49 protein-coding genes and 1 pseudogene (1 of these 50 only partly in view) are annotated in these 57,671 nt (G+C 39.6%); 32 read left to right on the top strand and 18 right to left on the bottom strand.

What is annotated here, in order from left to right; translation table 11 throughout:
- Nucleotides 1-451: 451 nt before the first annotated feature.
- Complete coding sequence (gene nadC, locus GQR38_RS07005) at nucleotides 452-1,303, bottom strand: carboxylating nicotinate-nucleotide diphosphorylase (RefSeq protein ID WP_165722162.1); 852 nt, start codon at nucleotides 1,301-1,303, stop codon at nucleotides 452-454.
- Nucleotides 1,304-1,632: 329 nt separating this feature from the next.
- Here nadC and ampD point away from each other — a divergent pair, with 329 nt between their 5' ends.
- Together ampD and ampE are read left to right on the top strand one after the other, a co-directional pair.
- On the top strand, nucleotides 1,633-2,187 hold the full coding sequence (ampD, locus tag GQR38_RS07000; protein ID WP_165722161.1) for a 1,6-anhydro-N-acetylmuramyl-L-alanine amidase AmpD: 555 nt from the start codon (nucleotides 1,633-1,635) through the stop codon (nucleotides 2,185-2,187).
- A 13-nt stretch (nucleotides 2,188-2,200) separates the two neighbouring features.
- A complete protein-coding gene (gene ampE / locus GQR38_RS06995) occupies nucleotides 2,201-3,052 on the top strand; it encodes a beta-lactamase regulator AmpE (RefSeq protein ID WP_165722160.1) in 852 nt (283 codons plus the stop codon).
- Between the two features lie 164 nt (nucleotides 3,053-3,216).
- On the opposite strand, the gene GQR38_RS06990 is transcribed toward ampE, so the two are convergent.
- A complete protein-coding gene (locus GQR38_RS06990) occupies nucleotides 3,217-3,669 on the bottom strand; it encodes a transposase (RefSeq protein ID WP_165722159.1) in 453 nt (150 codons plus the stop codon).
- Between the two features lie 636 nt (nucleotides 3,670-4,305).
- On the opposite strand from GQR38_RS06990, the gene pdhR reads away from it, so the two are divergent.
- From pdhR to GQR38_RS06965, 5 genes are all read left to right on the top strand, one after another.
- Complete coding sequence (gene pdhR, locus GQR38_RS06985) at nucleotides 4,306-5,055, top strand: pyruvate dehydrogenase complex transcriptional repressor PdhR (protein WP_007586129.1); 750 nt, start codon at nucleotides 4,306-4,308, stop codon at nucleotides 5,053-5,055.
- A 90-nt stretch (nucleotides 5,056-5,145) separates the two neighbouring features.
- Nucleotides 5,146-7,812: a pyruvate dehydrogenase (acetyl-transferring), homodimeric type gene (gene aceE, locus GQR38_RS06980; protein ID WP_010553346.1), complete on the top strand. Its 2,667-nt coding sequence runs from the start codon at nucleotides 5,146-5,148 to the stop codon at nucleotides 7,810-7,812.
- A gap of 10 nt (nucleotides 7,813-7,822) precedes the next feature.
- Nucleotides 7,823-9,742: a pyruvate dehydrogenase complex dihydrolipoyllysine-residue acetyltransferase gene (gene aceF, locus GQR38_RS06975; protein WP_165722158.1), complete on the top strand. Its 1,920-nt coding sequence runs from the start codon at nucleotides 7,823-7,825 to the stop codon at nucleotides 9,740-9,742.
- A gap of 175 nt (nucleotides 9,743-9,917) precedes the next feature.
- Complete coding sequence (gene lpdA, locus GQR38_RS06970; RefSeq protein ID WP_007586124.1) at nucleotides 9,918-11,342, top strand: dihydrolipoyl dehydrogenase; 1,425 nt, start codon at nucleotides 9,918-9,920, stop codon at nucleotides 11,340-11,342.
- 330 nt (nucleotides 11,343-11,672) lie between these two features.
- Nucleotides 11,673-12,353, top strand: a complete 681-nt coding sequence (locus GQR38_RS06965; protein WP_024590630.1) for a tRNA-uridine aminocarboxypropyltransferase — start codon at nucleotides 11,673-11,675, stop codon at nucleotides 12,351-12,353.
- A 10-nt stretch (nucleotides 12,354-12,363) separates the two neighbouring features.
- Here the strand turns inward: GQR38_RS06965 and GQR38_RS06960 are convergent, their stop codons facing one another.
- Nucleotides 12,364-12,879: a hypothetical protein gene (locus tag GQR38_RS06960; protein WP_007586114.1), complete on the bottom strand. Its 516-nt coding sequence runs from the start codon at nucleotides 12,877-12,879 to the stop codon at nucleotides 12,364-12,366.
- Between the two features lie 937 nt (nucleotides 12,880-13,816).
- On the opposite strand from GQR38_RS06960, the gene GQR38_RS06955 reads away from it, so the two are divergent.
- From GQR38_RS06955 to GQR38_RS06940, 4 genes are read left to right on the top strand one after another with little or no spacing between them, the layout of a single operon-like run.
- The gene (locus GQR38_RS06955) at nucleotides 13,817-14,821 is read left to right on the top strand and encodes a Fe(3+) ABC transporter substrate-binding protein (RefSeq protein ID WP_024590632.1); all 1,005 of its coding nucleotides are present in this window, start codon (nucleotides 13,817-13,819) and stop codon (nucleotides 14,819-14,821) included.
- Nucleotides 14,821-16,452: an iron ABC transporter permease gene (locus GQR38_RS06950; RefSeq protein ID WP_101215993.1), complete on the top strand. Its 1,632-nt coding sequence runs from the start codon at nucleotides 14,821-14,823 to the stop codon at nucleotides 16,450-16,452. The genes GQR38_RS06955 and GQR38_RS06950 overlap by 1 nt, the downstream gene beginning before the upstream one ends.
- Complete coding sequence (locus GQR38_RS06945) at nucleotides 16,453-17,502, top strand: ABC transporter ATP-binding protein (protein ID WP_165722157.1); 1,050 nt, start codon at nucleotides 16,453-16,455, stop codon at nucleotides 17,500-17,502. It abuts the gene before it with no gap.
- Between the two features lie 48 nt (nucleotides 17,503-17,550).
- Nucleotides 17,551-18,450: a Dyp-type peroxidase gene (locus GQR38_RS06940; RefSeq protein ID WP_024590635.1), complete on the top strand. Its 900-nt coding sequence runs from the start codon at nucleotides 17,551-17,553 to the stop codon at nucleotides 18,448-18,450.
- 7 nt (nucleotides 18,451-18,457) lie between these two features.
- Here the strand turns inward: GQR38_RS06940 and argR are convergent, their stop codons facing one another.
- Nucleotides 18,458-18,925, bottom strand: a complete 468-nt coding sequence (argR, locus tag GQR38_RS06935; RefSeq protein ID WP_002957753.1) for a transcriptional regulator ArgR — start codon at nucleotides 18,923-18,925, stop codon at nucleotides 18,458-18,460.
- 225 nt (nucleotides 18,926-19,150) lie between these two features.
- Between argR and mdh the strand changes: the two genes are divergently transcribed.
- The gene (mdh, locus tag GQR38_RS06930; RefSeq protein WP_007586102.1) at nucleotides 19,151-20,083 is read left to right on the top strand and encodes a malate dehydrogenase; all 933 of its coding nucleotides are present in this window, start codon (nucleotides 19,151-19,153) and stop codon (nucleotides 20,081-20,083) included.
- A gap of 86 nt (nucleotides 20,084-20,169) precedes the next feature.
- On the opposite strand, the gene ispB is transcribed toward mdh, so the two are convergent.
- On the bottom strand, nucleotides 20,170-21,141 hold the full coding sequence (ispB, locus tag GQR38_RS06925) for an octaprenyl diphosphate synthase (RefSeq protein ID WP_165722156.1): 972 nt from the start codon (nucleotides 21,139-21,141) through the stop codon (nucleotides 20,170-20,172).
- A gap of 422 nt (nucleotides 21,142-21,563) precedes the next feature.
- Here ispB and rplU point away from each other — a divergent pair, with 422 nt between their 5' ends.
- The 7 genes from rplU to GQR38_RS06890 all read left to right on the top strand — a co-directional run bounded on the left by rplU (nucleotide 21,564) and on the right by GQR38_RS06890 (nucleotide 26,251).
- Nucleotides 21,564-21,875, top strand: coding sequence for a 50S ribosomal protein L21 (gene rplU, locus GQR38_RS06920; protein WP_002957748.1), 312 nt, complete (start codon nucleotides 21,564-21,566; stop codon nucleotides 21,873-21,875).
- Nucleotides 21,876-21,891: 16 nt separating this feature from the next.
- Entirely contained in the window at nucleotides 21,892-22,149 is a 258-nt protein-coding gene (rpmA, locus tag GQR38_RS06915; protein WP_002957747.1) for a 50S ribosomal protein L27, read from the top strand.
- Nucleotides 22,150-22,289: 140 nt separating this feature from the next.
- Nucleotides 22,290-23,447, top strand: coding sequence for an Obg family GTPase CgtA (gene cgtA, locus GQR38_RS06910; RefSeq protein WP_007586086.1), 1,158 nt, complete (start codon nucleotides 22,290-22,292; stop codon nucleotides 23,445-23,447).
- A gap of 73 nt (nucleotides 23,448-23,520) precedes the next feature.
- On the top strand, nucleotides 23,521-24,012 hold the full coding sequence (gene folA / locus GQR38_RS06905) for a type 3 dihydrofolate reductase (RefSeq protein ID WP_165722155.1): 492 nt from the start codon (nucleotides 23,521-23,523) through the stop codon (nucleotides 24,010-24,012).
- Nucleotides 24,013-24,090: 78 nt separating this feature from the next.
- Complete coding sequence (locus tag GQR38_RS06900; protein WP_007586082.1) at nucleotides 24,091-24,468, top strand: DUF3718 domain-containing protein; 378 nt, start codon at nucleotides 24,091-24,093, stop codon at nucleotides 24,466-24,468.
- A gap of 294 nt (nucleotides 24,469-24,762) precedes the next feature.
- A complete protein-coding gene (gene galU / locus GQR38_RS06895; protein WP_165722154.1) occupies nucleotides 24,763-25,647 on the top strand; it encodes a UTP--glucose-1-phosphate uridylyltransferase GalU in 885 nt (294 codons plus the stop codon).
- Between the two features lie 130 nt (nucleotides 25,648-25,777).
- Nucleotides 25,778-26,251: a peroxiredoxin gene (locus GQR38_RS06890; protein WP_165722153.1), complete on the top strand. Its 474-nt coding sequence runs from the start codon at nucleotides 25,778-25,780 to the stop codon at nucleotides 26,249-26,251.
- Nucleotides 26,252-26,355: 104 nt separating this feature from the next.
- Here the strand turns inward: GQR38_RS06890 and GQR38_RS06885 are convergent, their stop codons facing one another.
- Nucleotides 26,356-28,482 (bottom strand): S8 family peptidase, encoded by a 2,127-nt coding sequence (locus tag GQR38_RS06885; protein WP_165722152.1) that lies wholly within the window; start codon nucleotides 28,480-28,482, stop codon nucleotides 26,356-26,358.
- 328 nt (nucleotides 28,483-28,810) lie between these two features.
- On the opposite strand from GQR38_RS06885, the gene GQR38_RS06880 reads away from it, so the two are divergent.
- Complete coding sequence (locus tag GQR38_RS06880; protein ID WP_165722151.1) at nucleotides 28,811-29,995, top strand: NAD(P)/FAD-dependent oxidoreductase; 1,185 nt, start codon at nucleotides 28,811-28,813, stop codon at nucleotides 29,993-29,995.
- Here the strand turns inward: GQR38_RS06880 and GQR38_RS06875 are convergent.
- The 4 genes and pseudogenes from GQR38_RS06875 to GQR38_RS06855 form a co-directional block, all read right to left on the bottom strand.
- A pseudogene (locus GQR38_RS06875) lies at nucleotides 29,950-30,426 on the bottom strand (GGDEF domain-containing protein). The gene GQR38_RS06880 and the pseudogene GQR38_RS06875 overlap by 46 nt on opposite strands.
- A gap of 121 nt (nucleotides 30,427-30,547) precedes the next feature.
- Nucleotides 30,548-31,747: an AGE family epimerase/isomerase gene (locus GQR38_RS06865; protein WP_165722150.1), complete on the bottom strand. Its 1,200-nt coding sequence runs from the start codon at nucleotides 31,745-31,747 to the stop codon at nucleotides 30,548-30,550.
- Nucleotides 31,744-32,721: a carbohydrate kinase gene (locus GQR38_RS06860; protein ID WP_165722149.1), complete on the bottom strand. Its 978-nt coding sequence runs from the start codon at nucleotides 32,719-32,721 to the stop codon at nucleotides 31,744-31,746. Before GQR38_RS06860 ends, GQR38_RS06865 begins: the two co-directional genes overlap by 4 nt.
- Before the next feature lie 16 nt (nucleotides 32,722-32,737).
- Complete coding sequence (locus GQR38_RS06855) at nucleotides 32,738-34,039, bottom strand: trehalase family glycosidase (RefSeq protein ID WP_010553328.1); 1,302 nt, start codon at nucleotides 34,037-34,039, stop codon at nucleotides 32,738-32,740.
- Between the two features lie 196 nt (nucleotides 34,040-34,235).
- Between GQR38_RS06855 and GQR38_RS20680 the strand changes: the two genes are divergently transcribed.
- The 4 genes from GQR38_RS20680 (at nucleotide 34,236) to GQR38_RS06835 (ending at nucleotide 40,938) form a co-directional block, all read left to right on the top strand.
- Nucleotides 34,236-36,677, top strand: a complete 2,442-nt coding sequence (locus tag GQR38_RS20680; protein ID WP_010553327.1) for a TonB-dependent receptor — start codon at nucleotides 34,236-34,238, stop codon at nucleotides 36,675-36,677.
- 196 nt (nucleotides 36,678-36,873) lie between these two features.
- Nucleotides 36,874-38,454, top strand: coding sequence for a sodium:solute symporter (locus tag GQR38_RS06845; RefSeq protein ID WP_010553326.1), 1,581 nt, complete (start codon nucleotides 36,874-36,876; stop codon nucleotides 38,452-38,454).
- A gap of 10 nt (nucleotides 38,455-38,464) precedes the next feature.
- Nucleotides 38,465-39,706, top strand: a complete 1,242-nt coding sequence (locus GQR38_RS06840; protein WP_165722148.1) for a DUF4147 domain-containing protein — start codon at nucleotides 38,465-38,467, stop codon at nucleotides 39,704-39,706.
- A gap of 74 nt (nucleotides 39,707-39,780) precedes the next feature.
- Nucleotides 39,781-40,938, top strand: a complete 1,158-nt coding sequence (locus GQR38_RS06835) for an ROK family transcriptional regulator (protein ID WP_007586058.1) — start codon at nucleotides 39,781-39,783, stop codon at nucleotides 40,936-40,938.
- Between the two features lie 238 nt (nucleotides 40,939-41,176).
- Here the strand turns inward: GQR38_RS06835 and GQR38_RS06830 are convergent, their stop codons facing one another.
- From GQR38_RS06830 to coaBC, 3 genes are all read right to left on the bottom strand, one after another.
- Nucleotides 41,177-43,945 carry a prolyl oligopeptidase family serine peptidase gene (locus GQR38_RS06830; RefSeq protein ID WP_165722147.1) on the bottom strand — a complete coding sequence of 923 codons (2,769 nt, stop codon included), beginning with the start codon at nucleotides 43,943-43,945 and terminating at the stop codon, nucleotides 41,177-41,179.
- A gap of 140 nt (nucleotides 43,946-44,085) precedes the next feature.
- Nucleotides 44,086-44,673: a nucleoid occlusion factor SlmA gene (slmA, locus tag GQR38_RS06825; RefSeq protein WP_007581932.1), complete on the bottom strand. Its 588-nt coding sequence runs from the start codon at nucleotides 44,671-44,673 to the stop codon at nucleotides 44,086-44,088.
- Nucleotides 44,674-44,784: 111 nt separating this feature from the next.
- Nucleotides 44,785-45,978: a bifunctional phosphopantothenoylcysteine decarboxylase/phosphopantothenate--cysteine ligase CoaBC gene (gene coaBC, locus GQR38_RS06820; RefSeq protein WP_165722146.1), complete on the bottom strand. Its 1,194-nt coding sequence runs from the start codon at nucleotides 45,976-45,978 to the stop codon at nucleotides 44,785-44,787.
- Between the two features lie 144 nt (nucleotides 45,979-46,122).
- On the opposite strand from coaBC, the gene radC reads away from it, so the two are divergent.
- The 3 genes from radC (at nucleotide 46,123) to rpmG (ending at nucleotide 47,475) form a co-directional block, all read left to right on the top strand.
- Nucleotides 46,123-46,797 carry a DNA repair protein RadC gene (radC, locus tag GQR38_RS06815; protein WP_007581936.1) on the top strand — a complete coding sequence of 225 codons (675 nt, stop codon included), beginning with the start codon at nucleotides 46,123-46,125 and terminating at the stop codon, nucleotides 46,795-46,797.
- A 274-nt stretch (nucleotides 46,798-47,071) separates the two neighbouring features.
- Complete coding sequence (rpmB, locus tag GQR38_RS06810) at nucleotides 47,072-47,308, top strand: 50S ribosomal protein L28 (RefSeq protein ID WP_004335549.1); 237 nt, start codon at nucleotides 47,072-47,074, stop codon at nucleotides 47,306-47,308.
- An 11-nt stretch (nucleotides 47,309-47,319) separates the two neighbouring features.
- Nucleotides 47,320-47,475: a 50S ribosomal protein L33 gene (gene rpmG / locus GQR38_RS06805; protein WP_004335545.1), complete on the top strand. Its 156-nt coding sequence runs from the start codon at nucleotides 47,320-47,322 to the stop codon at nucleotides 47,473-47,475.
- A gap of 199 nt (nucleotides 47,476-47,674) precedes the next feature.
- On the opposite strand, the gene GQR38_RS06800 is transcribed toward rpmG, so the two are convergent.
- Nucleotides 47,675-48,601 (bottom strand): manganese-dependent inorganic pyrophosphatase, encoded by a 927-nt coding sequence (locus tag GQR38_RS06800; protein ID WP_007581938.1) that lies wholly within the window; start codon nucleotides 48,599-48,601, stop codon nucleotides 47,675-47,677.
- Nucleotides 48,602-48,719: 118 nt separating this feature from the next.
- Between GQR38_RS06800 and GQR38_RS06795 the strand changes: the two genes are divergently transcribed.
- Together GQR38_RS06795 and mutM are read left to right on the top strand one after the other, a co-directional pair.
- A complete protein-coding gene (locus tag GQR38_RS06795) occupies nucleotides 48,720-49,235 on the top strand; it encodes a hypothetical protein (protein WP_007581940.1) in 516 nt (171 codons plus the stop codon).
- On the top strand, nucleotides 49,235-50,044 hold the full coding sequence (gene mutM, locus GQR38_RS06790) for a bifunctional DNA-formamidopyrimidine glycosylase/DNA-(apurinic or apyrimidinic site) lyase (protein WP_007581941.1): 810 nt from the start codon (nucleotides 49,235-49,237) through the stop codon (nucleotides 50,042-50,044). The genes GQR38_RS06795 and mutM overlap by 1 nt, the downstream gene beginning before the upstream one ends.
- A 93-nt stretch (nucleotides 50,045-50,137) precedes the next feature.
- Here the strand turns inward: mutM and GQR38_RS06785 are convergent, their stop codons facing one another.
- Genes GQR38_RS06785 through GQR38_RS06770 form a run of 4 tightly spaced genes read right to left on the bottom strand, consistent with a single transcriptional unit; the run spans nucleotide 50,138 to nucleotide 53,691 of the window.
- Nucleotides 50,138-50,638 (bottom strand): DUF3299 domain-containing protein, encoded by a 501-nt coding sequence (locus tag GQR38_RS06785; protein WP_007581943.1) that lies wholly within the window; start codon nucleotides 50,636-50,638, stop codon nucleotides 50,138-50,140.
- 14 nt (nucleotides 50,639-50,652) lie between these two features.
- Nucleotides 50,653-51,918: an ABC transporter permease gene (locus GQR38_RS06780; protein WP_165722145.1), complete on the bottom strand. Its 1,266-nt coding sequence runs from the start codon at nucleotides 51,916-51,918 to the stop codon at nucleotides 50,653-50,655.
- Complete coding sequence (locus GQR38_RS06775) at nucleotides 51,915-52,613, bottom strand: ABC transporter ATP-binding protein (RefSeq protein ID WP_165722144.1); 699 nt, start codon at nucleotides 52,611-52,613, stop codon at nucleotides 51,915-51,917. Before GQR38_RS06775 ends, GQR38_RS06780 begins: the two co-directional genes overlap by 4 nt.
- A gap of 7 nt (nucleotides 52,614-52,620) precedes the next feature.
- The gene (locus tag GQR38_RS06770) at nucleotides 52,621-53,691 is read right to left on the bottom strand and encodes a CDP-glycerol glycerophosphotransferase family protein (protein WP_206006082.1); all 1,071 of its coding nucleotides are present in this window, start codon (nucleotides 53,689-53,691) and stop codon (nucleotides 52,621-52,623) included.
- 178 nt (nucleotides 53,692-53,869) lie between these two features.
- Between GQR38_RS06770 and GQR38_RS06765 the strand changes: the two genes are divergently transcribed.
- From GQR38_RS06765 to GQR38_RS06755, 3 genes are all read left to right on the top strand, one after another.
- Complete coding sequence (locus tag GQR38_RS06765) at nucleotides 53,870-54,973, top strand: phosphoribosylaminoimidazolesuccinocarboxamide synthase (protein WP_010553317.1); 1,104 nt, start codon at nucleotides 53,870-53,872, stop codon at nucleotides 54,971-54,973.
- A gap of 122 nt (nucleotides 54,974-55,095) precedes the next feature.
- Nucleotides 55,096-55,758 (top strand): methylamine utilization protein, encoded by a 663-nt coding sequence (locus tag GQR38_RS06760; protein ID WP_101163688.1) that lies wholly within the window; start codon nucleotides 55,096-55,098, stop codon nucleotides 55,756-55,758.
- Nucleotides 55,751-57,671 carry the 5' portion of an EAL domain-containing protein gene (locus tag GQR38_RS06755; RefSeq protein ID WP_165722143.1) on the top strand. It continues 395 nt past the right edge of the window, so only the first 1,921 of its 2,316 coding nucleotides appear in the window; the start codon lies at nucleotides 55,751-55,753; the stop codon falls past the right edge of the window. The genes GQR38_RS06760 and GQR38_RS06755 overlap by 8 nt, the downstream gene beginning before the upstream one ends.

Below are 57,671 nucleotides of genomic sequence, written 5' to 3'. Positions count from 1 at the left end.
TTAAATCACTTAAGCGGCAAAATGCCTCACTTAATTTAACCGATTTACTTTACAGTTTTACTTAAAATTAATTTTATTACACTTTAGCTTTAGAGTATGAAACACAAAAGCCGTATGTGAATTCATTATGTTTAGTACTAGCTATAAAAGTTTACTAAGAGCACTACATGTTGTAGCAACAAATAGTATAGGCATAAAGTAAGTAGTTTAGTTGCTTTAGTTTTTAATTATGTCTTTAAAAACTAAAGGTACTAGTTATTTATGACTACCTTTTAAAATAAAATAGTACAACAGAATTAGTCTACCATTTTATTTTAGTATTTAGCACGTATCTTCTTATAAAAAAGCGATTTTATTTAACAAAATGTTACAAAGTAAGCCTTTCGGGTTATTTAATGCTTTTTTACTTAACTTGTCAATCGATTAGCGGTATTAATTGGCAGTTGTTGCTTTAAAATTGTTCAAAACGCATCGATAAATCGATTGATTGTAAGTTTTTTGTTAACGCTCCGCTTGATATAAAATCGACGCCGGCTTGTGAATAAGTTTTGAGCGTTTCTAGGGTCATATTGCCTGAAACCTCTAGTTTTGCGCGCTTGTTGGTCAAAATTACAGCTTGCTTAATTTGCTCTACGCTAAAATTGTCGAGCATAATTATGTCGGCACCAGCCTCAATCGCTTGCTTAAGTTCAGGGAGTGATTCTACTTCGACTTCGACAGGTTTGTTCGGGTGGTTTTGTTTAGCTTGAGCTACGGCTTTGTTTATTGTGCCACAAGCCGCTATATGATTTTCTTTAATTAAAAAAGCGTCAAATAAGCCAATGCGATGGTTTGCACCCCCGCCACATTTTACTGCGTATTTTTGAAGAGCGCGCAGACCAGGTATGGTTTTGCGTGTATCGAGTAGTTGCGTAGTTGTACCGCTCAGCTCTTTTACATAATGTGCTGTAGTAGTTGCAGTGCCTGATAACGTTTGCACAAAGTTAAGTGCTGTACGTTCGGCAGTTAATATTGAACGAGCCGAGCCAATAGCGGTAAATAATGTGCTATTTGCTTTAACTGCGTCGCCGTCGTTTATTGGTACATTAACTTTAACGCTTGGGTCTACTTGTTTGAATACTTCAAGGATGATGTCTTTTCCACAAAAAATGCAGTCTTCGCGGGTGATTACTTTTGCGTTGGCTTGCTCGCTCTGAGGGATAAGCTGCGCGGTAATATCGCCTTCTTGAGCTGTTTGATAATTTAGATCTTCGTCGAGTGCAAGAGTGACAAGTTGGCTAACTAAAGAGTGCGGGATAGACATAATAAAAGCTCATAAGCGTTAATAAATTAAGCAAATTTTACTATGTTTATAAAAGAAAGAGAAGCGATTGCCTTTTCGCTAATATAAAGATAAGCGCTTGAAGTAAATTCCTACCTACGTATGGGTTTGAATTATCTGTAGGTGAGGTTTTATACCTCGTTTTTAATTTCAAAAGTTATGTTACATGAGTGGATGTAAATTCGCACCTACGTGTGGGTTTGAATTATTTGTAGGTGAGGTTTTATACCTCGCTTGTTACTATCATTTTTTTAATAAATCCATTAGCATCAGTGCTATGTATATCTTGATATTTATATAATAAACGTATCATGAAAATAGATTTAAACGGTGTTTTAAGTACTGTAGCGCAGCGGCCTTGTTCGCATTTTGATGAGCGACCTGATGAGGCTGATATTTCTTTATTGGTGATTCACAATATATCATTGCCAGCAGGGCAGTTTGGTACACCTTTCGTTGATGAGTTATTTATGGGTAGCATTGATTGCAATGCTCATTCGAGTTTTAGTGACTTAAAGAATTTACGTGTATCGGCCCATTGCTTTATAAAGCGCACCGGTGAGGTTATACAATATGTGCCTTTTGATAAGCGCGCTTGGCATGCAGGGCAGTCTGAGTTTGACGGGGTACCTGCTTGTAATAACTTTAGCATTGGCATTGAGCTTGAAGGTACCGACACCACGCCATATTCTTTAGCGCAGTACAAAACATTAACTATTATTAGTAAATCTATAATGCAACGCTATCCAAAAATTACCCCTTCGCGTATTGTTGGGCATTGCGATATTGCCCCAGGACGTAAAACAGATCCTGGCAGTAGCTTTAATTGGCCATTGTTTTTTAATATGCTTGAACAACTAAGTTAAGAGAGTTATTCCCATGATTTTAGTTTCTATAATAATTGCATTAATACTAGAGCGCTTAGGCGCTCGGTCTAATTACTGGCAGATAAGTTATTACGCAAATGGTTATTTAAATCGCTCTAATAAATTACTTGGTGATAAGGGCTTATTTAGCTCAGCACCGGGCTTTTTAATTTGGCTTTTACTTCCAGTGATTGCGATGGCACTAATTTATTGTTTGTCAGATTTTGTATTGTGGCAGTTGGGCATTAATATCGCGGTGCTTTTGGTTTGCTTTGGTTGTGCTAAGCAGCGTGCTTTATATAAGTCGTACTTAAATGCGTTAACGCGAGATGATGGTACTGCTGCATCTTTATATGCGTTGCAAATAGGTCAAAAGCGCACAGAAGGCATCGATGGTGGCGAAACCTTTGGGCAAACATTGGCGTGGGTAAACTTTAGATTTTACTGTGCGGTTATTTTTTGGTTTGTTGTTTTAGGCGCGCCAGGTACGGTTTTATATGCACTGGTACGTACTTTAGCTGATTTAGTACGAGAAGATCATAAAGTAATATTTGCTAAGCGTTTTAAACTTATACATAAACTATTGTTTTGGCTCGACTGGTTACCTGCACGTATTACCAGCTTTGGTTATTTAGTAATAGGTAACTTTAATAAAGGCACAAGCTGTTGGCTACGTTACGTACTTAACTTTAAATCTCCAAACCGAGAAGTAGTAACATGTACTGCACTTGCTGCAGAGCAAGTTGAAAAGCGTTATTACGGCTGTACCTACGAAGCCACTTGTATGATTAAGCTTGTTAAGCGCAATGTATTATTTTACTTAGTACTTATAGCACTACTTACATTATTTGGTGGACTATCGTAGTCGCGATTTTACATCGCGCATTGTGTTTTTCGGTTGGGAGGTTAGTTGCCAAATGTCGCGGGGTAAACCCGCTGCTACGATATTGCGTAGTCGCGATTTTATATCGCGCATTGTGTTTTTCGGTTGGGAGATTAGTTGCCAAATGTCGCGGGGTAAACCCGCTGCTACGAGTTTAGATAAATACTATCCCAATATGGGTAGTCTGCAATATTTTCTATTAAATTTGCACGCAAAGGGTTTGCGACTATGTATCTAGCACAGCTATTTAAGTCTTCGGTATTTCTTATTAAGTGATCATAAAACCCTTTTTGCCAAAGCTTTTGTCTGCCAAATTGTCTATACACCGTGGCTGAGCGTCCTTTGAAGCTTCTAATTATCTCACTTAATGTTGCGCTATCGGATAATTGTAATAACCAATGAATATGGTTTGGCATTATCACGAAAGTATTTGATTTAATCAGTTGCTCTCTCTCTAATCCCCTCATTTCATTGATAATAGCTCTATTAATTATTAAGCTTGTGAATAGGTTGTTTCGCTCATGACAAACCAGTGTAATAGCATAATAGTGGTTTGCTTTTGATACTCTTCCCTTTCGTAATAAATATGAACGATGCATAACATACCCGTATTTTAGCAATCACAGACCCACGAATTTAAAGCATATGCAATTTTTATAAATTTGCGTAGTCGCGATTTTACATCGCGCATTGTGTTTTACGTTTAGGTAATTACTTGCACAATAATCGCGGGGTAAACCCGCTGCTACGATATTGCGTAGTCGCGATTTTATATCGCGCATGTGTTTTTCGGTTGGGTAATTGTTTGCACAATAATGGCGGGGTAAACCCGCTGCTACGATATTGCGTGATCGAAATTTTATATCGCGCATTGTGTTTTATGTTTAGTTGACTGATCGTGTGTAAATTGCAGCTATTTCTTTGGTACTTTTATCCTGTTATTAATTTCTTTAATAAATTCAACTAGAGTTAACACTCTATTTTTCTGGTCAGACCAATTGTTTCCATCCTATTAACGTTATAACAATTTTTGTAAATTGCGCATTGTTTAATCTTCGTTCAAAATGCGTTACGCTACTTTAATTGCTCAAATTACCTGTAAATTGACAGCTAATAAGGTTTTTGATACCGTATTGAAAATTTTTGGTATGACCAATTTACCTTTTGGGTAAATCATACTACTCAAAGCCCCGCTTTATGGGCTCTTGGTATTTATACAACGCGGACGTTGATTCATGTCTTTAAAGATCAAAGCAGCAAAGTTATCTGATGTTATTTTACAGCAACTCGAGAACATGATTCTTGAAGGCTCGTTAGCACCAGGTGAAAAGTTGCCACCAGAGCGTGAACTAGCAAAGCAATTTGAAGTGTCTCGCCCGTCACTGCGCGAGGCAATTCAAAAATTAGAAGCGAAAGGTTTAGTTACGCGTCGCCAGGGTGGCGGCACGTTTGTAAAAAATCAGCTCGAAGAAGGGCTTACTGATCCACTTTTTGATTTGATTAGTAAACACCCTGAGTCGCAGTTTGATTTACTTGAATTTCGTCATGCATTAGAAGGGATTGCTGCTTACTACGCGGCACTGCGCGGGACCAGCAACGATTTTAGCAAAGTGAAAGAAAGCTTTGATAAAATTGCCCTCGTTAATGATGATTTACAGCAAAAAGCAAAAGCAATTAATGCATTTCACTTTAGCGTGGCAGAAGCTTCGCATAATGTGGTGTTACTGCATTTAGTAAGAGGCATGAAAGCGCTGCTTGAGCAAAATGTATTGCAAAATTTAACTGTTTTATTAAAAAAGTCAGATATTAGCAGTCAATTAGCCCAACACAGGCGTTTATTAATGGATGCCGTTATTGACGGTAATCCAGAACAAGCCCGTTTAGCAAGTAATGCGCACTTAGCATTTATCGAAGAAGCACTACTTGAAGCAGGCAAAGAACATTCGCGAATTGAACGTAGTTTAAGACGCACTAAACAAAATTAAGTTAGTACATAACTACTTTGAACACACAAATTAAGTAGCTGTGATATTAAATTAACAATATTCGTATTTTAAACATAAGGAAACCTCCATATGTCTGAAGTCAATAAAATTGACGTAGACGCGCTAGAAACACAAGAGTGGTTACAAGCTCTTGAATCAGTTGTGCGCGAAGAAGGTGTTGAACGAGCTCAGTTTTTACTTGAGCAAGTATTAGAGCAAGCCCGTTTAGACGGCGTTGATATGCCAACGGGTATTACCACGAACTACGTTAATACTATTCCTGTAGATCAAGAACCTGCTTACCCGGGTGATGTAAATCTTGAGCGTCGTATTCGTTCAATTATACGTTGGAACGCGATTATGATCGTTCTACGTGCATCTAAAAAAGATCTCGACTTAGGCGGCCATATGGCGTCTTACCAATCATCTGCTGCATTTTATGAAGTGTGTTTTAACCACTTTTTTAAAGCACCAAATGATGTAGACGGTGGTGACTTAGTTTATTACCAAGGTCATATTTCTCCTGGTATTTATGCACGTGCATTTGTTGAAGGTCGTTTATCGGCTGCACAACTAGATAACTTCCGCCAAGAAGTTGATGGCGAAGGCTTACCATCGTACCCACACCCTAAGTTAATGCCTGAATTTTGGCAGTTCCCTACGGTATCAATGGGCTTAGGTCCTATTTCGTCTATATACCAAGCACGCTTCTTAAAATACTTAGATGGTCGTGGCTTAAAAGATACTAAAAACCAACGTGTATACGCGTTTTTAGGTGACGGTGAAATGGATGAGCCAGAATCACGCGGTGCAATCTCTTTTGCTGCACGTGAAAAACTAGATAACCTTTGTTACTTAGTTAACTGTAACTTACAGCGTTTAGACGGCCCAGTTATGGGTAACGGTAAAATTATTCAAGAGCTAGAAGGCTTGTTTAAAGGCGCTGGCTGGAACGTAATTAAACTAGTGTGGGGCAGCGGTTGGGATATTCTTCTAGCTAAAGACACAACGGGTAAATTACTACAGTTAATGAACGAAACTGTGGATGGCGATTACCAAACATATAAAGCGAAAGATGGCGCGTACGTACGTGAAAACTTCTTTGGTCGTTACCCAGAAACAGCAGCACTTGTTGCTGACATGACAGATGACGAAATTTTCGCGCTTAAGCGTGGTGGTCATGAGTCATCAAAATTATTTGCTGCATTTAAAAAAGCAGAAGACACTAAAGGCCGTCCAACTGTAATTCTTGCTAAAACTGTAAAAGGTTACGGCATGGGTGAAGCAGCTGAAGGTAAAAACATTGCGCACCAAGTGAAAAAAATGGACATGTCGCATGTTGCACATTTACGTTCACGCCTTGGTCTTGATGATTTAGTATCTGAAGAGCAACTTGCAGAACTACCTTATTTAGAGCTTGAAGAAGGTTCACCTGAGTATAAATACCTACATGCTCGTCGTGATGAACTTAAAGGTTATACACCTAAGCGTATACCACGTTTTAGTGAAAAACTTACGTTGCCAGAAGTAGACGCGTTTAAGCCGCTACTTGAAGAACAAAAACGTGATATTTCAACCACTATGGGTTTTGTTCGTGCACTTAATATCTTATTAAAAGATAAAGGCATTGGTAAAAACATCGTACCAATTATTGCCGATGAAGCGCGTACATTTGGTATGGAAGGTTTATTCCGTCAAATCGGTATTTATAACCCGCATGGCCAAAACTACACGCCACAGGATCGTGATATTGTTTCTTACTATAAAGAAACTGTATCAGGGCAAGTGCTTCAAGAAGGTATTAATGAGTTAGGTGCAATGTCGTCATGGGTTGCTGCTGCAACTTCATACAGCACTAACGATTTACCAATGATCCCGTTCTACATTTACTACTCTATGTTTGGTTTCCAACGCGTTGGTGACATGGCATGGATGGCGGGCGATCAACAAGCACGTGGTTTCTTATTAGGTGCTACTGCGGGTCGTACAACGCTAAATGGTGAAGGCTTGCAACACGAAGATGGTCACAGTCATATTCTTGCTAATACGGTTCCTAACTGTATTTCTTATGACCCAACTTACGCGTTTGAAGTAGCGGTTATTGTACAAGACGGTATTCGTCGTATGTACGGTGATGACCAAGAAAATATTTACTACTACCTAACGCTTATGAACGAAAACTACCATCAGCCAGCTATGCCAGAAGGCGCTGAAGAAGGTATTCGTAAAGGTATTTATAAGCTTGAAAGTTACGAAGGTAAAAAAGCCAACGTACAGCTATTAAGCTCAGGTACTATTATGACTGAAGTACGTAAAGCCGCTACGATTCTAAGCGAAGAGTATGGCATTGCGTCTGACGTGTTCTCTGTAACGTCTTTCAACGAATTAACGCGTGAAGGTCAAGATGTTGAACGTTTCAACATGCTTAACCCTGAAGGCGAGCAAAAAACAGCATTCATCACAAGCGTATTAAACGACTCTGTGACTGTTGCAGCAACGGATTACATGAAAAACTACGCAGAACAAGCGCGTTCATTTATTCCAAGCAGCAACTACAAAGTGCTAGGTACAGATGGTTACGGTCGTTCTGATAGCCGTGAAAACCTACGTCGTCACTTTGAAGTTAACGCGGGCTACGTTGTTGTTGCTACGTTATCTGAACTTGCTAAACGCGGTGAAGTTGAGAAGTCAGTAGTTGTTGAAGCACTTAAAAAGTTCAACATCGACACTAACAAACTTAACCCACTGTACGCATAAGAGGTTTGCAATGAGTATTGAAATTAAAGTACCAGATATTGGTGACGACGAAGTAGAAGTAACCGAAATATTAGTAAGCGTTGGCGACAAAGTAGATGTTGACCAATCATTACTTAATGTTGAAGGCGACAAAGCATCAATGGAAATACCTGCTTCGCAAGCGGGTACAGTGAAAGAGATTAAAGTAAACGTTGGCGACACCGTTACAACTGGCTCTTTAGTATTTTTGTTTGAAGGCGAGAGTGAAAGCACTGGTGAAGAAAAAGCATCAGCCGCTGCTCCAGCTAAATCTGAAGAGGCAGCACCTGCTGCTTCTACAGGTTCTTCAACTAAAGAAGTAACCGTACCAGACATTGGCGATGATGAAGTTGAAGTAACTGAAATCATGGTTGCTGTTGGCGACACCGTTTCAGAAGAGCAATCTATCTTAAACGTGGAAGGCGACAAGGCAGCAATGGAAGTTCCCGCTCCATTTGCCGGTATAGTTAAAGAAATTAAAGTCGCCGCTGGCGATACAGTTAAAACAGGCTCATTAGTGTTTGTTTTTGAAGTAGCAGGAAGTGAATCTGCAGCACCGGCTAAAGAGTCGGCTCCTGTAGAAGCGCCTGCAGCTAGCTCAACAGCAAATGCAGCACCAAGTACTAAAGAAGTTAATGTACCTGATATTGGTGGCGATGAAGTTGAAGTAACTGAAATTATGGTTGCAGTTGGCGATACGGTTGAAGAAGATCAATCAATCTTAAACGTTGAAGGCGACAAAGCTGCAATGGAAGTACCAGCTCCATTTGCAGGTACAGTTAAAGAAATTAAAGTAGCCGCTGGCGATAAAGTATCGACTGGCTCATTAATTTTTGTATTTGAAGTTGCAGGCAGCGCGCCAGTAGCAGCACCTGCACCAGCTGAAAAATCAGCACCTGCAGCTGCGGCTAAAACTGAGTCGGCACCGGCTCAAGCGGCACCAGCAAAAGCAAGTAATGAAAGCTTCACAGAAAACAGCGCGTATGCTCATGCATCACCTGTTGTTCGCCGTTTAGCGCGTGAGTTTGGTATTAACCTAGCTAACGTTAAAGGCACTGGTCGCAAAGCCCGTATAGTTAAAGAAGACGTGCAAAACTATGTTAAAAACCTAGTTAAGCAAGTTGAGTCGGGTCAATTATCTGCAGGTAGTAGCGCTGGTGGTAGCGAGCTTGGTCTTATTCCATGGCCTAAAGTTGATTTTGCTAAGTTTGGCGAAATTGAAGAGCAAAAGCTGTCTCGTATTCAAAAGCTATCAGGCAAAAACTTACACCGTAACTGGGTGCAAATCCCACATGTTACACAGTTTGACGAAGCTGATATCACAAGCCTTGAAGTATTCCGTAAAGAGCAAAATGTGCTTAGCGAGAAGAAAAAGCTGGGTGTTAAAATCACGCCACTTGTGTTTGTAATGAAAGCAGCTGCGAAAGCACTTGCTGAATTTCCAAAATTCAACTCATCGCTTTCTTCAGACGGCGAAAGCTTAATCCTTAAAAAGTACATTAACATTGGTGTTGCAGTTGATACGCCAAACGGTTTAGTTGTACCAGTGTTTAAAGATGTTGATAAAAAAGGCATTATTGAACTATCACGCGAATTAATGGAAGTATCTGTTAAAGCACGTGACGGGAAGCTTACATCGTCTGATATGCAAGGTGGTTGTTTTACTATTTCTAGCCTTGGCGGTATTGGCGGTACGGCATTTACGCCGATTGTTAATGCACCAGAAGTGGCTATTTTAGGTGTGTCTAAATCTGAAATGAAACCTAAATGGAATGGCAAAGAGTTTGAACCAAAACTAATGGTTCCGCTGTCTATGTCATACGACCATAGGGTTATTGACGGAGCCTTAGCTGCACGCTTTACTGTGACTCTTGCAAGTTACATGAGCGATATTCGCCAATTGGTGATGTAATCGCTGGACAATGAATAGAATCAAATCCCAGCCAGTTGTTTTTAGCTGGGATTTTTACCATTTGCAATGATACAATCTTTGCACAAATTTGTGATCTGCTCTCACTTTCTGCCTTGCAGAAACATGGCAGTTAAACTTTAGGGCAGTGTCCCGTTCAAACAATTAAGGTAATAGCATGAGCAACGAATTAAAAACTCAAGTTGTTGTACTAGGCGGTGGTCCTGGTGGTTACTCTGCGGCATTCCGCGCTGCTGACTTGGGCTTAGAAGTTACATTGGTAGAATCTCGTGAAACATTAGGCGGCGTATGTCTTAATGTTGGTTGTATTCCTTCAAAAGCACTTTTACACGTAGCTAAAGTGATTGATGATGCAGCTGAAATGTCATCTCATGGTGTTACTTTTGGCGCACCAAAGATCGATCTTGACCAAGTTCGTACTTGGAAAGATTCTGTAGTTGGCCAGTTAACTGGTGGACTAGAGGGCATGGCTAAAATGCGTAAAGTGAAAGTTGTATCTGGTTACGGTAAATTCACTGGCAGCAATACTTTAGTAGTTGAAGGCGAGAAAGACTCTACAACTATCACGTTTGATAACGCGATTATTGCAGCAGGTTCTAAACCAGTTAACTTACCTTTCATCCCACAAGATGACCGTGTAATTGATTCAACTGGCGCGCTAGAGCTTAAAGATGTACCAGAAAAACTACTTGTACTTGGTGGTGGTATTATCGGTCTTGAAATGGGTACGGTTTACCGTGCACTAGGTTCTGCAATTGATGTTGTAGAATTTGCTGACCAATTAGTTCCAGCAGCTGATAAAGACATTATCAAAATTTACCAAAAATACGTAAGCAAAAAATTCAACGTAATGCTTTCAACTAAAGTTGTTGGTGTTGAAGCTAAAAAAGATGGCTTATACGTAACGTTTGAAGGTAAAAACGCACCAGCAGAACCTGTACGTTACGACAAAGTGCTTGTTGCAGTTGGCCGTACTCCAAACGGTAACTTACTTGATGCTGAAAAAGCGGGCGTAAACGTTGATGAGCGTGGCTTTATTAATGTTGATAAGCAATTACGTACTAACGTAAGCCATATTTTTGCAATTGGTGACTTAGTTGGCCAGCCTATGCTTGCGCATAAAGCGGTTCATGAAGGTCATGTTGCTGCAGAAGTTATTTCTGGTCAGAAGCATTTCTTCGACCCTAAATGTATTCCTTCGATTGCGTATACTGACCCAGAAATCGCTTGGGTAGGTGTTACTGAGAAAGAAGCAAAAGAGCAAGGCCTAAAAATTGAAACTGCGGTATTCCCGTGGGCAGCTTCTGGTCGTGCTATTGCATCATCTCGTACTGAAGGTTCTACTAAACTTATTTTTGATAAAGAAAGTGGCCGTATAATCGGTGGTGCTATGATCGGTATTAACGCGGGCGAAATGCTTGGCGAAATCGGTTTAGGTATTGAAATGGGTGCTGATGGTGAAGACTTAGCGCTTACTATTCATGCTCACCCTACATTGAATGAATCAATCGGCCTTGCAGCTGAAATTTTTGAAGGTTCGATCACTGACTTACCAAACAAAAAAGCAGTTAAAAAGAAGTAATTTAACTTTTTAGCATTTGTTTGAAAACCCAAGCCTGGCTTGGGTTTTTTTATGGGTGAAAGAGCAGGTTTTAAATTACAGTGTTTTAATTATGCGTAGGTGCGGCTTTATGCCGCGTTTTTTAAATTCAAAAAATTGCGCGAGGTAAACTCGCGACTACGGGGGCGCTTGTTAAATTAAAAACTTGCGCGAGGTAAACTCCGCATACGGGTTTTTATTACTTTGTTGATGCCTAACCTGAGCGCTAGAATATCCATCTCACAGCCCTTACATATCTATTATCACCAAATATAGCTACAATGCGCGCTTAATTAATTGAAGGTAAATACAGTGAAAAACTCAGTTTTAGCATTACGCGCTCAACAAATAAGTGAATCCCGTCGAGAGTTTAATGCTCGAGGCGGTAAATTAGATCGCTGTGAGCAATGCTTAATAGCTAAGCACTACTGTATTTGTAAAGGTGTTGAGCATGCAGATTGTAAAGCAGCTGTGTGCTTATTAATGTATCACAATGAAAGTTTTAAACCTTCTAATACTGGGCGCTTAATTGCTGAAATAGTGCCAGATAACCACGCATTTAGATGGGATAGAACAGACCCTAACCCCGCTCTTTTAGCTTTGATAAGCGATTCACAATATCAGCCAATGGTAGTATTCCCTGCTGAAGATGTAGAAGAGGGCAGGGCCATTACCGAAATAAGTATTGAAGAGGGTAAAAAACCGCTATTTATATTTTTAGATGGTACCTGGCGTGAAGCTAAAAAAATGATTCGCAAAAGCCCATACTTAGATAACTTGCCTGTACTTTCTGTTACTGCTGATAAACTATCTGATTACCGATTACGTGTTGCCCCTCATGCGCATCAACTAGGCACTGCTGAAGTGGCTATTATGGTGCTAGCGCTTGCGGGAGAAATGGATGCATCTTCTAAATTAGAACAGCATTTTATTAAGTTTCGTGATGCGTATTTGCTTGGTAAGCGCAATAAAGGCCGACCGCTAGAAGAGTAGTTTTACGCAGTTAAGCGAAAGCTTGCTGCTCTTTTAAGTGAGCAAGTGCTTTATTTTGAATTGCTCTGAAGCCTTCTTCAGATGTTAATTGTAAAACCGTATTATATAATTGGCTTACGCTATTGTGAGCCTGAATAAACGAGGTGCAGTCCTCACCAATCATATCCTTAGCCTCTTCGACTCGCTTTAAAAAGTAACAGCTAATATCGGTTTTTCCCTTAAAGTGAGTAGTCGCAATAGCGTTTGCTATTCTATTAAGCTGATAACTAAATTCATCAGGTCGAGAACCCTCACCCCATTTACTAATAGAAATATCGCTTTCTAACTGGATAATTACGTTAAGTATGTTTTTAAACTCACTCATTGGCATATTTAAAAAGTTATAACCTTTGGGGCTAAATAAAGCTTTATACGGATTTTCGTTGGGAGTTTGGGCACTAAAAACACCAATTGGTTTTGCTGTACTTGCGTCTGATACTTTACATAAAAAGGTATTGCTTTGCGGCATTTTAAAATTCATATCCATTGAGTATTTATGATCCTTGCGTTACTTAGTTATCGGCGCAATTAATGAAAAACTTAGCGAAATTTAAAATATTAATAAAGTATTTGAAGGTATTAATATTGATTAGCTTGGATGCAGTATTACCCTGCAAAAGTTAGTGGTAGTTGCTTAGAGCTTTACTAAACCCAAATTTTAGGCAAAGAAAAGCGCGCTCTATCTCTAGGCGCGCTTGCGGAATCTTCTAATTTTCTGCATCCTGCAATTGAACTTAATCAACTCCAATTTTTACTAATCCATGTTTATTACTATATTACTTTTTAGTTCTATGTAATGTAGACCATCCGGGCCTGTATCCTTAAATTCCTAAACATCCTGTAGGGTAAATACTATTACCAAATCCTTAATTACACTTCCTAGTGTATCCCTATTTTAACCAATCCATTGTGTTGCCTTAAAGGCCTGTCCATTTATTCCTTAAACATCCTGTTAAACAACTTAGCCGTGTTGTTATCCTTTTCGCATCTTCCTGACGCTGTCCTTTTTACAACATTGCGTTGTGATACTCATCCTGAGCCTGTCCTAAAATCCGTGTTGTCCTGGTAACCTAATCATTGGTTGGTTGAGTAAGCAGTCCATTTCCTTTTACTCAATAAGCGTCATTGCTTGGTTGATGCGTAAATTATAGTGCAATAGAGCAACTAAAATAGGGATAAAACTACATTCAATTAGTATTTACGCAATAGTAATAATGTGAAAGCTCAATTAATACAGGTGCTTAGGTTGTTTTTGTGTGTTTTTTATCTTGATTTTTACTCATTAGCTGTCACATCCGTGAGACATCTCTTACGCTGCATTTCCTTTTTGGGCGTTATTTACATATTTACATTTATTTAAAGTGTGCACTTTTTGAATGAGCGCGGTAGAATTCGATGATAATAACAATTATTTAGGTGAAATAATGAAGACAGTATTTACACTTGTTTTAGGATTAGCAGCATCGGCACCAGCCTTTGCAAGTGACGTTGTTAATATCTATTCTTTTCGTCAGCCGTTTTTGATTCAGCCAATTTTAGAAGATTTTACAAAACAAACGGGAATAAAAACCAATGTTGTTTTTGCTAAAAAAGGGTTAATTGAGCGTGTTAAACGTGAAGGTAAACATAGTAAAGCCGATTTAGTATTAACCTCTAATTTTAGTGCGCTTATTCAATTAGAAGATTTAAAATTAACACAAACTATAAAAAGTGACAGTGTAAATAATAACGTGCCTGCAGCTTTTCGTGACGGTGATGGCCAATGGGTCGCGCTTACTAAGCGAGTTCGTAATGTGTATTCATCAAAAGAGCGAATTGGTGCGTTACCTAAGCTCACTTATGAAGATTTAGCAGATCCTAAATACAAAGGACAAATTTGTACGCGTTCTGGCAAACATCCATATAACTTAGGTTTAGTGGCTTCTATGATTGCACACCATGGTGAAGCGCAAACCAAAGAGTGGCTTGAAGGTGTTAAGGCTAATTTAGCACGTAAACCTCAAGGTAACGATCGTGCTCAAGTTAAAGCCGTTAAAGAAGGTTTATGTAACTTGGCATTAGGTAATAGTTACTACCTTGGTAAAATGCTAGAAGATAAAGAGCAAAAAGGTTGGGCAGAGGCCGTAAATATTAACTTTCCGAATCAAACTAATCGTGGCTCACACATAAATGTTTCGGGTGCGGTTATTACCAAATATGCTAAAAACCCTGAAAATGCATTAAAGCTCATAGAGTATATGACCGACAGCAAAGCACAAAACATGTATGCCTCATTAAATATGGAGTATCCAGTTAAGTCGGGTGTTGAACTATCAAGTTTGGTTGCCTCTTGGGGGAGTTTTAAAGAAGACAGCTTGCCACTTGATGAGATTAGTAAATATCGTCCGTTAGCGCTTAAGCTAATTGATGAGGTGAAGTTCGATCTTTAATGACTAATAAATTTAAGCTGTCTAAATGGCAGCTCTTTGCGTGGTCGACTGGCTTAATTCTATCGGCCCCGTTGTTTTTTCTTCTTTTTGAATCTCTACAAGGTAGCTCTGAGGTGTTTTCCCACCTGTGGGATACCGTGCTTTGGGATTACATAACCAATACCGTATTGCTTGTTTTAGGTGTTTGCGTCCTTAGCTGCGCCATAGCTTTGCCACTTGGATGGCTAACGGCTTACTGTAGTTTCCCGGGTAAAAAACAGTTTGAATGGGCACTTATGCTGCCCCTTGCTATGCCCACCTATATTATTGCCTATGTATACACTGATTTATTAGATTATGCGGGCCCGGTGCAAATAGCGCTGAGAGAATGGTTTGGTTGGCAATCGCCTAATGACTATTGGTTTTTTGATATACGTACATTACCCGGCGCCATCGTTATGATTGCCTTGGTGCTTTATCCGTATTTATTTTTGATTTTTAAAACGGCTCTTCGCGAGCAGTCATTCAAATTAGTACAAGCTAGCCAGTTAATGGGGTTATCTCCTTGGCAAAGTTTCTTTAAAGTAAGCTTAGTGCTCTCTCGTGGGGCTATTGTCGCGGCTCTTGCGCTTATAAGTATGGAAACCATGGCTGACTTTGCAACAGTGAGTTATTTTGCCGTAAGTACATTAACTACGGCTGTGTACGATACGTGGTTTGGTTATTACTCACTTACAGCGGCAGCTAAAATATCGGGTGTGATGTTATTACTGTTATTTTTAGCATTAATGGCAGAGCGCTTTAGTCGTCGTAACCAAGCTGTATTTGAGCGCCAATCAAGTGTAAATAGTGAATCTCTCTATGTATTAAAAGGAAAGTCAGCTTGGCTCGCAACGGCATTTTGTAGCTTTATTTTACTTATCGCGTTTGTAACTCCTATTGCAGTACTCATAAATTACGCCATTACTTACTTTGATAAAGCATGGAATGTAGAGTTTTTTAGTTACGCTTGGCAAAGTTTAAAAGTGGCAGGGGTTGTGAGCCTAATAACGATTACGTTGAGTATTTTTGTCGTTTTTTATCAGCGTGTGGCAAAGCAAACGTATCCGCTTATTCCTGGGCGTTTAGCAAGCACAGGATATGCGTTGCCTGGCACAGTACTCGCTATTGCGGTTTTGTTACCCCTTACATTATTAGAGAACACCATTAACACAGCGCTCGAGCCGTATAATTTAGATATTGGCTTGCTGCTTACAGGTAGCATTCTTACTATTATTATTGCTTATATTGTTCGATTTTACGCCATTGCACACGGAGCAATTGAGTCGAGTTTTTTACGTATTAGCCCATCACTTGATATGGCAAGCCAATCAATGGGTAAAAGCCAAGGACAAACACTGCGTTTAGTGCACCTACCTTTACTGCGAAGAGGATTGCTTACTGCTGCGTTATTGGTATTTATTGAGTGCATGAAAGAACTGCCGGCTGCGCTATTGCTCAGACCGTTTAATTTTGAAAGCTTAGCTACTCATGTATTTCAGTATGTGAGTGACGAGCAGTTAGAGCTTGCTTCAATATCGGCATTATTTATTGTTATTGTTGGGTTTATTCCTTTGTATTTTATTAATCGTTCTATGGAGCAGCGTAGTTAAATGAGTAGTTTAATTTTACAAGGAGTGAGCTATCACTATAACGGCACAAAGGTTATTCACGATTTAGATTTAACAGTAGGTAAAGACGAAATTGTTTGTCTACTCGGAGCGAGTGGGTGCGGCAAAACGACCACGTTAAAAGCGATTGCAGGTTTAATTGAAGCTAAGCAAGGGTCTATTTTTATAGACGGTAAATTAGTGAGTGATGAGCAATCGTTTGTCTCGCCTGAGCACCGTAACATCGGCATGATGTTTCAAGATTATGCATTGTTTCCGCATTTAACGGTAGCAAATAATATCGCATTCGGGCTTAGTAAAATGAGTAAAGCTCAAAAGCAGCAACGCGTTGATGAAATGCTTAAGCTGGTACATTTAATTGGCTGTGCTGACAGGTTCCCGCATCAGTTATCGGGTGGTCAACAGCAGCGTGTAGCTATTGCTCGTGCATTAGCTTATAAGCCTAGTTTATTGCTACTTGATGAGCCCTTTTCAAATATCGACACACAAGTACGCTTTGAATTAATTGCCGATATACGTCGAATTATTAAGGCAACTCAAGTGTCTGCTGTGTTTGTTACACATTCAAAAGAAGAGGCGTTTGCGTTTTCAGATACACTTGCCATTATGCATCGCGGTAAAATTGAGCAACAAGGCACGCCCGAGCAGCTTTTTGCAGCTCCATGTTCAAAGGAGGTTGCAGAGTTTCTGGGTCAAGGCATATACTTGAGCGCAGAAGTATTAACAGCAACTGAATACAAAACACCATTTGGTTTAGTCGAATCTTATATTGAGAGTAAGCAAAACGTAAGCGTAGGGCTTATATATGTGCGCCCTCATCAAATAGAATTAGTGGCAGATAACCAAAGTGACAAACTCAGCAAGCGAGCTACAATCATAAGTCGTCGCTTTATTGGTTCGGCGTATGTTTATTCACTTGTTATTGATAAACAAGAAATTGAAGTTGCTGCACAATATGGCCAGTCATTTGAAAATAATGAACAGGTTATAATAAAAATAAAACCTCACACGGTGAATTTTTTCGAATCTTAATTAATTTGTTATTCGCTGTGTTTTTATCTGTAAAACTAAGGAATAACAATGGCGCAAGCGCAATCAGGGATTTGTGCTGAAGCAAACTTACACGGTTTGCACTTATTTTTTAATGTGTTTGATGGTCAAGATGAATCACTTCGCGCAAAGTTAAAACAAGTAAGCGCTATTGAAGAAGAATTTAGCGATCAATTTTCAGAATCAATGCTCTCTTGCATGGTTGCTATTGGTGCGCAATATTGGCCGCATATCCTCCCTGAATACATCCCAAGCGAATTACAGAGCTTTCCTAATATAAACCATAGCGATCATCAAATGAGCGTACAACCGTGCGATTTATTTGTGCAAATTCGCTCTGACCGTGAAGACGTTAACCATTTATTTGCGCTGCAAATTTTAAAACTATTTGCTCCCGATGTTGAGCTGGTGGAGCAAATTCGTAATTTTCGCTTTTTAGATGGTCGTGATTTTAATGGTTTTATTTATGGTGGCGATACAGCTCATGGAAGAAAAAAGCGCGCTACGGCTTTAATTAGTAACCCTGGCAATTTTGAAGATCAGGGGAGTTATATTCATGTACAGCGCTATAAGCATGACTTAACTATGTGGCAGCACTTATCATTGAGCGAGCAAGAACAAATAATGGGACGTACGCGCCTTGATAACACGCTAATTACCCCTGCGATCGAAACCAGTCATGCTTCACGTAGCGAACTAAAAGACGAAGACGGACAACCGCTATTATTAAATCAGAGCATGCCTTATGGCGATGTGTATGAGCAGGGAATGTTATCAATTACATGCTCTTGTACGGGCACCGCATTTGAAAAAGTACTTAATAGTCGTTTAGGGGAAGGGGATTGTTACGACCACTGGCTTGATTTTACTCAAGCCGATATGGGTTCTGCTTTCTTTGCGCCTTCAGTCGGGTTTTTAAAACAAATTTAGTTTGCTATTAAACCGTATCAAATAAAATGCGAACACGTTCAAGTGTTACATCTATTTCAGATATTTTAGCAGGAGCGATAAAAATAGTATCGTCGCCTGCAATTGTTCCTAGTACGCCATCTGCTTTACCTAATGAATCTAATAAACGAGCGATAAGCTGAGCGGCGCCTGGACTGGTACGAATAATGATCATCATTTCGTTGTGCATAATATCGATTACTAATTGGCGTAATGGGCTTTTAGCCGTAGGTACACCCATTTCAGCAGGTAAGCAGTAAACCATTTCTTGTTTGGCGTTACGTGTGCGTACAGCACCAAATTTACTTAACATGCGCGATACTTTACTTTGGCTTATATTGTCAAAGCCTTGATCTTTTAATGCATCAACTATTTCGCCTTGAGAGCCAAAATTTTCTTCTTTTAATAGTGATTTAAATGCTTTTACCAGTGCTTCTTGTTTATCTTGTGGTTGCATAGTCTTTATTCGTTTTTGTTATTTATGCCGCAAATTCTACACAAAAATGAATAATTATGCAGCAGTTGTTTAGTTAACTTGCCAGTTTGATGCGTTAAATCACAAAAGTTTACGACTATGGTCGAAAATATACTTGAAATAGACAGGATAAATTTGTTTTTAGTCGCTAATTTCATTATCTTAAGAGCCACAAATGTTTCCTACCTCAAATTACGGAGAATTCCAATGAAAGTTGCTGTATTAGGTGCTGCAGGCGGTATCGGCCAAGCGTTGTCTTTATTATTAAAAACAGGCTTACCAGCTGGCTCTGAATTATCACTTTATGATGTTGCACCAGTAGTACCAGGTGTTGCGGTTGACCTTTCTCACATCCCAACAGATGTTAAAGTAGCAGGCTTTGGCGCAGACGAATTAAACAAAGCGCTTGAAGGCTCTGACATCGTTCTTATCCCAGCGGGTATGCCACGTAAACCAGGTATGGATCGTGCTGATTTATTTAATGTAAATGCTGGTATCATCAAAACTTTAGCAGAAGGCATTGTTGCTAGCTGTCCTAAAGCGTTAGTAGGTATTATTACTAACCCAGTAAATGGCACAGTTCCAATCGTTGCTGAAGTATTCAAAAAAGCAGGTACTTACGACGCTAAACGCGTATTCGGTATTACTACGCTTGACGTTATTCGTTCAGAAGCATTTGTTGCTGAACTTAAAGGCGTAGACGTAGCAACTGTTAAAGTACCAGTAATTGGTGGTCACTCAGGCACAACTATTCTTCCTCTACTTTCTCAAGTTGAAGGTGTTTCTTTCACTGATGAAGAAGTTGCTGCACTTACTCCACGTATCCAAAATGCGGGTACTGAAGTTGTAAATGCTAAAGCAGGCGGTGGTTCAGCTACGCTATCTATGGGTGCTGCTGCAGCTCGTTTTTGTATGTCTTTAGTTAAAGGCCTACAAGGTGAAGAAGTTGTAGATTACGCTTACGTTGCTGTTGAAAATGGCGATGCAGAGTACTTTGCACATCCAGTACGTTTAGGTAAAAACGGCGTAGAAGAAATTCTTTCTTACGGCGAACTAAGCGCATTTGAAACAAAAGCAAAAAATGACATGCTTGAAACACTGAAAAAAGACATCAAAGAAGGTGTTGATTTCATGGCGTAATAGCCAAAGTAGAATAACAAAAAAGCCTGCATTTGCAGGCTTTTTTATTGCTCAGAATTAATTTCACACTGTGTAACTAGTTAAAACTAGTGGTCGCGGTCAACCGCAATACGAGCAAGGCTTATGAGCGCTTGCTTATAGTCAGACTCAGCTAAAAAGTCTAAACACGCAATAGCTTTGTCAGCTTCAAGCTCTGCTTTTTGCATTGTAAATTCAAGCGCATTAGTTTGCTTTAGTGCCGATAGAATTTCTTCTAAATGCTCCATACCATTACTGTGCTCTATTGCATCACGAATAAGCTGCGTTTGCTGCTCGCTACCATGTTGCATAGCATAAATAAGTGGAAGCGTTGGTTTGCCTTCAGCTAAATCATCACCAATGTTTTTACCCAACTGCTCAGCATCTGCATTGTAATCGAGTACATCGTCTACTAGCTGAAACGCAGTACCTAAATGCATACCATATAGGTTTAGTGCATCGAGAGTAGTTTGGTCTTGCTCAGTAATAATGGCAGCAAGGCCTGTCGCTGCTTCAAACAACTTAGCTGTTTTAGAGTAAATAACCTGCATATAACTGGCTTCGGTCGTATCTGGGTCGTTGCAGTTCATTAACTGCAATACTTCACCTTCAGCAATAATGTTTGTTGCATCGGCAAGTACTTGCATAATCTGCATTTTTCCAAGACCAACCATAAGCTGAAATGAACGAGTGTAAATAAAGTCACCAACCAATACGCTAGCAGCATTACCAAATTCAGCATTTGCTGTAGGCGTGCCACGTCGTAAGTTTGATTCATCTACAACATCATCATGCAATAGCGTTGCTGTATGAATAAACTCAACAATTGTTGCAAGTGTTATGTGATCTTTACCCTGATAACCGAGCGCTTTGGCTGCTAAAATCGCCAGCATTGGACGAACGCGTTTGCCGCCACTGCTAACTATATATAAACCAAGCTGATTAACTAACGCCACATCTGAGCGCATTTGCGCATGTATAAGTTGATTGACGTCATTCATATCGCTTTCGATTAACGCCTGGATAGCTTTTATATCCATTGATCTCCGAGCCAATTTTTATGTGTGAACGGCGCAGATTGTACAACAAAAAATGCACTAGCTCGATATTTTGTGACGATTGATTGAAAAAACACTATTAAAGTACTTAATTTAGACTGAATTAGCCAAGATAACTGATTAATTGATAATCAATATACAGTTTGTGGTGTGCTTAGATATTAAGCTGTGAGGGTCATATTTGAGTACATTAATTTATTTCGACTAAGAGTTAAAAAGCGCTTGGCAAAAGGGCTAATTAATATAAAATGGGGTAAATATTGAATTGCTCTCAAAGCAGCTACTTTTTATTCATTTTAATTACAAAATAGGCTTGCTAGTTATTTCGCGTTAGCGTAAACTTCGCGCCCTATCGAAGAATATTTTAGTTGCGCCGATTTGAGGGTGCACAGACGGAGTTAATTATGTACGCGGTTTTCCAAAGTGGTGGTAAACAGCATCGTGTGACTGAAGGTCAAACGATTCGTCTTGAAAAATTAGACGTTGAAACTGGTGCGGCAGTAGAATTTGATTCAGTACTTTTAGTTGCTGATGGTGAGAAAATCGAGATCGGTGTACCGTTCGTAAACGGTGGCAAGATAACAGCTGAGGTTGTTTCACATGGTCGCGGTGAGAAGATTAAGGTTGTTAAATTTAGACGCCGTAAGCATTCTCGTAAGCAAATGGGCCATCGTCAATGGTTCACTGAAGTTAAAATCACTAGCATTAGCGCTTAATTAGAGGTACTTAGAAATGGCACATAAAAAAGCAGCTGGTAGTACTCGTAACGGTCGCGATTCAGAAAGCAAACGCCTAGGTGTTAAGCGTTTTGGTGGCGAATCAGTTCTAGCGGGTAGCATCATTGTTCGTCAGCGTGGAACTCGTTTCCACCCTGGTACTAACGTAGGTATCGGTAAAGACCACACTATCTTCGCAAAAGCAGATGGTAAAGTTCAGTTTGAACAAAAAGGTCCTTTAAACCGTAAATACGTAACTATCGTAACTGAGTAATCAGTAAGGTAGTTAAAAACCCCGCCTTTGCGGGGTTTTTTGTTTTGTAGTCAGTCAAAATATATACCCAAGCCTGCATTTGTGTTGGCTTGGGTATATAATAGAGTTATTAAACAAGCCAATCCCTAAAGTGAGTAATCATGAAGTTTGTAGATGAAGTAGAAATTCGCGCAGAAGCTGGAGACGGTGGCAGCGGCATCGTGTCTTTCCGTCGTGAAAAATATGTTCCAGATGGTGGACCAGACGGCGGTGACGGTGGAGACGGTGGTAGTGTTTATCTACAAGCTGATGAAAACTTAAATACCCTAATTGATTATCAGTTTGAGCGCTTTCATAGAGCTGAACGTGGTACTAACGGTCGTAGCCGTAACTGTACAGGCCGAAAAGCCGATGACTTATTTGTTATGGTGCCTGTAGGCACGCGCATCATGGATGTTGATACCCAAGAGGGACTTGGTGACTTAACTCAAGATGGTCAACGAATTTTGGTTGCAAAAGGTGGTTTCCACGGCTTGGGGAATGCACGTTTTAAATCAAGTACTAACCGAGCACCTCGTCAAAAAACATTGGGCACACCCGGTGAAGTACGTAACTTAAAGTTAGAGTTACTATTATTAGCTGATGTAGGCTTACTAGGATTACCAAATGCAGGTAAATCTACGTTTATCCGTAGTGTATCTGCAGCAAGACCAAAAGTAGCTGATTATCCATTCACGACGCTTATTCCTAATTTAGGTGTGGTACGTCCAGAAGCAAATAAATCATTTGTTATAGCCGATATTCCGGGTCTAATTGAAGGTGCATCTGATGGTGCAGGCCTAGGTATTCGCTTCTTGAAGCATTTAGAGCGTTGTCGTGTGTTATTGCACATTATTGATGTAATGCCGGTAGATGGTTCAAACCCTGTTGATAATGCATTCTCGATTATTAACGAGCTACACCAATACAGTCCTAAATTAGCTGAAAAACCACGCTGGTTAGTGTTTAATAAAATAGATTTATTACCAGAAGATGAAGCAAAAGCGCTATGCGAAGCGATTGCAGAAGAGCTGGGCGAAACTGAAAATATTTATCACATTTCAGCAATTAATAAACTTAATACTCAACCTTTAATCCACAACATAATGACACTACTTGATAGCATGCCTAAAGAGAAGTTTGTACAAGTTGAAGATGAAGAAGTTGAATTCAAGTGGGATACCTATCATGAAAAAGCCACTAAAGGTAAAGGCAATGATGATGATTGGGACGACTGGGATGAAGATGATTACGACGTAGAAGTTGTCTACGAGCGTTAATTAAATAGAATTTATTAAAAAGGAGCTTATGCTCCTTTTTCTTTGTTTAAGAATAAAGTACTAGGTGTTTATTATGATAATTTCAATGATTGCAGCAATGGCAAATAACCGTGTAATTGGCCTAGATAATAAAATGCCATGGCATTTACCTGCGGATCTTCAGCATTTTAAAAAAGTAACTACGGGTAAACCTGTGATCATGGGTCGTAAAACTTTTGAGTCAATAGGCCGTCCTTTACCTGGGCGTCGTAATATTATTATTACTCGAAACAGCGAATATACTGCAGAGGGTATTGAAGTGGTAACTACACCAGAGGCCGCACTAGAACTAGTTTGTGCTGTTGAAGAAGTAATGATTATTGGTGGCGGTAATATTTATGAGCAATTTTTACCAAAAGCAGAACGCTTGTATTTAACCTTTATTGATTTAGATATTAAAGGCGATACACAGTTTCCTGATTACAATAAAGTTGCTAATTGGGACGTGAAAGAAGAGCAAGAAAACCTCCCTGATGAAAAAAACAAATCTAGTTATAAATTCGTAACTTTGTATAAAGTACATTAACATTATTGCGTAATTTTTGATAGATTGATATAATATTTGATAGTCTATATAAGAACAAAGTATTATAAAGGGTTTGTCATGTTTAAATTACCAAAGCTAGTTGCACTTACTGCTGTTGTCGCTGTAAGTTCTTTTTCGTATACAGCACCTGCAAATGCTGAAGATCAATTAGCAGTATCTATTTGTGAATATATTGCGGCAGACGATAAAAACCGATTACGCAGCAAGCTTAAAAGCTCTCGTGTAAAAATTCGTAATATTTATGATGCAGTACAATGTAATGGTAATAACTTATTACGCCATGCTGTTGCTAGTAATGCAGTGGATACTGGTGAGTATATAGTTAAAAACTTATCAAAAAGTGCGTTAACAGATGGTGCTGATATTGCTTGGGCTGAAGGCAACTTTGCTAGCTCACCACTTATTGCAGTGATTAAAGATCGCGCTGGTCTTTAATTATAAAAAGGTTTTATAACTCTACCTTCAGTAAGGTATTGTTAAATATTGATTAGTCTGAAGTTGTTATTAATAACAATCTCAGGCTTTTTTATTTAGCTAATGTAATCTCACCCCCCCAACAAAATCATTAATAAGTTCACTATTTACCTATCTATTTTATATTCCCAAAGTGTAGAGTCTTCATTTTAAAAGCAGCTTCAAATTTACTTCTTCAAAAGAGGTAACTTTATTCAGCTGGTATCTATTTTGTATCTGCTAGTTTATTTACAAACTTAATCACTAAGGATAGATATGAAAGCTGTAATTCCAGTAGCAGGCTTAGGGACGAGAATGCTCCCTATGACAAAAGCTATTCCAAAAGAAATGCTCCCTATAGTTGATAAACCTCTAATTCAATATATTGTCAGCGAATGTGTATCTGCCGGTATTAAAGATATTGTATTAGTTACACACAGCTCTAAAAATGCAATCGAAAACCATTTTGATACAAGTTACGAGCTAGAAGCTACTCTTGAAAAACGTGTTAAACGTGCTTTATTAGATGAGATTCGCTCTATTTGTCCGCCTGATGTCACCATTATGAGTGTACGCCAAGGTGAAGCTAAAGGGCTAGGGCATGCTATTTTGTGTGCTAAGCCAATAGTTGGTGACGATAACTTTGTAGTGCTCCTGCCAGATGTGATACTTGATGCTTATACAGCGGACCAAAAAACTGAAAACTTAGCGGCTATGATTAAACGCTTTAAAGAAACTCAAGCAAGCCAAATAATGCTTGAGCCGGTAGCTAAAGAAGACGTTAGTAAATATGGTATTGCTGATATAAACGGTGTTGAGTTAATGCCAGGTAAAAGTGCTGCAATTAAAGCAATGGTTGAAAAACCTGATGCAGATTTAGCACCTTCAAATCTTGCTGTTGTAGGGCGATATGTACTGAGTAAGAATATTTGGCCTCTACTCGCAAAAACGTCTGTAGGTGCTGGCGGTGAAATACAACTTACAGATTCTATTGACGCATTAATGGCACAAGAAACCGTAGAAGCATTTCATATGAGTGGTCGTTCTCACGATTGTGGAGATAAGTTAGGCTACTTAAAAGCAATTGTTGAGTACAGTCTACGAGATGAAAAGCTAGGTAATGATTTTTCAAGTTTTATAAACGATTTGAATTTACCTTAATACAGCGCGTATTCTTCGTTCTATGGTAGGCTGTTTTGAGCTACTAAGTTAGCCTTACTTTTTATACATAGAAGTAGGCTACGTAGTACGATTATTACTTATTCTGTATTAATTTTTTCAAGGAATTACCATGATTGAGCAAGGCCAAGAATTACCAGCAGTTACGTTAACGCAATTAACTGACGACGGTATGCAATCTCTTACAAATAAAGAGTTGTTTGAAGGTAAAAAAGTCGTGTTATTTGCAGTACCTGGTGCGTTTACACCAACGTGTTCAAATGCCCATTTACCTGAATTTATTTCCCTTGCTGATAAAATTAAAGCAAAAGGTGTTGATGCTATTTACTGTGTATCTGTTAATGATGCATTCGTTATGAAAGCATGGGGCGACTCGCAAAACGCGCAAGAAATTACCATGCTTGCTGATGGCGATGGAAGTTTCACTAAATCGTTAGGGCTTGATAAAGATACCGCTAGTTTTGGTGGTTTACGCTCAACGCGTTACGCTATGGTTATTGAAAATGAAGTAGTAACTGGTTTATTTGTAGAGCAAGACAAAGAGTTTGTTGTAAGCCGTGCAGAATCAGTACTAGAGAAGCTATAACAGTAATAAAGTGTAGGTTTTAGCTTTAATTAATCAGCTACTTACTATTTAAAAACCGATGTTGGAAACAACATCGGTTTTTTATTTACGGCTCAAATTTTAAATTACGGTTGGTATTGTCCGCTAAGTGTTAAACCAGAGAAAGTGCTATAAGCGTTAACGCTTAAGTGCCAAGTACCTGCTTGTGGATTGGTAAATGTACATGTTTCTGCGTTGCCATTTTTATAAGGGCGACAATCGTACGTAGTGGTTGTTGGTTGGCTGCCATATTTTACAAATAAGTCTGCATCGCCACTTCCACCCGACGTTTTTACTGCAAACGTACTCATTCCTGCAGGTACATCTAACGTGTAATGTTTCCACTGACCGGTATTGGCTGTCACATCGCTTATAGTGCCGCCGCCAGCTTGTGGAGTGCCTGTACCGCCACCAGACGATGAACCACCAGTAATATTACCTACCAAGCTCACAGCTGAATACGCAGAGTAGCCGTTAAGCATTACGTGGTAAGTTCCCGCAGTAGGGTTATCAATAGAACACTCTTCGCTATTACCGCCTTTATAAGGGCGACAGTCATAGGTAGTAGTTGTAGGTTTACTGCCCGCACGTACGTATAAATCAGCATCACCAGTACCACCACTCATAGTGAACGTGACGTTAGTTGCACCGCTTGGTACGGTCATAGTGTAAAACGCTTGTGCATTTGCAGCCCCACTTAAACCTGTTTTAGCTTCACCATTAATAAGCTCGCTATCACCGCCTGTAGGCGGAGTAGTGCCGCCACTTGCTGCTGCAACAGCTGCGGCTGCATCAACAATACCCGTACCACAGCTAGTACATGTAGCAGGGAATGAACGGGTTGTTGATTTTAAAATACTTTCTATTTCGTCAGGCGTTGCATCTGGTTTTGCTTGCTTAATAAGTGCCGCAACACCTGCTACGTGAGGCGCAGCCATTGATGTACCTTGCGAATAACCGTAGCTGTCGCTTGAAGGTGTAGACGAACCTGAATTGTAAGTTGATAGAACACCTTCAGAGTCGTTTGCAAAACTTTGCGCGCCACCCGGTGCTGCAACATCAATATTGCTACCGTAGTTTGAGTAATAAGCTCGACCGCCATTACGACCTACTGATGCTACGTTTACTACACCATTGCAGTTACCTGGGTTGTAGTTTGCTGAGTTATCGTTATCGTTACCTGCAGCAATAACTACCACAGTGCCGTTACTACGTGCTGTGTTAATTGCATTTTGAGTTGTCGAGCTACATGAACCGCTGCCACCTAAACTCATATTTATTACATCTGCAGGGTTTGAGTTAGCAGGAATGCCTGAAACACTTCCGCCAGATGCCCAAATAATACCATCTGCAATATCAGAGGTTAAACCACCACACTTACCAAGTACACGAACAGGCACTACTTTTGCGTTATAAGCTACGCCTGCAACACCTTCGCCGTTATTGGTTACCGCAGCAACTGTGCCGGCTACGTGCGTGCCGTGCCAGCTAGAGTTTTGTGCACCGTTAGTGCCACATTCATTCGCAGCAACTGCATCACCAGGATCACGTGCATCGCTATCGCGACCACCGCCATCGTTAGCTACTGATAGGTTAGAGATCATATCGTAACCCGGTAAAATGTTAGCATTTAAATCGGCATGTGGGCGGTAACCCGTATCTAGTACAGCTACAACTACACCGCTACCCGTTGCGGTATCCCATGCAGTAGGTAAGTTTAAACCACCGGCTTGCTCGTAGTAGTGCCATTGGTCATCAAAGCGTGGATCGTTAGGAGTTGAAAACGGCTTTAACATTTGATCCACTTCAATGTATTCAACATTGCCAGAATCAACCATTTCTTGCATAAACTCTTGGGCTTCTGCTGTACTTAATTTTTTATCAGCACGCATTACGTGGTGGTTATTAAGTGCCATTGCACGAATATATTTTGCTTTTACTTTGCCTTTTTTAGAAGCGAAGTTTTTAACAAAGCTTTGTGCGCGCTTTTTCATGCTAGACGGGCTTGCGTCAGCAGTTGAAAAGCTCGCCATTTCGTTATTATTTTTATATTTAATAATGAACTGAGTTTCGAAACTGCCTTGGCTTTGTAGTTTAGCCGATGTTTCAGCCATTGAACTTGAAACTGATTGAGCCATGCCAGATGTTGCTGCAAAAAGCGTACTAACTGTAATTGCAATTGCGCATCTTTTAAAAGTTTTACTAGTTGTCATAATTATCCCTAGATTTTTATTTATTATTTCGTGATATAAGATCACGATGCGGGAACAAAAGTAAACGATCTGTTAACCAGGTTAAAATATCAATTTATTATGTACCTCTTTCATTTAGTTATAACCCAGGTTTTTAGCGGTTTACTCGTTGTTTAGTATTTGTCATATAAATTAAAAATAAGTATAAAGGGTTGTTTTATTGTGAGGGTAATTATTCCCTACTTATTACTGATGTGTTTTTGTTGTGTTATTACTAATAATTCAAATGCTGCGTTGTTAGCTATTAAACTTTGCTATAATCGAGCAAATTTTTTAATGAGATAAATAAATGACCCAAGTAGATGTAATTGTAATAGGTGCGGGAGCAGCAGGATTAATGTGTGCAGCGCAAGCTGGATACCGTGGCCGAAGCGTTACAGTACTTGATATGGGGAAAAAACCAGGTCGTAAAATTTTAATAAGTGGTGGTGGGCGTTGCAATTTTACAAATGAAAATGCAACCCCGGATAACTACTTATGCACAAACTCTCATTTTGTTAAATCATGCTTAAGTCGTTATACACAGCATGACTTTATTGAGCTGGTGGACAGACATGGCTTGGCGTATCACCATAAAACACTAGGCCAGCTTTTTTGCGATAACAATGCACAAGACATTGTTGATATTTTACTAACCGAATGTGAGTGGGCCGGAGTAAATATAAAGCTACGCAGTGAAGTGATCAGCGTATCAAAAACCGAAACCGGCTATAGCGTTACCACAGAGCAAGAAACCTTAACCTGTGAGTCGTTAGTTATAGCATCAGGTGGCTTAACTATGCCAAAACTAGGGGCTACACCAATAGGCTATAAAATTGCAGAGCAGTTTGGCTTAAGCGTGTTACCAACTATGGCAGCACTTGTACCATTTACTTTGCACCAGCACGATAAAGAGCGTTTTGAAGGGCTCTCGGGAATTAGTATCCCTTGTGAAGTTTCAAGCGAAGACGGCACTGTATTTAAAGAAAATATCCTCTTTACTCACCGAGGGTTATCGGGCCCTGCAATATTGCAAATAAGCTCATTTTGGCGAGCAGGGCAGGCTGTAACTATAAACCTATTACCTGAAATTGATTTAAGGCAGCAACTTGCTGATTGGCGAGAAACGCAAGCCCAAAAGTCGTTAAAAAACAGCCTTTCGACTATTTTGCCTAAACGCTTTATAGAAATACTGCACGAAAGCAAAGCGATACCAGATTGTAATATTAATCAGCTTACACATGCCCAAATAGATGAGTTAGTAAATTACATTCATGCGTGGCAAATTAAACCCAATGGCACAGAAGGTTATAGAACAGCAGAAGTAACATTGGGCGGTGTAGATACCGACGAGTTGAGCTCAAAAACCTTTGAAGCTAAAAAAGCTAAAGGCCTATACTTTATAGGCGAAGTAACTGACGTAACGGGTTGGTTAGGGGGCTACAATTTTCAGTATGCTTGGAGCTGTGGATTTGCTTGTGGGCAGTATGCATAGGCGTTATGTGTAGAGACAATAAAGTTAAGGGGTGAAGCGTTCACCCCAAGGTTACAAACTTTATTATCGCTACAACAGACTAAATTACGGCCATTATTTTTAGCTTCGTATAGTGCTTTATCAGCCCGTTCCAATATATTTAGTACAGTATCACCCGTTTGAATAGGGGCTAAACCTATACTGATAGTAAGAGATATATTTGCAATTGGATGAGTGCCCACATACTCTTTTAGCTCATTGGCTTGTGCCATCGCATCGGTTATGGAGGTGCCTGATAAAATAACAGTAAACTCTACACCTCCCCATCGTGCAATTAGAGAGCTATTTGGCATTTAATTTTTTAGTATATTGGTAAATTCACTTAAAACGCTATTACCTACTAAACGACCATAGATATCGTTAATGTTTTTAAAGTTATCTATATCGTAAATAAGTAAGTAGTTAGAGATTTTTGGAATTGTATTTTTAAAAATGGGCTAACACTTAAGAAAAAAACCGCCAAACTGGCGGTTAAAAGGTCTACACAATACTGTAAAAGTTATAACTACATAGTTACTTTAATAGTTCGAGCACATCAAAACAGGCACCCATTGTATGGTAATCAGTTTTACCTATTGGGCTTTTCATCGTGTCTATTTTTTTATTGTCAGCGGTTAAAATTCTAAACCAGGCTCCGTATTTATGATCAACTAAATGCTGCCACGAATACTGCCAAATTTTGCCATACCATTGCTGATATTTTTCATCCCCTGTTGCTTGATAAAGATACGCGGCACAACACAGAGTTTCGGCTTGCACCCAAAAGTATTTATCGTCATCGCAAATAGTTTTATCAGGGGCAAAGCCGTAGCAAATACCGCCGTGTTTTTTATCCCACGCTACATTTATTGAGTTATCAAATAAGGCTTGAGCGCGTTCAATAAGCCATTTTTGTGGCTTATGCTTATTTAAAAACATAAGCAGTTTTGACCACTCTGTTTGATGTCCAGGTTGAAAGCCCCACGGACGAAATAAATTTTTAGGATCGTCTTTGTTGTACTCTAAATCGACCTGCCAATTTATATCGTAATGCTCCCAAATTAGCCCACCCATTAAATTAGCTTGGCGATTAACCATGTTGTCGGCAAGTGTGAGCGCACGGTTTAAAAATATTTCGTCTTTTGTGGCTTCATAGGCGGCAATAAGTGCTTCGCAGGTGTGCATGTTGGCGTTTTGGCCGCGGTATGAATCACATGTAGTGAAGTCACTGTTATGCTGATCTTTATATAACCCTGCTTTTGCATCCCAAAAATGTGTTTCCATTGTTTGAAATGTATCGTTTAGGTATTCGCGCGCCTCAGTAACACCTGCGCGATATGCCCAGCTGTACGCTAAAATAACAAATGCAAAGCCATAGCAATGATTGGTGTTATCAAGCACGGTGGCTTGACCGTTTTCAACTTTTAATAACCAGTTGTAGCCGCCTGTTTGCTCTATAAGGTGATGCTTACGAATAAACTCAATCCCCGATTTAACACGATTAAGATACTTTTCGTCATTAAAGGTTTGATACGCGCGTGCATAGTTAAATACAAAACGAGTAGAGCTTACTAAGTGGCGAGTGTGTTTATCAAATACCTCACCGTTATCAGAAAAGTTTTGGTAAAAACCACCGTGTTCGTCGTCAATATTTGGCTCATAAAATGCTAGTGTGTCGCTAATGTGCTGCGTTAAAAATTCACGGCTTTTAAAGTTATCAGGTGTGCTTTTCATCGTTCGCTCCTAAAATCGTATAGAGACTTTTGGTTAGGTAGGGAGTTAAATGCCCCTTTGTAAGATGCGGCATGGGCACCACATAGCGAAGCAAATTCAAAAATAGTATTTAGCTTTGCATTATTTTCACAAAGGGTACTAAAGCTCGCTGGTGTTAATGCGTGTAAACCAAGCTGGTATAGTAAACCACCAACAAACGCATCTCCTGCAGCAGTGGCATCAACCATAATAACCTTTTTAGGGTGAAGCGTTTGCTTGGCATTTTTTGTATACCAATGCATAGGGTTGCATGCATCGGTAACTACAAATAGCTCACAGCCGTTATTAAGTGTTTGGGTAATAAACTCATCGCTCGATTGCTCACCCGCTAAGTATTCAAGCTCTTCTTTTGAGGCTTTAATAATTGAGCAGTCTTTTAATAACGGTAAAATATGCTCGCGAGGGTTGGCATCGCTTGGCCATAAATTGAGGCGCAAGTTAATATCAAAGCTCACAATTGAGTTATTTTTTTTTGCAAATTTAACACCGTAAGCGGTGGTGTTTCTGATGTTTTTGTCGGTTAATGTGTTTGAGCAAATATGAAAAATATCGCATTGCTCAAACCATTCGCGACTAAAGTCATCGTTACTAAAGTGCAAATCGGCGGTGTTATCACGGTAAAACTCAAACGTGCGATCGCCATCGTTATCGAGTGATACAAACGCGAGAGCTGTTTTTGCTTGGTTGGTAAAACGCATAAAGTCGGTTTTTACACCTTGCTCTTTTAATGCATTATGTAAAAAGTCGCCAAAGCTATCAGTGCTTAGCATTCCTGCAAAGTAGGCATTACCGCCTAGCTTTGCAATGGCAACGCTTACGTTTGCAGGCGCACCGCCTGCAAACTTGGTAAACGCTTCGTGTTCGTTGCTGTTTTGGCTTAATTTATTTGAAAGTAAATCAACCAGTACTTCACCAAAGCATATTGTGTGTTTCATGATCTTGCCTTAGTTGTTAGTCAAGTAGCCAATGTAATGCTATTGCAGCTGTCCACGAGAAATCTTTACCACCACAGCCTGCACCTGTTTCTGGGTTAAAATATTCGTAGTAGCCTGACTTAACAACTAGGTTGCGCGTATCATCTTGAATTTTTTCGGCGGTTGTTACAAAGCCTGCTTCTTTAAGGCCTATGGCTATCATCCAGTTGATGTGTAGCCAAATAGGGCCGCGCCAGTAGCGTTGTGGCTCGTATTTTTCTTCTTTAGGGTGAGTAGATGCCACACTAAATTGGCTCGACTCAATAAAATCTTCGGTGGCTGTATTAATTATTTTAGTTTGCTCATCGCTTGTTAAACCTGCATATACAGTTAATAGCGCGGCTGATGTTTTAACTTTAGCCAAGCTGTTAGTTAATACATCTCTGCAATAAAAGTACTGGCTTTGTTCACACCATAAAGTGTTTATGGCTTGCTCTGTTATTTGTAAGCGCTGTGCTAAGTAATCAGTGCGAGTATCGTTTAAGCCAAGTTGTTCACCCATTTTGAGTAAATCTTTGGTTGCACGGTGTAAAATAGCAATAATACCTAGGTCATTCATTTTGTACGGACAGGTTTCGTAAATTACTTTACTGTCAAAGTTGTTACGTTTAAAAAAGTCTACAAGGTATAAAAAGCGGTCGTACTCACTTTTATGTGGGCGCTGAGAAGAATCTACATGACTTGTATCACGGCGCGTATATTCCCAATCTACACATGGCACAGCATGAAGAGCATCATCCCACGATGGGCTGTTATCCATGCCCGATTCCCACGGGTGGTAGGTTACTACTAAGCCTGTTTTTTCAGGATCTCGGTCGTTGTACCACCATAAATGATAATCAACTACTTGTGAAAATAACGCTTTAACTTTTTGTTCTGCAAGTGCTTTATCTTTAGCGCTGGCAAGCATTTCTTTCATTACGGTGGCGACTACTGGCGGCTGTGAAATAGACGTACTTTTAATTTTTTTATCCGAACCCCATACGTCAGGACCAGGAAAATAAGTATCAGAATCTTTATGAAACAAGATGTGCGGCACCATGCCATCATCCCATTGGCCTGAAAATAACACATCAATTTCTTGCCATGCGCGGCTTTCGTCTGATTTCATCCAGCCTAGTGCTGTAATGGCTGAATCCCAGTTCCACTGAAACGGGTATAGGCCATGTGTTGGTACTGTATAGCCACCTAAGTCATTTGCTATAAGTGTTTTAGTAGCAAGGTCTGCAAGCGATGAAGCCGTTGCTGAGTCAATTTTACCGCTGTTTATAGTAGTCATATTGGGTGCTCTTTGTGTGTTATTTCCGATTTGGATAATATTAAAGCACTCATTATGGGTTGTAAATGTTTTTTTTCTGTGCTTAAATCCTGTTCGAAGTAACAAAAAACTAACATGTTTACTTGATTATTTCGGCTTTGCTTAGCCACACTCTAAGTAAATACACACAGACAACTAGCACAATTGGAGAATACCCGTGAATAAAACAACGATCGCCTCTATTGTATCTTTATGCCTTGCACAGGGCGCTTATGCAGCAGAAGAAGCTGCACCAGATACAGCAAAAAAAGCTAACAACGTTGAGCGTATTATCGTCTCTGGTACCAGTAAAGGGCGTGTTATTTCAGACACTCCACAATCAGTAACATCTATTAGCGAAGACGAGCTGGTAAAGCTGTCTTCAAGTAGCCAAGCGGATGTGCTTCGCTATATTCCGGGTATTAAAGTAGAAGGCGGTGGCGGTGAAGTCGCTACTAACCTACAAGTAAGAGGCTTACCTTCATCGGGTCAGTTTCAATTTACGCCGCTATCTTATGATGGTTCACCTACGCTGAGTGTTTTTGGTTTGAACTCATCGGCGTTTGATGTGTATTACCGTAATGATTTGGGTATTGAACGCGTAGAGTTTGTGCGTGGTGGTGTATCTAATTTATTTGGCCAAGGCTCTGTGGCCGGCATTATTAACTATATTTCTAAAACGGGCAGTGATGATCCGCAAAGTACCGTACAAATGGAGCTTTCTGACCAAGGGCGTACACGCTTAGATTTTGCAACGAGCGGCCCGCTTAACGAAGACGGCTTATATTATGCGCTTTCTGGTTTTTACCGTTACGACGAGGGCCCTTTAGATACAGGCCTTGAGACTAAAGGTACACAGTTGCGTGGTAATATTCGTAAAGAATTTGATGATGGCTCTGGCTCATTTACTGTTTACGGACAGTACATTGACGACCAAGCGCAGTTTTACTTACCTATTCCACTTGATGGCGACAGCCGCGAGCGCTTAATTGGTAACGATGGTCGTGAAGTCGAATCACTGCAAACGGCGCAAGTATCTAACTTAACGTACGATACAGCAAATGGTCGTTATGAATCGCCAATCAGCGATGGTGTAGTTACTAAAGGTGGCTCTATTTCAGTGGTGTTTGAAAAAGAGCTCGCTAACGATTTTGCCATTAATATGCGCAGTAAATACGCTAAATACCAACACGAATTTAATCTATTTTTAGACGGCGACGGTATTATTAATGTACCTGAAAGCCAAGACGACTTTTTAGCTAATAGAGGGCTAGGTGATGCAAGCGGTGCTGAGTTTTCTTATGTTAATTCAGGTGTCGCACTTGCAAGTGATGACTTACTATTTGCTAACCGTATTTTAGACCGCGATCGCCCAGCTGAAGATTTTTCTGCAGAGTTTAATATCATCAAAAGTATTTTTGTAGGTGATTTTAGCCACGATATTACAGTTGGTACATTTTTCTCGCACAGTGAAGCCGACGACGATAACGTTATTACAACTTATTTAGGTGAATTTAATAACAACCCTCGCTTAATCGACTTAACGTATACAGATGTTAATGGCGACGAGGTTCAGTACACACAAAATGGTATTAGTGGCCCAGGCATTTCTTATACTAATCAAACCATTAGCGCTACCCGCCGAGCATTGTACGTAGCGGATCAAATGGAAAGTGACGACTGGATTTTTGACTTTGGTGTTCGCTACGAAGAAATTGAAGGCAAAATTAGTCGCGAAGGCAGCCAAGTAGTTCAGATTTCTGATGATCCGACGCTTGCACCTAACTTACAAGTTAACACTACGGGCAGTGGTGTAATGACTTACGGCGAAGTCGACACGTCTGAATTTGCTGTATCAGGGGCGGCGTTATATCGCTTAACTGATAATTTAAATGTATATGCCAATGCATCTCGCGGGTTTTTCTTCCCAGAAATTAGAGGTATTCAGTTCAATGATTTAGGCGAGCCTGCCAGCTATGAAGCTGAAATTGTTGAGCAAGGCGAGCTAGGTGTTAAGTTTTTTGATAACGACTTTAGCGGCAGCATTGCGTTATTTAGAACTGACTTAAAAGACAGACGCAGCGTAGACTTTGTAAATGATGGTAATGGGGGCGTATTAGAGCTGCCAGTTATGCAATCAACTAAAGCAACGGGTGTTGAGCTTACCGGTCGTTACGATATTACCGATGAGTGGGCTGTTGATGCCAATATGACCTATACCGATCACGAATTTACTGAATTTGACTCAGACCCTTCTATTATTGGTAACGAATTACGTCGTAAACCAAAAATATTATTTAACTCATCTATTAGCTACACCGCAGATAACTGGGATGCATCGATTTACCATAACTTTACCGGTAAAAACTATGCTAACGACTCAAACTCGGTAGAACTTGATTCATTCCACTTATTTAGATTTGATGCAGGCTATAACTGGCAAGTTGCACCAGAGCAAACAGTACGCTTAAGCGTTGGGGTATTTAACCTGTTTGATTCTGACGGTGTTACTGAAGGTTCACCTCGTCTAGGTAATAGCCAAACGGCAGATAACCCATACTTTGTCGGTCGCCCAATTCTCCCACGACGCGTTACTTTAAGAGTTAAATACGACTTTTAAATAAATGCTTTATGCCTATTAACTCACTTTGGGGTTAATAGGTTTTTTGCATTGTGATGCATTTTTCAGCTAAGTTAGCTACAGGTTTATCTTTTTGACTAGGCTCGTTTATTAAAAAGATAAGGGCAGGTAGCCATTTGGTATTTTATTTTTGAAAAGGCGCAGTGTTTTCATATTGTGAATACGCGAATTAATTATGAATATATTAGATTTTTCAATAGTTGCTCTTTATCTTGGTGCCTTATTGGTAATGGGATTTATGCTACGCGAACAAACCAATAAAAATGATTACTTTTTAGGGGGTAAAAGCTTAGGGTGGAAACCTTTGGCTTTGTCGGTAATGGCCACTCAGCTTTCGGCTATTAGCTTTATTTCAGCTCCTGCATTTGTTGGTTTGCGTGAAGGTGGTGGTATGCAATGGCTCTCGTATGAGCTGGGTGTTCCGCTGGCGATGATTTTAATTTTAGCGACTATTTTACCCAAGCTTTATAAAAGCGGCATTGTCAGTATTTACGACTATCTAGAGATGCGCTTTGGGCGCTCAACCCGTGTACTTATTAGTGTGGTTTTTCAATTTAGCCGTGCGTTTGCGACCGGCATTATGATTTACGCGGTATCGCTTATTTTACAAGGCACCATGGGAATAGAAGCATGGCAAGCTATTGTACTAACTGGTGTTATAACCGTTTTATATTCACTGCAAGGCGGGATGAAAGCCGTAGTGTACGGTGATGCGATTCAAATGATCATCATTGTATTGGGTACTATTGCTTGTATTGGGTTTGGACTATATCACTTGGGTGGGGTTGATACCTTTATTGCCAATGTTGATTCGAGCCGATTAGAAGCGATTAAGTTTGACTCATTTGGTTTTAGTGGTGATGGCTTTGGCTTTTTACCGATGATTTTTGGTGGTGTGGTACTTTACGCTTCTTACTATGGGTGTGACCAAACGCAAGCGCAACGTGCGCTCAGTGCAAAAGATCCTAAAAACCTACGCTACATGATTTTAGCAAATGGTGTAGTGCGCTTTCCTATTACTATTTTATATTGCGTGTCGGGTTTAATTGTTGGCACTCTGGCAATGAGTAACCCTGAATTTTTAGCAAAAATTCCAGCAGATAACCCTGATTGGATGATGCCTATATTTATTTTAGATTACCTACCGCATGGCTTAATTGGTTTATTGGTTGTCGCTATTTTGTCGGCAGCGATGTCGTCACTTAGCTCTGCAATTAATTCACTTTCGGCGGTAAGTATTGAAGATTACAGCCGTATATCTAATAAAGAGCTAGACCAACCATCTTACTTAAAGTTAGCTAAATACTTAGGTTTAGCATGGGGCGCAATTACCTTAGTACTATCACTTTTTGCCGGTGACATAGCGCCGACCATTATTGAAGCTATTAACAAAGTCGGCTCGTTATTTTATGGCCCAATACTGGCAGTATTTTTAGTTGCTGTACTAAGTAAACGCAGTGCTGCATTGCATGCCAATATTGGCTTAATTAGTGGTGTATTAATTAACTTGTTGGTGTCGGTATTTGCGCCTGATATTTTCTGGTTTTGGTGGAATTTTATCGGTTTTGTAAGCGCTGCTGTGATTATTTATGTTACGAGTCGTTTAATTCCAAGAGAGGTAAACGAAGTAACAAAAGTACAAAATGCCGAGACAGTATCAAACTCAATTTTAACTGGCAAAGATATCGTTATGCTACTTAGCATGTTTATTGTGATGATATTAATTTGTTTAGCTATTCCTTCAATTTTTTCGTGAGCTGTGACTAATGGATTCTAAAAAGTCGTTTTTAATTGATTTATTTACCACTGCGATAAATGCCTGTAAACCGAGTGCTTGCATGAGTAAGTATTTAGAAAATATAGATGCAAGCAAAGGTTTATGTGTAGTGGGGGCGGGTAAAGCCGCCGCTGAAATGGCCGCCGAAGTTAATCGCTTTTATGGTGATAAATGTTTTGGCGCAGTGGTAACGCGTTATGGCTACGAAAGTAGCGGCGATACTGGGCGAATTAAAGTGCTTAGTGCAAACCACCCAACACCAGACGATAACAGCTTAGCTGCTGGCAAAGAGTTATTGGAGCTTGTAAGAAATAATCCGGCTGATATTCCTATTTTGTTTATTATTTCGGGGGGCGGTTCGTCGTTGATGTGCCTACCTGTTGATGATGTGCCTTTTTCACAAAAGCAAAAGCTTAATCAGTTTTTACTTAGAAGTGGTGCAAGCGTTGATGAAATAAATGTAGTGCGTAAGCAGTTGTCACTTGTTAAAGGCGGTAAGTTAGCGCAGGCCGCTAAGTCTAATTACGTTACGCTCATTATTTCAGATGTAGTAGGGGACAAACCAAGTGATATAGCATCGGGCCCTACTATTAGCGATGGCAGTACTAAAGCCGATGCACTGGCTATTTTACAAAAGTACAATTGGCCGGTAATTGCAGAGGTTGAAGCGCATTTATTAAAACCAGAGCAAGAACGAGTTGCTGATACCGTGGGTGAGTACTTTATTGTTGCAAATGCGCAGCATGCTATTGATAGCGCTATAAGTGTTGCACAGCACGAAGGCTGGGAAACCCAGGTACTAGGGTATGATATTCAAGGCGAGGCTAAAGAAGTTGCAAAGCAACATGCGGCTATCGCTCTTGAGCAAAAAGCCCAAGGCAAGCGCGTTATGTTGTTCTCAGGTGGCGAGCTTACAGTAACCGTTGCTGATGTTTATGGCGATGGCGGGCCCAATCAAGAATACTTAATGGCGTTGGCTGAGGCACTTAATGGCGAAGCGGGTATTTACGCACTTGCTTGTGATACAGATGGTGTAGATGGTAGTAAAGATGTAGCGGGTGCTTACATAAATAGCACAACGGTTATACGGGCACAAAGCGCAGGAGAGAGCCTTCAAGCGCAATTAGAAGGACATAATAGCCATCAGTTTTTTAAAGCAATTGATGATTTAATTATTACTGGGCCAACTAACACAAATGTGAACGATTTTAGAGTGATAGTGATTGAGTAGGCGCAGTTTGCCCACTTGTTCTTTATAATGGTTTCACGTAATCTTGTGCTCCAATTTTGTTAGGGTTAATACCTATGTTTTCGTTAAACAACAGTAACTTATTACGCTCTGGTTTTGAGCTTGGAAAAGGCGAAAAGCTATTTCAAGATATTGAGCGCGATATTATAAAAGTGGTGTTTTGGGAAAAGTGCGTAACTCAAAGTCATATTGTGAGCGCAACTCGTATTCCACAGCAAACTGTGTCGCGTTTACTTAAGTCGTTAACCCAGCACGGTGTAATTGTACAAAGCGATACGCTCATTCCTAATAAAAAAGGTAAGCCGGGGTTTGGCATTGCTCTTAACCCCGATTACGGATTTACCTTTGGCTTAGCTATTTTGCTTGATGCTATTTCGCTTGCTGTAATGGATTTTACGGGAAAGGTGGTTTACACCCATATGCAGCTAATGTCGGATATGAGCATTAATAATGTGCTTAAATGTGCACAAAAGCTGGTGGAAGAAATAAGCGCTGAGCGTGACATTCCAAGTGAAAAAGTACTGGGAATGGGCGTGGGTATCTCTGGTTTTTTTAGCTCAATGGATGGAAAAATGAATACCCACCATATGCTAGAAGAGTGGTCGCAGGTTGATATTATCGATATTGTGTCGCAGCATTTTCAGCTCCCAACTTGGGTTGTTAACGATGCTACAGGCGCAGCCGCAGGTGAAGGTGTTGCTGGTATTGGGCGTGAGTATAAAAACTTTGTTTATATGTTTGTGTCGGCCGCATTTGGTGGTGGTATTGTAAATAATGGCGACGTACTGCGCGGTACATACGGAAACGCAGGTGAGCTTGGCGACATGCTACCGCCTAAATTATATGCCCACCCTAATCTTGAATTACTAAAACGTATTTTGAAAAAAAATGGCGTAGCGGTTACTTCTATTTACGACCTGCATGACAACTTTGACCCCGATTGGCCTGGCGTTGAAGAGTGGCTGTTTAAAGTTCAAGACTCATTTGATTTAGTGGCAACCTGTTGCTCTGCATTATTAGATGCTGAAGCGATTATTATTGGTGGCCATATTCCAAAAGAGTTGGCTGAAAAAGTTATTGCACGAACTGAGGTTTATGCACAATTTAGACGTGGCGCTAAGCGCCCTATGCCAAAGCTGGTGGTTTCTAATATTGATAACTTTCCGGTATCAATTGGCGCAGCCACATTGCCATTTAGAGAATTGTGTTTGTAGCTTAATACCAATCCGCAATAATACTTAATCATTTTGCGGGGCTAAACGTGTCGCTACCTGCGTTAAAAAGTTCTCATTTAGAACAACTAAATATCGAATTTTTTGCCTAGCTATCAACACGTTTTTCCAGCCTCAAAATAGCTTATTTAATTAAGCGAATTGGCATAAGAAATACAAATTTTAAAAACAAAAAAGCCGATATTGTTTTATGCAATATCGGCTTTTTTGTTTGGGTTATTTACTCTTCAACGAATGCCTCGCCTTGTGTCATCCATTTTGCAGCTGGTTTGCCTTTTAAGTAATGATCAAAGTACTGCATCATACGCACTGAAAAATCGACCTGATTAGGAAACTTTTTCAAGTGGTGTGGTTCACCTTCGTATTGTAAAAATGTAGCGTCTTTTCCTGCACGGCGTAGCGCTAAATAATACTGTACGCTTTCATGCCAAGGTACTGCATCATCTTTGTCGCCAGACATTATTAAGATAGGCGTATTAACTTTGTCTGCAAAAAATACTGGTGAGTTTTCTATGTAAAGTTCTGGTGCTTCAAATAAGTTTTTGCCAATACGGCTTTGTCCTGTTTCGTATTGAAATTGACGAGCAAGGCCCGATTTTAAACGTATGCCACTGTAAGCACTTGTCATGTTTGATACTGGTGCGCCAGATACAACCGCTTTAAACATATCTGTTTGGGTTATCATAAACGCACTTTGATAACCTGCCCAAGAGTGACCTTGTAAGCCTATTTTATCTGGGTCGGCTATGCCTAAATCTATTAATTTTTGGGTGGCGTTTATCATGGTTTGCGTTGACGATTTACCCGGGTGACCTATTTCAAAACGAATATCAGGTAAAAATACCGCATAACCGTTTGAGGTAAACATAGGGAAGTTAGGGCGATGGTTTAATTCCATTTTAGGAAAATCAAACATGCGCTGACTCATGTAACGATAAAAATACACAACCACAGGTACTTTATCGCCTTTTTTATAGCCCGCTGGTTTTATTAATACACCTTGTAAATCTTCACCGTCAAAGCCTTTATAGCTTATTAGTTCTGGCTTTTCGCCCCAGGCAAAATTACTAATTTGTGGGTTTAGGGTAGTCACTTGTTTTGGTGCGCTAAAGCTAAAATCTGTTTGGTAGTAATCAGGAAATTGGCTATAAGTTTGCGAGGTGAATAAGTACTTGTCAGCCTTTTTGGCTTTTTTAACCATATCAAAGCGTTTATTACCGCTAAGCACGTTAGTTAGTGTGTTAGTGGTTAAGTCGAGCTTTGCCACTTCGTTTTGTTTAGTTTGTAAGTTAATAGCAGAGACAAGTAATGTATCGCCTTTTTTAAAGCCCACTTGGGTTTTATCAAGCTTAATAACACGGTACTGCGTATTGCTTTGCTTACCATTAGTTAGGCGTTTAGCTTGCTGCGTTTTTACGTCAAATGCCCAAATATCGTATTTACTATAAGCAAGCACTTGGCTGCTATCGGTCATCCAACCAGCAAAACCATAACCAGGTTGAGTAGATGGGTAGTCGTGTTTATCATCAGCAAAGGTTGCCTGAATCGCTTTTGTAAGCGGTGTTACTTTATTATTTTTTAAATCTTTTAACTGTATTTGGCTATCGCTAAAATAAGCCGCAAACTCACCATTAGGTGCAAGGCTCGGTTTAAACGGGTAGCTACTAATAATGGGAGTTTGTTTACCGGTGTTTATATTTACTGCAAAGTAATCAGCAAAAAAACCGCCGTACATTATTTTTTCTAAGTAGGGAATGTTAGATGAGCCAAGTAAAGATACATCTCGCTGAGGGTTTAGTGCAACCTCAGGCATATTAGTGGTACTTAGCTGTACCACTTTTTGCGAGTTAACGTGATACACCGCACTGTAATGGCGATTTTTATTAACTTCGTTCCATTGCTGCTCTTCACGTGGTTTTATTTGCGCATCGTTGTTGTGCCATACATTAAGACCTTTGTGTTCAACAATGGTGTCAAAATCGTATAGTGAGGCTTCGTCGGTATATTCTTTGGCTTTTACTTTAGCTGCTAATTTTGGATGGTTTTCAAAATATAAGCGCTCGCCATTTTCTGACCATTTAAGGGATGCTGTTTTACCTAGGGTCCATGTTTTATCAGGTGAGGCTATTGTTGAAAGTTTATCGTTTTTATATAGCTGTAAACTGTAGCTTCGACGGCGCGTGTCATCATTTACATAGTTACCTAATGTAAACACTGCAATATTGTCAGTTGGGTGCCATGCTATTTTATTTGCGATTGCGCCCGGTTCATCAATTAATACGCTGCTATTAAAGTCACTTAGCTCAATTAACGCTATTTGGTTGTTATTACCATCGCTGTAACTTTGACTCACTAATAGCTGGCTGTTGGCTGAGTTAATCGCGTAGCTAAATACGTTTTCTATTGTATGGGTGCGTTTATCAGATAAATTTACGATAACAAGCGCATAGCTCTTATCTTTTTTATCGGGCGTGATAGCGTTGTCTACTTCGTTTTTAGCGCTATCGGTTTTATCTTCTACTTTTGCGTCATCGTCTTTTTTATTTAAACGATAAGCAAGCCACATACCGTCATCAGATACCGTGTAATCTTTTACATCAGCAAAGCTTTGTTGAGCACCTGATTGTGTGTTTACGAGTACCAGATTGTTTTTAAGTGTGTCTTTTTTTTTGGTTGTTTCTTTTTCAAGTAAGGTAGGTACTTGTGTAAAAGCGACCCAGTTAGCGGCTTTATTAATATGAGGCTTAGTGCCGCGCTCTACTTCGGCGATGAGAGTATTGCTTTGTAGTGAGTAAACTTGGCCAGTTGCATTTCCACGATACGGCGTTGCACTAAAAGTGAGTACTTGACCATTGTCAGATAGTTGCGTGCTTTTAGCTGATTTAAAACTAAAAACGTCTTTAAATTGTAGCGATTCTTTGGCGTGTATGCCGGTGCTAGTTAAGCTGGCAACGAGTGCCGTGCTTAATAAGGTGAGTTTTGTTTTCATTATTGATTCTCGTATTATGACATTGTTTCATTGTAACGAGTTTGGTTCATAATTCGAGCGGATCAGTTAAATGGCAGCTACATACGACAAAACGACCCGCAGGTCGTTTTTTGGTATTTAATTTATTAATTTAGCAAACATTACAGCCAAATTTTTTGTAGCTCAAGCCATTGTTTTTCAAATTGAACACTTGGCTTTGCTTTAAAGTCGCTACGTACAAACTGATTCATTTTGCCTTCAACGTAGGCAAGTAAAAAGTTTGCAAGTGTAAGCTCATCACTTTGAAAGTTTTTACCTTCACGTAATTTACGCTCACGAAGTACTTGTTTAAACTGAGTTTCTAATTTTTCAAACAGACTTTGTACCCGCTCGCGTAAACGTTCCTGCTCACCTTGTAATGCGTCGCCAGTTAAAATGCGAGTAATGCCTGGGTTTTTTTCAGCAAAGGTTAGAAGTAATAATAGAATGTTATAAATGCGCGTTTGGCTTTCTTTTTCGTTTTCAATAATAATATTTATACGAGATAAAAGGGTATCTTCAATAAACTCAATTAAGCCCTCAAACATACGCGCTTTGCTCGGAAAATGACGGTATAGCGCAGCTTCAGACACACCCACCTCAGCAGCTAGTTTTGCTGTGGTGATGCGTTGTCCTAAATTAGTTTCTAACATTTGTGCGAGTGCTTGCAGTATTTGCTCTTTGCGATTACTTCTTTTTGTCGCAGGCATGAACATTCCTTTTTATTAGTTATTCTTAGTGGCGCAGTTAAGAACCCTAGTCATTTTTTGTTCAAATGATTGGCGTATGTTAATGTTTTATTCAGTTTGTTTCCAGCCTTTTTATAGATGTTTAGCCAGCTGTTCGATCACCTTGCGAGCTATTTCTATTTTACTTGTTGTTGGTAATTCTAGTTGTTCATTGTGCCAGTACAGTGTTAAAGCATTATGATCGGAATTAAACCCTAAGCCACTTTTTGATACGTCATTAGCGCAAATCATATCTAGATTTTTATTTTGTAGTTTACCTTTAGCATAGCTTTCTACATTTTGAGTTTCGGCGGCAAATCCAACCGTATAGGGGCGGTTTTGTGTAAGGTTTGCAATAGCTGCAATTACGTCAGGGTTTTTAGTTAAAGTAAGGGTGAGTTCGTCGCCTTGTTTTTTCATTTTTTGAGTCGCAATGTTTGCAGCTCGATAATCCGCAACAGCAGCGCAGCCAATAAATGCATCTGATTGTGGTGCATAGGTAAGTGACTCAGTTAATAGCTCCTCAGCGCTTTCTATATTGATAAGGTTTACGCCAGTAGGGGCTTTTATAGTGACTGGACCCGAAATTAAATTAACCGTAGCACCGAGTTGCAAAGCGGCCTCTGCCAGTGCATAACCCATTTTTCCTGAACTGTGATTTGATATAAAACGTACCGGATCGAGAGGCTCACGTGTTGGGCCTGCTGTTATTGTAATTGTTTTTCCTGCAAGTAATTGCGGTTGCTCTTTTGCTGTACATAGCGCAACTAGCTCATGTGGCTCTAACATGCGTCCAGCGCCTATATCGCCACAGGCTTGCTCACCTTTACCTGGGCCCCAAATAAGTACGTTACGTGCTTTTAATGTGGCTAAATTAGCTTGTGTTGCTGCGTGTGCATACATTTGCTGGTTCATGGCTGGCGCAACTGCGACTTTTGCAGGCGTTGCTAGTAGTAACGTTGTTAGTAGGTCGTCAGCAATGCCGGCTGCCATTTTAGCAATAATATTACACGTCGCTGGAGCAACTAAAATTAAGTCAGCCCATTTTGCAAATTCAATATGCCCCATTGAAGCTTCAGCAGAAGGGTCTAGTAATGAGTCAGAGACTGTTTCTCCACTAACGGCTTGCATGGTCAGTGGTGTAATAAAGTGTTTAGCTGATTCAGTCATAACTACTTTTACTTCACAACCAGAGTCTTTTAATCGCCTAACGAGTTCTGCACATTTATAAGCTGCAATACCGCCGGTAATACCTAGTACAATTTTTTTGTTTGTTAAGTTAGTCATAGATGTTCATCAGTTTTTATTAAATATTGGGTTTAAAATAACAAATCTTTACCCATACAGCGAAGTTTTTTAATTCGAAATAACAGGCTAAATTTCAAATTTGCATTACATTTATAAGACACTTTCGCCTCTCAAGGATGAATAATGCAACTTACTTCACTACCAAACTCACTTCGACCTCGTGAAAAGCTCATAGCAAAGGGGGCTAAGGCGCTGACTGACGCAGAGCTTCTTGCCATATTTTTACGAACAGGGTTACCGGGAATGAATGTAATTGAGTTGGCTCAGCATTTATTAAACGAGAACAAAACACTTCATAATTTGTTTAATGCCAGCATTGAGGAGTTTTGCTCTCAAAAGGGGTTAGGGACCGCTAAGTATGTTCAGCTACAAGCTGTGTTAGAGCTAAGCCAACGTTATATGCAGGAGCGTTGCCAACGAGACGCCGTGTTTAATTCGCCAAACTCAGTTTACGATTACCTAACAATTCAAATGCGGGGCTTACAACAAGAAGTATTTATGGTGTTATACCTAGATAGCCAAAATAGATTAGTAAAAGATGAAATACTTTTTTATGGCACAATTAATTCTGCCAGTGTTTATCCGCGTGAAGTGGTAAAGGCTGCGCTTAAAAATAATGCAGCCGCTGTTATTTTTGCGCATAATCATCCAAGTGGTATTGCAGAACCGAGCCAAGCAGACAAACTTATTACTAATAAATTGCAGCAAGCACTGCAATTGGTCGACATAAGTGTGCTCGATCACATCATTGTTGGTGGAGAAACGTGTGTTTCGTTTGCCGAGCGAGGCCTGATTTAGCTTTGTTAGATACAGAAGTGTGTTAAAAATGAGCTGTTTAACGTGTTTTGGCAAATTAGTTTAATTTAAATGCAGTTTTTACTTTCCCTAAGGGCATTCGATCTTTATAATTAGCCGCTATCAAATTTACATATATGAGCTGATTGGATAGATCAGTGTTTGATCTTTGCCTGTAAAAGCTGTATAAAGAGCGCCCTTCGATTTATCTCTAGGGCGGAAATACACGGCCTTAGATTAAATTAAGCTCGAGCGAAGTTATTGGAGATATATAGACATGTCTAAAGTATGTCAAGTTACAGGTAAGCGTCCTGCGGTTGGTAATCACCGTTCACACGCGAGAAACGCGACTAGACGTCGTTTCCTACCTAACCTACAAACACACCGTTTTTGGGTTGAAAGTGAAAAACGTTTTGTAACATTACGCACTACTACTAAAGGTATGCGTATTATCGATAAAAAAGGCATCGACACGGTTCTTACAGAAATCCGTGCTCGCGGCGTTAAAGTTTAAGGATCTGAATCATGCGCGATAAAATCCGTTTAGTTTCAACTGCCGGTACTGGTTTTTTCTACACTACTGACAAAAACAAACGTAACATGCCTGAGAAGATGGAAATCAAAAAGTTTGATCCAAAGATTCGTAAACATGTTCTTTTTAAAGAAGCTAAAATTAAGTAATTTTAGTTCTTTTAGAATTTAAAAACCCAGCTTAGGCTGGGTTTTTTGTTTTTAAAATATGATTAGTGAATTGATATAAAAAAACCTCGTTGGCATAACCAACAAGGCTTTTAAATCAAAAAACGTTATACCAATAGCATTAAATTAGTGAGCTATTTAATGCTATAAAATAATCATGTTTTTAATGAAATTGGTATCATTAGATTTTTGTGAATGCATCTTGTAGTGGTGGTACTACTTGCTTTTTACGGCTCAGTACACCATCTAACCATACTTTATCATTCTCTGGTTTTACACCGTAAGCCTGCTCAACTAAGTTTGCATCGTCAGATACAATTAGCATTTCTGAGCCTTCTTTCATTATATCGGTAAGCAGTAAAAATACAGAGTGGCGATTACCCTCAACTTTTAGCTTAGCAATATCGGCTGCAAGGTCTGCTTTAATATCGTCAAAAACAGCAAGGTCGATTACTTCTAGTTGGCCAATGCCTACTAGGTTACCGTTCATGTTGAAATCTTTAAAGTCACGCATTACTAAATCGCGTGCTGGTGTGTCTTCTACCGCAGATTTAACGCGGAACATATCCATACCCAATTCTTTAAAGTCTTCTACGCCTGCAATTTCAGCTAGCGCTTCAACACATTTAATATCGGCAGTGGTACATGTTGGTGATTTAAATATGACTGTGTCGCTTAAAATTGCACACATCATAATGCCCGCGATGTCTTTAGGGATTTCTACGCTGTAGAAGTCGTACATCATTTTAATAATGGTGTTTGAACAACCAACAGGACGAATCCAACATTCAAGCGGAGTAGATGATGTTAAGTCACCTAATTTGTGGTGATCTACCACGCCAACAACGCGAGCTTGGTCGATATCATCGGGTGCTTGTGTTTTTTCTGTGTGATCTACAATATACACATCTTCACCCGCGTAGCTTAATTTAAGCTCTGGTGCTTCGAAGCCAAATTTATCAAGGATAAATTGAGTTTCAGGTGAAATTTCACCAAGACGAGTTGGAATTGCAGGCTCATCGATTTGGTTTTTTAAATAAGCCAGTGCAATTGCACCACAAATAGAATCTGAATCTGGGATTTTATGGCCCACTACATACATAGACATTGACGGAACTCCTTTAAATTTGCCGATATTCTAACAAAGTCTGCGGCCTTTAACATATAGACAGCGCAATTAAGTTTTAGTTACACTTTAAAATCTTGAATTTACTAGGTGTATTAATATGCGACTGGGCCGTAAAGGTTGGAACAACGTTATAATATTTTCGATGTTGATTATGATCTTCTTCTTAAATGGCTGGCATAAGCAACTTTTGGGAGGGGAGGATAAACCAACATTACAAGCCGTACTCCCCCAGCAAAGTTTTGTACTGACACTGCAATTTGTTGATCAAAAAATTGAGCGAATAGGAACAAGCTGGCGTACAACCCCACTACAAAAAGACATACCGCTTGTGTGGCAAGCATCTGAGCAGCAACTTAGTGATTTAATTAACCAATGGCAAAGCGCGCAGTTAATGGGTGTTAACGAATCTGTTGTTTTTAATCCTAATGCACCTTTATATGTTGCTACATTTGAGTTGGCTGGCGAGAGTTTACCTTGGGTTTATTTGCTTTATAAAGGCGATGGGCAATATTACTTACTCGAAAAGAGTAGCCAACGAATACTCGCACTCGATTTAAAAACTGCACAGCAGTTATTTCCTAGTTTTGATTTTTCACAAAGTGAGTCTAATTAATGCCTGAATTACCAGAGGTAGAAGTGAGCCGAATGGGCATCACTCCCCACGTACAAAACCAAGTTGTTACAAAGGTAAATATTTACAATGCCAGTATGCGCTGGCCAGTGCCAGATGACGTGTATCAACTTGAAGGGCTAATTGTTACTAGTATTGAACGACGAGCTAAATACTTACTTTTACACTGTGAACTTGGGAGCACTATTTTACATTTGGGTATGTCAGGTAATTTACGTGTTGTAGATAAAAGTGAGCCGCTTAAAAAGCATGACCACGTAGAGTTTATTTTTGGTAACGGTAAAGCACTGCGCTTAAATGATCCTCGTCGCTTTGGTTGCTGCTTATGGCAAGAGCCAGGTGAAGTGCATAAGCTACTCTCTAAGCTTGGTCCTGAGCCGCTTACCGATGATTTTTTTGCTAAACGCGTGTACGAACAGTCGCGCAATAAAAAAGTACCCGTAAAGCAATTTATTATGGATAACGCAGTGGTGGTTGGTGTTGGTAATATTTACGCGAATGAATCGTTATTTAAAGCGGGTATACATCCAAAGCGAGAAGCGGGAAAAGTATCGCTCAAACGTTATCAAGCACTTATCCCTATTATAAAAGACACGCTTGCTGCGGCCATTATGCAAGGTGGTACAACGCTTAAAGACTTTGCACAAAGTGATGGTAAGCCTGGGTATTTTGCTCAAGAGTTATTAGTATATGGGCGCAAAGGCAAGCCATGTATGACGTGTGAAAACGAATTGGAAGAAATTAGATTGGGGCAGCGCAGTACTATTTTTTGCTCAAATTGCCAAAAGTAGTTATCTAGTTATCTAGTTATCTAGTTATTTGAATTTTATCGATTCTAAATTTAATGATATTTAAGGGCCAGCTTTAAAAGCGGGCCCTTTATTTTAAAGCTCGAACGGTGCTACACCGACCGCTTTCATTTTATATCCTACCTGCGCTATTTCGCCCGACCATGTTTCAGTACTTATTATTCCAGTTACAACAATTGCGTCGTATAGGCTATCTATTGGTACTCCACCTTTAATTGTTACATGGACTATTTGATTTGGCGGTGGTGGTGGTACGTGTATACAGGCGCCAAAATAAGGAACGAGTAAAAACTCGGTAATTACTTCGCTATCGCCCTCAAGTGGCACAACAAAACCAGGCAAACTCACCGATTGGCCATCAAGTGCCTTTACCACTGGAGCATCTAAATCGGGTTGCACCCAGTTTTGATCACTACCTTCGTGATTAGCTTGTGCTTGAGTGTCTATTTGCACGTGGTTTTTAGGGATTAAGTCTTCCCAAAAAATTTCTTTTGGTGGATTAGCATAACTCGCTACGCTTATAAATAATAAGCCAATAGCAGCAATGTACTGAAAAGCTGTTTTAAAAAATGTCATAAAATCCCTAAAAATTATGCTTTTATACTCATACCATCGCTGAGTGAATAAAAATAAGCGCGAGTAGCGGGTATTAAGCCAATAATAAAACCGGCTGCCATAATAACGCCGATTAAGCCCAGTTCATAGTAAGAGAGTATTGTGATATTTACGCTTATACCGGCATGACTTTGTAAGTAACCGCCGGCTGAAAAAATAGCTAAATAGTAAAGCACACTACCTGCTAGGCAACCAAGTAAAGTGGTCAGTAGTGACTCAATACTTATAAGTGTAAATAAATGCCAAGGGCGAGCGCCTACCGAACGTAATATAGCAAGTTCGCGACGACGCTGACTCAGGTTTGCGAGCAATGTCGTTAGCATGCCAAGTAGGCTAATTAAAACGACAACAGCTGAGAATAGCAAAAGTATTTTTTCTACTATGGCGAGCATTTCCCATAACTCTTTAAGTGTTACGGTTGGCATAATCCCAAGCAAGGCTTCTGGCTTATATTGATTTATATTACGCCTAATTTGTAGCGTGTATAAAGGCGATTTGAATCCCATTAAAAATGCCGTAATTTGTTTTGGATGCCCAACTAGGTTGTTATGTTCGTCATGCTCATGCTCATGCTCATGCTCATGCTCATGCTCAAGGCTCGCTTTACCGCCGTGAATTAAATCGATTGCAGCCAAAGGAATATGCAGCGTTTTATCAACAGGCGTGCCAGTAGGGTTTAAAATACCGACGACTTTAAATGGGTTATCGTCATGATGATGAAAACTGGTGTTCCCCATACCGTGCGATATAACAATAGAGTCGTTAAGTTTATAACCTAATTTATTTGCAACTTCACTACCTAGCACCACTTCGTTAATTGCAGCAAAAGGGTGGCCTTTGTTAAAGGTTAAGTTTTGTTTTTTTGCAAAGCGATAATGGCTAAAGTAATCAAGTGTTGTGCCTAGTACCGCTTGGCCTTTATGGCTGTCGCCTAGGCTTATAGGTATGCTCCATTTTACGCCTCGCTGACTTGTTATGTATTCATAACTTTTCCAGCTTACGCCGTTATTAGTATGGCCAATTCTAAATACTGACGAAAGCAGCAACTGTATGTCGCCGGTACGCGCACCAACAATTAAATCAGTGCCCGAAATAGTATTACTAAAACTACTTTTAGCATCAATTCGTACACGTTCAATACTTAAAAGTAGCATTACACTAATTGCGATAGTAAATAATGTAAGCAGTACACTTGCGCGGCGGTTTAATAAGCTTTTGTAAGCAAGTTTAGCGAGAATCATACTTGTTCCTGCAAGCTTATAAGGTCAATGGAGCGGTCAAATAAAGGCTTTAGTGTTTCATCGTGGCTCACAAATACCAGCGTACTATTAGATAACTTTGCCTGCTCAAACAGTAACTTTATAAAGCTTTCACGGTTATTTGTATCGAGTGCAGAGGTGGGCTCATCAGCAATTATTAATTCAGGGCTGCCTATAAATGCGCGAGCTGCAGCAACGCGCTGTTGCTGTCCAATACTCAATGTCGCTACATCTTTATGGTGATACTGCGCAGTAAGGCCTAAAGCATTTAATAACCGCACCGCTTCTTTTTGTAAGGCAGAGTTTTTATTTGATGATTGCTTTAATATTTTTTGTTTTCGACTTTTTGAAAACTCACACCCAAGCGTTATATTTTCAATAGGAGTTAAATAAGGAAGCAGGTTAAAGTTTTGAAAAATGTAGCCAATGTGATCCGCTCTAAAAACATCACGGGTAGTATTGCTTAATGTAGTTAGGTTTTTGTCTAAAATTGATACCTCACCGCTAGTGGCTGTATTAATGCCAGCAAGAATCGCTAATAAGGTCGATTTACCTGAGCCACTAGGACCGTGTAAAAAAATATGCTCACCTTTTTCGATAACTAGCTCTTTTATGTTGAGCGTGGGTGAGCTATCGCTTTTATGCCACTTAAAAGTTACGTTTTTTAGGTTTATCATTATCTTGTTACCAACCCCAGTAGTTTAGATCTTTGCGCATTTTTAGCTGTCTTATTATATTTAGTGGCTTGGGTTTTAGTTTATCGTTACTTTGTAAAAATTCATTAGCTGCATTCAATACGCGCTGGCTAGATTGACCATCGGTATATGGATGAAGTTCCTGACAATAGCTTTCAATATTTTGCATTAAATTACTAGGTTTAGTAAGCGCGTGTTCAATAGCTGCTTCTACTTCATCAGCGTCGGTAATATCAAGTAAATGAGGAAGTGGTTTTTGATTACAAAACGTGACTACCGGTTTACGCAGTAGTAAAAACATTAAAAGAACTGACGATGTATCGCACAGCATAACATCGGCAGCTTGCAGTAACGGCAAAACGTTATCGGTTTCAATAAATGTTAGACTTTCGTTACTCAGCGCTTTGTATTTATTAACCCATTCGGCAGGCATTTTAGGATGAAACTGCATCAAAATATGCCACTTACCTTGTTCACTAAAATGTTTTATTTGCTCATATAATTTAGGAGCAAGTGATAGCTTTCGTGAGAAAGTAGAGCATATAAGTAAAGTAGGGCGAGGGTCGTCACTTACATAAGGATTATTTGAAGTATTGCTAAAAAGTGGATCGAGTGTTGGCCAGCCAGTTTCAGTTACTTTAAAGAAACCATGCTGCTTAGCTAGCTCTTTAAATCGGGTTGTTGTATTTGGGCCTTGCGTACAATATAAATCGTAACAACCACGAATAGTAAAATGACCACGATTACCTTCAGAGCTGCGCTTTTCAGAATTAAAACCATGAAATACAGCTACTTTTTTACCCGGAATAAAGCTAGGTACTATATTACCCGGTATAAATGTAATGTTTGGAGCCCAGCTTTTTACATCTTTTATGGTATGTAAACGTGGCTCGTCTGTGGTTAAAAAATCGGGGTTTACTTCGCTACCCGCTAAAAACCAGCGTACTTCACCACCATGTGCCAATATTTGCGCCTGCAAAGGTCTCAAGATAGCGTATGAATAATTCTGAGAAATATACATTAAGTATTTTTTATTTTTAGTGGCAGTTAAGTAGTTCAAGCTATCTCCTCAGGCTGGTTAGCACATTAAGTTTACCCCATTGCGACTCGCTTATAAATATATGCCTTTATTTGTTTTAAGCATCCGATTGAGCTTTGAGGTTGGCTAGATTATTATACAGCCCATATAACCCCATACCATACTTTGCTCAAAGAGCATCCCTAACCCCGGAGATAGCATGACTAGCTATAAAGTTTTAGACGTAAACGATGATTTACCCATTCGTACCAAAGGTGAAGTACACAGCGGTAAAGTTCGTTCAGTTTATTGGTTAACTGATGAAGACAGCGCACGATTAATTAAAGACAAAGGCTACCAAGTACCGACAGGTACTGAGCTTGCGATTATGGTTATTTCAGACCGAATTTCTGCATTTGATTGCATTTGGCAAGGCGAAAATGGTTTAAATGGCGTACCAGGTAAAGGTATAGCGTTAAACTCAGTGGCAGCCCATTGGTTTAAGTTATTTGATAAAGCGGGTCTTGCGGGTAATCATATTGTTGATATTCCGCATCCGTATGTGTGGATTGTACGCAAAGCCAGTACCGTAAAAGTAGAGGCAATTGCTCGCCAATATATTACGGGCAGCATGTGGCGTGACTACGCTAAAGGCATACGTAACTTTTGTGGTATTGACTTACCAGAAGGCTTAAAAGCGAACCAAAAGCTTGATAACGTTTTAATTACGCCATCAACAAAAGGTATTATTGAAGGCGTTGCTGATATTCCGCCAGTTGATGATGTAAATATTACTCGCGCTAACATTACTAATAACTTAGATGTATTTAACTTTAAATCGGCAGATGACGTAACCAAATACGAAAAACTGTTAGTTGAAGGTTTTAAATTAATTAGTGATGAGCTAGCGAAGCTTAACCAAATTTTTGTAGATACAAAATTTGAGTTTGGTTATGTAGAGGATTTAAATGGCGCGCAACAGCTTATATATATAGATGAAGTAGGCACGCCTGATTCGTCACGTATTTGGGATGAAGCAGCATACAAAAATGGTAAAATTGTTGAAAATTCTAAAGAAGGTTTTCGCCAATTACTTATTAATAATGTGCCAGAGAGCGACGTATTATTAAATAAAGATCGCATGAGTGAGCGTGAGCAATTAGCAAAAGATTATATTTTACCAGAATCAGTAATGCTTGAAGTGTCAAATACCTATGTTGGCATAGCGAGCAAAATTGTAGGTAAAGATATTGTGATCCCAGAGAATCCTCGCCAAGAAGTCATTACTATTTTAGATAATGATTACGGATTAATTGTTAAATAGCAGCACTTAAGTGCTAACAAAGCCAGTAACTAAGTCTTTATTTTTAGTTACTGGGCTATAATTCTTGCAATTAGTGCTCGTCTCTAATTAACTTAACCTAACATTAATATTTAGGTGTTGTTATGTTTGAGCGGGCATTTCAAAAGTTTGCTAAAAGTCATTACTTTTTAGCTATAGGTTTGTTTTTTAGTCAGTTTGCTTTAAGTGCGAATATTGAATTAGTAATAGAAGATCAACACGGCCAAAAGTTATCAGGTGCAGTGGTTGAGCTTAATATTGCTGACAAACAAGCCACACCATCAAATTTGCCCATTGCTATAATGGATCAAGTCCATAAGCAGTTTTTACCCGAATTATTAGTTGTACAACAGGGTCAAAAAGTTAACTTTCCTAACAGCGATAATATTCGCCATCATGTTTATTCTTTTTCACAAGCTAAGCCTTTTCAACTAAGATTATATTCAGGACAACCAAAAGAGCCCATTACGTTTGAGCAACAAGGGGTTGTTGTTTTAGGGTGTAATATTCATGACTCTATGGTTGGCTATATCTATGTAGCGAGTAGTGAATCCGTATATAAAACAGATAAAAAAGGCTATGTTAGTTTGCCTATTAATACGCTGCCTGCACAAGTGAGTGTGTGGCACCCTTTACAAACAGCGCCATTGGAGAATAAAAAAATGATAACAATTAATTCTCAAAAACAGTTACAGATAACAGTAAACACATCGACCCCAGCACCTAGAAATACCTTTGGTAGTAAGTTTAAGGCTGGTAATGACTAATAGTTTACGAAATCGCATAACCATTTTATGTGTTGGCTTAGTGTTATTAACCACTATGGTCAGCTTGTTTAGTTTTTGGTGGTCTACGAGTAAATTTCAAGAAGAAAAAGTAAATCAAGACATTACCGTAGCGCAAAATGTTTATAAGCAATATTTAAAATCAAAAGAAAGCCTACTACTAACCGCAGCAAAAGTACTCACCTCCGACTTTGGTTTTAAGCAAGCTGTAGCAACGCGAGATGCCGGGACAATAAGCAGTGTGTTGTTTAATCATAGTCAGCGTATTGATGCCGAATTAATGCTGTTACTTGATTTATCGGGTAAGCTAATTTCCGCCAATACTGACGAAGACGCTTTTGCACATAACTTAAAGCCGTTAATGGAAGAGCTTTTAAGTGCGCCAGAAGAGTCTAGTTTTGTGGTGCTAAATAACGAGCTTTACCAAATTATTTTATTACCCGTAAGAGCGCCACGTACAGTGGCATATAGTTTGGTGGGTTTTAAAATTGATGGCAATGTAGCCCATGAACTAAAAAGCTTAACAGGCATGGATGTAAGTTTTATAGGCAGCGCTGACGATATTGTTATTAGCTCATTAGCTAATCGCCCTGAGCAATTTGAACCTGTTAGCTATTTTAGTACCGTAACCACATCGCGTTTTTTTGGTGAGTATCTGGTGTATCGTAACCGAGATATAGATTTACCATCGTTGTTGACCCATCCTATAATTATTTTACTGAGCGCCGATTTAACACAAAGTTATAGTGACTTCGAAAAACTTCTTTTTACACTTATTATTTTAGCTATTTTAACTATGTTTGTAGGTGTTATTACGAGCAGCATATTTGCAAATAATTTAACTACGCCACTTACTCAACTAGCTGTAATAGCAAGGCAATTTGCACAAGGTAATTATGCTTTTGAATTTAAAGGGCGAAGGCAAAGTACCGAAATAGACACGCTAGTCGCAGCGTTTGATAGCATGGGTAATGATATTAATCAGCGCGAGCAACAAATTAGCTTTCAAGCCAGACACGACTCCCTAACAGGCTTTTATAACCGCTCAGCCATGCTTGAGGTGCTTGATGATGAGTTAGATTCATCAGCCGAGTACACGCTCGTTGCAATAGACATAAAAGGTCTTCGTCATATAAACGATAAGCTCGGTCCGCGCATTGGTGATGACTGCCTAAAGGCGGTTGCTTGCAGAATAAGTGAGTTTTCGGATGAGTTAGGGGGCTTTCATGCCCGTATTGGCGGCGATGAGTTTTTAACTGTTTTTCCGACGGCTGCAGCGCGTGAACACAAAAGCGGTATTGTTGGCTTAATGGCACAATTACAAGCGTGCTACACCATTCAAAAACTAAAAATTAATTTACGCTTTAGTGCGGGCATTGTGCAGTATCCTACACAAGGTATTGCAAGTGATGACTTAATGCGCCGTGTGCTAATTGCAGTTGAAAGTGCTGCAAACACACAAGAGAGCATACATTATTATCAAAATGGTGAAGACGAGGCGCACTTAGAGCGCTTAATAATGCTTGATGAATTAAAGCAGGCTATTAGTGATGACGATGGTCAATTGTTTATGACTTATCAGCCAAAATTACATTTGAAATCGCAAAAAATAGATAAAGTTGAGTCGCTTATTCGCTGGCAGCGAAAAGATGGTAGTTGGGTTAACCCCGAGCTGTTTATTGACTTAGCTGAGCAGTCGGGCCTTATTGTTGAGCTTACAGGGTGGGTTGTTAATACGGTTGTAGCACAAGTAGCGGATTGGCAGTCTAAAAATATAAACTTACAGGCTGCAATAAATGTATCTGCGCAAGATATAGCATTTCCGGGCTTTCATGCTGCATTAGTTCGTACGCTTAAAAAGTACAAAGTAGATCCTAAGCTGATTACTATTGAGC

Origin of the sequence: Pseudoalteromonas sp. c7(2019), from assembly GCF_011378625.1 — a bacterium.
Lineage (GTDB): Bacteria > Pseudomonadota > Gammaproteobacteria > Enterobacterales > Alteromonadaceae > Pseudoalteromonas > Pseudoalteromonas arctica.
This window is presented reverse-complemented; position numbering and strand designations above follow the sequence as displayed.

Coding starts and splice junctions, on each gene's coding strand:
- GQR38_RS06855 (WP_010553328.1), bottom strand. CDS start 34,039: ATGACTACTATAAACAGCGGTAAAATTGACTCAGCAACGGCTTCATCG.
- galU (WP_165722154.1), top strand. CDS start 24,763: ATGAAAGCTGTAATTCCAGTAGCAGGCTTAGGGACGAGAATGCTCCCT.
- GQR38_RS06840 (WP_165722148.1), top strand. CDS start 38,465: ATGGATTCTAAAAAGTCGTTTTTAATTGATTTATTTACCACTGCGATA.
- GQR38_RS06890 (WP_165722153.1), top strand. CDS start 25,778: ATGATTGAGCAAGGCCAAGAATTACCAGCAGTTACGTTAACGCAATTA.
- GQR38_RS06950 (WP_101215993.1), top strand. CDS start 14,821: ATGACTAATAAATTTAAGCTGTCTAAATGGCAGCTCTTTGCGTGGTCG.
- ampE (WP_165722160.1), top strand. CDS start 2,201: ATGATTTTAGTTTCTATAATAATTGCATTAATACTAGAGCGCTTAGGC.
- ispB (WP_165722156.1), bottom strand. CDS start 21,141: ATGGATATAAAAGCTATCCAGGCGTTAATCGAAAGCGATATGAATGAC.
- slmA (WP_007581932.1), bottom strand. CDS start 44,673: ATGCCTGCGACAAAAAGAAGTAATCGCAAAGAGCAAATACTGCAAGCA.
- GQR38_RS06780 (WP_165722145.1), bottom strand. CDS start 51,918: ATGATTCTCGCTAAACTTGCTTACAAAAGCTTATTAAACCGCCGCGCA.
- cgtA (WP_007586086.1), top strand. CDS start 22,290: ATGAAGTTTGTAGATGAAGTAGAAATTCGCGCAGAAGCTGGAGACGGT.
- GQR38_RS06945 (WP_165722157.1), top strand. CDS start 16,453: ATGAGTAGTTTAATTTTACAAGGAGTGAGCTATCACTATAACGGCACA.
- argR (WP_002957753.1), bottom strand. CDS start 18,925: ATGCAACCACAAGATAAACAAGAAGCACTGGTAAAAGCATTTAAATCA.
- nadC (WP_165722162.1), bottom strand. CDS start 1,303: ATGTCTATCCCGCACTCTTTAGTTAGCCAACTTGTCACTCTTGCACTC.
- aceF (WP_165722158.1), top strand. CDS start 7,823: ATGAGTATTGAAATTAAAGTACCAGATATTGGTGACGACGAAGTAGAA.
- pdhR (WP_007586129.1), top strand. CDS start 4,306: ATGTCTTTAAAGATCAAAGCAGCAAAGTTATCTGATGTTATTTTACAG.
- GQR38_RS06990 (WP_165722159.1), bottom strand. CDS start 3,669: ATGCATCGTTCATATTTATTACGAAAGGGAAGAGTATCAAAAGCAAAC.
- GQR38_RS06835 (WP_007586058.1), top strand. CDS start 39,781: ATGTTTTCGTTAAACAACAGTAACTTATTACGCTCTGGTTTTGAGCTT.
- GQR38_RS06940 (WP_024590635.1), top strand. CDS start 17,551: ATGGCGCAAGCGCAATCAGGGATTTGTGCTGAAGCAAACTTACACGGT.
- coaBC (WP_165722146.1), bottom strand. CDS start 45,978: ATGACTAACTTAACAAACAAAAAAATTGTACTAGGTATTACCGGCGGT.
- mdh (WP_007586102.1), top strand. CDS start 19,151: ATGAAAGTTGCTGTATTAGGTGCTGCAGGCGGTATCGGCCAAGCGTTG.
- lpdA (WP_007586124.1), top strand. CDS start 9,918: ATGAGCAACGAATTAAAAACTCAAGTTGTTGTACTAGGCGGTGGTCCT.
- GQR38_RS06830 (WP_165722147.1), bottom strand. CDS start 43,945: ATGAAAACAAAACTCACCTTATTAAGCACGGCACTCGTTGCCAGCTTA.
- GQR38_RS06880 (WP_165722151.1), top strand. CDS start 28,811: ATGACCCAAGTAGATGTAATTGTAATAGGTGCGGGAGCAGCAGGATTA.
- GQR38_RS06765 (WP_010553317.1), top strand. CDS start 53,870: ATGACTAGCTATAAAGTTTTAGACGTAAACGATGATTTACCCATTCGT.
- aceE (WP_010553346.1), top strand. CDS start 5,146: ATGTCTGAAGTCAATAAAATTGACGTAGACGCGCTAGAAACACAAGAG.
- GQR38_RS06900 (WP_007586082.1), top strand. CDS start 24,091: ATGTTTAAATTACCAAAGCTAGTTGCACTTACTGCTGTTGTCGCTGTA.
- ampD (WP_165722161.1), top strand. CDS start 1,633: ATGAAAATAGATTTAAACGGTGTTTTAAGTACTGTAGCGCAGCGGCCT.
- GQR38_RS06885 (WP_165722152.1), bottom strand. CDS start 28,482: ATGACAACTAGTAAAACTTTTAAAAGATGCGCAATTGCAATTACAGTT.
- rplU (WP_002957748.1), top strand. CDS start 21,564: ATGTACGCGGTTTTCCAAAGTGGTGGTAAACAGCATCGTGTGACTGAA.
- rpmG (WP_004335545.1), top strand. CDS start 47,320: ATGCGCGATAAAATCCGTTTAGTTTCAACTGCCGGTACTGGTTTTTTC.
- GQR38_RS06860 (WP_165722149.1), bottom strand. CDS start 32,721: ATGAAACACACAATATGCTTTGGTGAAGTACTGGTTGATTTACTTTCA.
- folA (WP_165722155.1), top strand. CDS start 23,521: ATGATAATTTCAATGATTGCAGCAATGGCAAATAACCGTGTAATTGGC.
- GQR38_RS06785 (WP_007581943.1), bottom strand. CDS start 50,638: ATGACATTTTTTAAAACAGCTTTTCAGTACATTGCTGCTATTGGCTTA.
- radC (WP_007581936.1), top strand. CDS start 46,123: ATGCAACTTACTTCACTACCAAACTCACTTCGACCTCGTGAAAAGCTC.
- GQR38_RS06760 (WP_101163688.1), top strand. CDS start 55,096: ATGTTTGAGCGGGCATTTCAAAAGTTTGCTAAAAGTCATTACTTTTTA.
- rpmB (WP_004335549.1), top strand. CDS start 47,072: ATGTCTAAAGTATGTCAAGTTACAGGTAAGCGTCCTGCGGTTGGTAAT.
- GQR38_RS06775 (WP_165722144.1), bottom strand. CDS start 52,613: ATGATAAACCTAAAAAACGTAACTTTTAAGTGGCATAAAAGCGATAGC.
- GQR38_RS06795 (WP_007581940.1), top strand. CDS start 48,720: ATGCGACTGGGCCGTAAAGGTTGGAACAACGTTATAATATTTTCGATG.
- GQR38_RS06845 (WP_010553326.1), top strand. CDS start 36,874: ATGAATATATTAGATTTTTCAATAGTTGCTCTTTATCTTGGTGCCTTA.
- GQR38_RS06865 (WP_165722150.1), bottom strand. CDS start 31,747: ATGAAAAGCACACCTGATAACTTTAAAAGCCGTGAATTTTTAACGCAG.
- GQR38_RS06955 (WP_024590632.1), top strand. CDS start 13,817: ATGAAGACAGTATTTACACTTGTTTTAGGATTAGCAGCATCGGCACCA.
- mutM (WP_007581941.1), top strand. CDS start 49,235: ATGCCTGAATTACCAGAGGTAGAAGTGAGCCGAATGGGCATCACTCCC.
- rpmA (WP_002957747.1), top strand. CDS start 21,892: ATGGCACATAAAAAAGCAGCTGGTAGTACTCGTAACGGTCGCGATTCA.
- GQR38_RS06800 (WP_007581938.1), bottom strand. CDS start 48,601: ATGTCTATGTATGTAGTGGGCCATAAAATCCCAGATTCAGATTCTATT.
- GQR38_RS06960 (WP_007586114.1), bottom strand. CDS start 12,879: ATGGATATGAATTTTAAAATGCCGCAAAGCAATACCTTTTTATGTAAA.